The 56,450-nt window shown below is 47.1% G+C and carries 58 protein-coding genes (2 of these 58 only partly in view); 4 read left to right on the top strand and 54 right to left on the bottom strand.

Annotated features, from left to right (window positions below; all coding sequences use genetic code 11):
* The 41 genes from HMPREF1150_RS05475 to HMPREF1150_RS05675 form a co-directional block, all read right to left on the bottom strand.
* Positions 1 to 849: the 5' portion of a M14 family metallopeptidase gene (locus HMPREF1150_RS05475; protein WP_009659688.1), read on the bottom strand. It extends 135 nt beyond the left edge of the window; the window shows 849 of its 984 coding nt (coding positions 1-849); it begins with the start codon at positions 847 to 849; the stop codon falls past the left edge of the window.
* Positions 839 to 1,609, bottom strand: coding sequence for an ABC transporter ATP-binding protein (locus HMPREF1150_RS05480; RefSeq protein ID WP_004188146.1), 771 nt, complete (start codon positions 1,607 to 1,609; stop codon positions 839 to 841). Before HMPREF1150_RS05480 ends, HMPREF1150_RS05475 begins: the two co-directional genes overlap by 11 nt.
* Entirely contained in the window at positions 1,606 to 2,388 is a 783-nt protein-coding gene (locus HMPREF1150_RS05485; protein ID WP_009659784.1) for an ABC transporter ATP-binding protein, read from the bottom strand. The genes HMPREF1150_RS05480 and HMPREF1150_RS05485 overlap by 4 nt, the downstream gene beginning before the upstream one ends.
* A 3-nt stretch (positions 2,389 to 2,391) precedes the next feature.
* A complete protein-coding gene (locus tag HMPREF1150_RS05490) occupies positions 2,392 to 3,987 on the bottom strand; it encodes an ABC transporter substrate-binding protein (protein ID WP_032905442.1) in 1,596 nt (531 codons plus the stop codon).
* A gap of 116 nt (positions 3,988 to 4,103) precedes the next feature.
* Complete coding sequence (locus tag HMPREF1150_RS05495) at positions 4,104 to 5,207, bottom strand: NADH-dependent flavin oxidoreductase (RefSeq protein WP_009659655.1); 1,104 nt, start codon at positions 5,205 to 5,207, stop codon at positions 4,104 to 4,106.
* A 51-nt stretch (positions 5,208 to 5,258) separates the two neighbouring features.
* Positions 5,259 to 5,831 carry a histidine phosphatase family protein gene (locus tag HMPREF1150_RS05500; RefSeq protein WP_009659714.1) on the bottom strand — a complete coding sequence of 191 codons (573 nt, stop codon included), beginning with the start codon at positions 5,829 to 5,831 and terminating at the stop codon, positions 5,259 to 5,261.
* Positions 5,828 to 6,556, bottom strand: coding sequence for an adenosylcobinamide-GDP ribazoletransferase (gene cobS, locus HMPREF1150_RS05505; RefSeq protein ID WP_009659788.1), 729 nt, complete (start codon positions 6,554 to 6,556; stop codon positions 5,828 to 5,830). The genes HMPREF1150_RS05500 and cobS overlap by 4 nt, the downstream gene beginning before the upstream one ends.
* On the bottom strand, positions 6,553 to 7,137 hold the full coding sequence (gene cobU / locus HMPREF1150_RS05510) for a bifunctional adenosylcobinamide kinase/adenosylcobinamide-phosphate guanylyltransferase (RefSeq protein WP_009659674.1): 585 nt from the start codon (positions 7,135 to 7,137) through the stop codon (positions 6,553 to 6,555). Before cobU ends, cobS begins: the two co-directional genes overlap by 4 nt.
* A complete protein-coding gene (gene hemL / locus HMPREF1150_RS05515) occupies positions 7,130 to 8,428 on the bottom strand; it encodes a glutamate-1-semialdehyde 2,1-aminomutase (RefSeq protein WP_009659579.1) in 1,299 nt (432 codons plus the stop codon). The genes cobU and hemL overlap by 8 nt, the downstream gene beginning before the upstream one ends.
* A 43-nt stretch (positions 8,429 to 8,471) precedes the next feature.
* The gene (gene hemB / locus HMPREF1150_RS05520; protein WP_009659637.1) at positions 8,472 to 9,443 is read right to left on the bottom strand and encodes a porphobilinogen synthase; all 972 of its coding nucleotides are present in this window, start codon (positions 9,441 to 9,443) and stop codon (positions 8,472 to 8,474) included.
* Positions 9,430 to 10,155, bottom strand: a complete 726-nt coding sequence (locus HMPREF1150_RS05525; RefSeq protein WP_009659762.1) for a uroporphyrinogen-III synthase — start codon at positions 10,153 to 10,155, stop codon at positions 9,430 to 9,432. The genes hemB and HMPREF1150_RS05525 overlap by 14 nt, the downstream gene beginning before the upstream one ends.
* Positions 10,140 to 11,060 (bottom strand): hydroxymethylbilane synthase, encoded by a 921-nt coding sequence (gene hemC / locus HMPREF1150_RS05530; protein WP_009659578.1) that lies wholly within the window; start codon positions 11,058 to 11,060, stop codon positions 10,140 to 10,142. Before hemC ends, HMPREF1150_RS05525 begins: the two co-directional genes overlap by 16 nt.
* Complete coding sequence (gene hemA, locus HMPREF1150_RS05535; RefSeq protein WP_009659803.1) at positions 11,047 to 12,300, bottom strand: glutamyl-tRNA reductase; 1,254 nt, start codon at positions 12,298 to 12,300, stop codon at positions 11,047 to 11,049. The genes hemC and hemA overlap by 14 nt, the downstream gene beginning before the upstream one ends.
* Before the next feature lie 15 nt (positions 12,301 to 12,315).
* Positions 12,316 to 12,747, bottom strand: coding sequence for a bifunctional precorrin-2 dehydrogenase/sirohydrochlorin ferrochelatase (locus HMPREF1150_RS05540; protein WP_009659744.1), 432 nt, complete (start codon positions 12,745 to 12,747; stop codon positions 12,316 to 12,318).
* Between the two features lie 11 nt (positions 12,748 to 12,758).
* Complete coding sequence (locus HMPREF1150_RS05545) at positions 12,759 to 13,334, bottom strand: cob(I)yrinic acid a,c-diamide adenosyltransferase (protein WP_002896444.1); 576 nt, start codon at positions 13,332 to 13,334, stop codon at positions 12,759 to 12,761.
* Positions 13,331 to 14,830: a cobyric acid synthase gene (locus HMPREF1150_RS05550; protein ID WP_009659648.1), complete on the bottom strand. Its 1,500-nt coding sequence runs from the start codon at positions 14,828 to 14,830 to the stop codon at positions 13,331 to 13,333. The genes HMPREF1150_RS05545 and HMPREF1150_RS05550 overlap by 4 nt, the downstream gene beginning before the upstream one ends.
* A complete protein-coding gene (locus tag HMPREF1150_RS05555; RefSeq protein ID WP_009659615.1) occupies positions 14,815 to 15,630 on the bottom strand; it encodes an energy-coupling factor ABC transporter ATP-binding protein in 816 nt (271 codons plus the stop codon). Before HMPREF1150_RS05555 ends, HMPREF1150_RS05550 begins: the two co-directional genes overlap by 16 nt.
* 62 nt (positions 15,631 to 15,692) lie before the next feature.
* On the bottom strand, positions 15,693 to 16,367 hold the full coding sequence (locus tag HMPREF1150_RS05560; protein ID WP_009659691.1) for a CbiQ family ECF transporter T component: 675 nt from the start codon (positions 16,365 to 16,367) through the stop codon (positions 15,693 to 15,695).
* Between the two features lie 116 nt (positions 16,368 to 16,483).
* Entirely contained in the window at positions 16,484 to 16,789 is a 306-nt protein-coding gene (locus HMPREF1150_RS05565) for an energy-coupling factor ABC transporter substrate-binding protein (RefSeq protein ID WP_002896451.1), read from the bottom strand.
* Positions 16,786 to 17,520, bottom strand: a complete 735-nt coding sequence (locus tag HMPREF1150_RS05570) for an energy-coupling factor ABC transporter permease (RefSeq protein ID WP_002901131.1) — start codon at positions 17,518 to 17,520, stop codon at positions 16,786 to 16,788. Before HMPREF1150_RS05570 ends, HMPREF1150_RS05565 begins: the two co-directional genes overlap by 4 nt.
* A 69-nt stretch (positions 17,521 to 17,589) precedes the next feature.
* Positions 17,590 to 18,291, bottom strand: coding sequence for a cobalt-factor II C(20)-methyltransferase (locus HMPREF1150_RS05575; RefSeq protein WP_009659831.1), 702 nt, complete (start codon positions 18,289 to 18,291; stop codon positions 17,590 to 17,592).
* A 9-nt stretch (positions 18,292 to 18,300) separates the two neighbouring features.
* Positions 18,301 to 19,068, bottom strand: a complete 768-nt coding sequence (locus HMPREF1150_RS05580) for a sirohydrochlorin cobaltochelatase (RefSeq protein ID WP_032905441.1) — start codon at positions 19,066 to 19,068, stop codon at positions 18,301 to 18,303.
* Between the two features lie 13 nt (positions 19,069 to 19,081).
* Positions 19,082 to 20,521 (bottom strand): uroporphyrinogen-III C-methyltransferase, encoded by a 1,440-nt coding sequence (gene cobA, locus HMPREF1150_RS05585; RefSeq protein ID WP_009659591.1) that lies wholly within the window; start codon positions 20,519 to 20,521, stop codon positions 19,082 to 19,084.
* Between the two features lie 18 nt (positions 20,522 to 20,539).
* Positions 20,540 to 21,289, bottom strand: a complete 750-nt coding sequence (gene cobK / locus HMPREF1150_RS05590) for a precorrin-6A reductase (RefSeq protein WP_009659669.1) — start codon at positions 21,287 to 21,289, stop codon at positions 20,540 to 20,542.
* Entirely contained in the window at positions 21,286 to 22,011 is a 726-nt protein-coding gene (gene cobJ / locus HMPREF1150_RS05595; RefSeq protein WP_002896461.1) for a precorrin-3B C(17)-methyltransferase, read from the bottom strand. The genes cobK and cobJ overlap by 4 nt, the downstream gene beginning before the upstream one ends.
* An 80-nt stretch (positions 22,012 to 22,091) precedes the next feature.
* Positions 22,092 to 23,153 carry a cobalt-precorrin 5A hydrolase gene (gene cbiG / locus HMPREF1150_RS05600; protein WP_032905440.1) on the bottom strand — a complete coding sequence of 354 codons (1,062 nt, stop codon included), beginning with the start codon at positions 23,151 to 23,153 and terminating at the stop codon, positions 22,092 to 22,094.
* Entirely contained in the window at positions 23,143 to 23,916 is a 774-nt protein-coding gene (locus tag HMPREF1150_RS05605; RefSeq protein ID WP_009659596.1) for a cobalt-precorrin-4 methyltransferase, read from the bottom strand. The genes cbiG and HMPREF1150_RS05605 overlap by 11 nt, the downstream gene beginning before the upstream one ends.
* Positions 23,916 to 24,485: a decarboxylating cobalt-precorrin-6B (C(15))-methyltransferase gene (locus HMPREF1150_RS05610; RefSeq protein ID WP_032905439.1), complete on the bottom strand. Its 570-nt coding sequence runs from the start codon at positions 24,483 to 24,485 to the stop codon at positions 23,916 to 23,918. Before HMPREF1150_RS05610 ends, HMPREF1150_RS05605 begins: the two co-directional genes overlap by 1 nt.
* Positions 24,457 to 25,089, bottom strand: coding sequence for a cobalt-precorrin-7 (C(5))-methyltransferase (locus tag HMPREF1150_RS05615; RefSeq protein WP_032905438.1), 633 nt, complete (start codon positions 25,087 to 25,089; stop codon positions 24,457 to 24,459). The genes HMPREF1150_RS05610 and HMPREF1150_RS05615 overlap by 29 nt, the downstream gene beginning before the upstream one ends.
* Positions 25,080 to 26,207: a cobalt-precorrin-5B (C(1))-methyltransferase CbiD gene (gene cbiD / locus HMPREF1150_RS05620; protein WP_009659614.1), complete on the bottom strand. Its 1,128-nt coding sequence runs from the start codon at positions 26,205 to 26,207 to the stop codon at positions 25,080 to 25,082. The genes HMPREF1150_RS05615 and cbiD overlap by 10 nt, the downstream gene beginning before the upstream one ends.
* Positions 26,207 to 26,911 (bottom strand): cobalt-precorrin-8 methylmutase, encoded by a 705-nt coding sequence (locus tag HMPREF1150_RS05625; RefSeq protein ID WP_009659726.1) that lies wholly within the window; start codon positions 26,909 to 26,911, stop codon positions 26,207 to 26,209. Before HMPREF1150_RS05625 ends, cbiD begins: the two co-directional genes overlap by 1 nt.
* A complete protein-coding gene (locus tag HMPREF1150_RS05630; protein WP_002910554.1) occupies positions 26,912 to 27,610 on the bottom strand; it encodes a cobalt-precorrin-8 methylmutase in 699 nt (232 codons plus the stop codon).
* Positions 27,611 to 27,619: 9 nt separating this feature from the next.
* Positions 27,620 to 28,570, bottom strand: coding sequence for an adenosylcobinamide-phosphate synthase CbiB (gene cbiB, locus HMPREF1150_RS05635; protein ID WP_009659577.1), 951 nt, complete (start codon positions 28,568 to 28,570; stop codon positions 27,620 to 27,622).
* A 1-nt stretch (position 28,571) separates the two neighbouring features.
* Complete coding sequence (locus HMPREF1150_RS05640) at positions 28,572 to 29,930, bottom strand: cobyrinate a,c-diamide synthase (protein WP_009659671.1); 1,359 nt, start codon at positions 29,928 to 29,930, stop codon at positions 28,572 to 28,574.
* Between the two features lie 300 nt (positions 29,931 to 30,230).
* On the bottom strand, positions 30,231 to 31,988 hold the full coding sequence (locus tag HMPREF1150_RS05645) for an ABC transporter ATP-binding protein (protein WP_009659664.1): 1,758 nt from the start codon (positions 31,986 to 31,988) through the stop codon (positions 30,231 to 30,233).
* Positions 31,978 to 33,744, bottom strand: coding sequence for an ABC transporter ATP-binding protein (locus tag HMPREF1150_RS05650; protein WP_009659732.1), 1,767 nt, complete (start codon positions 33,742 to 33,744; stop codon positions 31,978 to 31,980). Before HMPREF1150_RS05650 ends, HMPREF1150_RS05645 begins: the two co-directional genes overlap by 11 nt.
* Positions 33,737 to 34,195 (bottom strand): MarR family winged helix-turn-helix transcriptional regulator, encoded by a 459-nt coding sequence (locus HMPREF1150_RS05655; protein WP_009659725.1) that lies wholly within the window; start codon positions 34,193 to 34,195, stop codon positions 33,737 to 33,739. The genes HMPREF1150_RS05650 and HMPREF1150_RS05655 overlap by 8 nt, the downstream gene beginning before the upstream one ends.
* 193 nt (positions 34,196 to 34,388) lie before the next feature.
* Entirely contained in the window at positions 34,389 to 34,724 is a 336-nt protein-coding gene (locus HMPREF1150_RS05660) for a hypothetical protein (RefSeq protein ID WP_002903845.1), read from the bottom strand.
* 78 nt (positions 34,725 to 34,802) lie between these two features.
* The gene (locus HMPREF1150_RS05665) at positions 34,803 to 35,213 is read right to left on the bottom strand and encodes a peptide deformylase (protein WP_009659677.1); all 411 of its coding nucleotides are present in this window, start codon (positions 35,211 to 35,213) and stop codon (positions 34,803 to 34,805) included.
* A gap of 46 nt (positions 35,214 to 35,259) precedes the next feature.
* Complete coding sequence (gene scrK / locus HMPREF1150_RS05670) at positions 35,260 to 36,159, bottom strand: fructokinase ScrK (protein WP_002907200.1); 900 nt, start codon at positions 36,157 to 36,159, stop codon at positions 35,260 to 35,262.
* Positions 36,160 to 36,317: 158 nt separating this feature from the next.
* Entirely contained in the window at positions 36,318 to 38,282 is a 1,965-nt protein-coding gene (locus HMPREF1150_RS05675; protein WP_009659837.1) for a sucrose-specific PTS transporter subunit IIBC, read from the bottom strand.
* Positions 38,283 to 38,478: 196 nt separating this feature from the next.
* Between HMPREF1150_RS05675 and HMPREF1150_RS05680 the strand changes: the two genes are divergently transcribed.
* Together HMPREF1150_RS05680 and HMPREF1150_RS05685 are read left to right on the top strand one after the other, a co-directional pair.
* Positions 38,479 to 39,933 (top strand): sucrose-6-phosphate hydrolase, encoded by a 1,455-nt coding sequence (locus tag HMPREF1150_RS05680; RefSeq protein ID WP_009659735.1) that lies wholly within the window; start codon positions 38,479 to 38,481, stop codon positions 39,931 to 39,933.
* A complete protein-coding gene (locus tag HMPREF1150_RS05685) occupies positions 39,914 to 40,879 on the top strand; it encodes a LacI family DNA-binding transcriptional regulator (RefSeq protein WP_009659632.1) in 966 nt (321 codons plus the stop codon). Before HMPREF1150_RS05680 ends, HMPREF1150_RS05685 begins: the two co-directional genes overlap by 20 nt.
* Positions 40,880 to 40,973: 94 nt before the next feature.
* Here the strand turns inward: HMPREF1150_RS05685 and HMPREF1150_RS05690 are convergent, their stop codons facing one another.
* The 6 genes from HMPREF1150_RS05690 to uvrA all read right to left on the bottom strand — a co-directional run bounded on the left by HMPREF1150_RS05690 (position 40,974) and on the right by uvrA (position 50,397).
* Entirely contained in the window at positions 40,974 to 44,672 is a 3,699-nt protein-coding gene (locus HMPREF1150_RS05690; RefSeq protein WP_009659630.1) for a pullulanase, read from the bottom strand.
* 224 nt (positions 44,673 to 44,896) lie between these two features.
* Positions 44,897 to 45,328 (bottom strand): transcription antitermination factor NusB, encoded by a 432-nt coding sequence (nusB, locus tag HMPREF1150_RS05695; protein ID WP_002919615.1) that lies wholly within the window; start codon positions 45,326 to 45,328, stop codon positions 44,897 to 44,899.
* Complete coding sequence (locus HMPREF1150_RS05700; RefSeq protein ID WP_002896484.1) at positions 45,321 to 45,710, bottom strand: Asp23/Gls24 family envelope stress response protein; 390 nt, start codon at positions 45,708 to 45,710, stop codon at positions 45,321 to 45,323. Before HMPREF1150_RS05700 ends, nusB begins: the two co-directional genes overlap by 8 nt.
* A gap of 19 nt (positions 45,711 to 45,729) precedes the next feature.
* Complete coding sequence (gene efp, locus HMPREF1150_RS05705; protein WP_002896485.1) at positions 45,730 to 46,290, bottom strand: elongation factor P; 561 nt, start codon at positions 46,288 to 46,290, stop codon at positions 45,730 to 45,732.
* Positions 46,291 to 46,351: 61 nt separating this feature from the next.
* Positions 46,352 to 47,413: a Xaa-Pro peptidase family protein gene (locus tag HMPREF1150_RS05710; RefSeq protein WP_009659619.1), complete on the bottom strand. Its 1,062-nt coding sequence runs from the start codon at positions 47,411 to 47,413 to the stop codon at positions 46,352 to 46,354.
* Positions 47,414 to 47,565: 152 nt separating this feature from the next.
* Complete coding sequence (gene uvrA, locus HMPREF1150_RS05715; RefSeq protein WP_009659826.1) at positions 47,566 to 50,397, bottom strand: excinuclease ABC subunit UvrA; 2,832 nt, start codon at positions 50,395 to 50,397, stop codon at positions 47,566 to 47,568.
* A 128-nt stretch (positions 50,398 to 50,525) separates the two neighbouring features.
* Here uvrA and HMPREF1150_RS05720 point away from each other — a divergent pair, with 128 nt between their 5' ends.
* Together HMPREF1150_RS05720 and HMPREF1150_RS05725 are read left to right on the top strand one after the other, a co-directional pair.
* Positions 50,526 to 51,470, top strand: a complete 945-nt coding sequence (locus HMPREF1150_RS05720; protein ID WP_002926651.1) for a magnesium transporter CorA family protein — start codon at positions 50,526 to 50,528, stop codon at positions 51,468 to 51,470.
* Positions 51,471 to 51,488: 18 nt separating this feature from the next.
* A complete protein-coding gene (locus HMPREF1150_RS05725; RefSeq protein ID WP_002901378.1) occupies positions 51,489 to 52,163 on the top strand; it encodes a DUF1129 domain-containing protein in 675 nt (224 codons plus the stop codon).
* Between the two features lie 17 nt (positions 52,164 to 52,180).
* On the opposite strand, the gene HMPREF1150_RS05730 is transcribed toward HMPREF1150_RS05725, so the two are convergent.
* The 7 genes from HMPREF1150_RS05730 to rpsF form a co-directional block, all read right to left on the bottom strand.
* On the bottom strand, positions 52,181 to 52,390 hold the full coding sequence (locus HMPREF1150_RS05730; protein ID WP_002896491.1) for a DUF1648 domain-containing protein: 210 nt from the start codon (positions 52,388 to 52,390) through the stop codon (positions 52,181 to 52,183).
* The gene (locus tag HMPREF1150_RS05735; RefSeq protein WP_032905437.1) at positions 52,390 to 54,000 is read right to left on the bottom strand and encodes a hypothetical protein; all 1,611 of its coding nucleotides are present in this window, start codon (positions 53,998 to 54,000) and stop codon (positions 52,390 to 52,392) included. Before HMPREF1150_RS05735 ends, HMPREF1150_RS05730 begins: the two co-directional genes overlap by 1 nt.
* Positions 53,927 to 54,640: an ABC transporter ATP-binding protein gene (locus HMPREF1150_RS05740; protein ID WP_009659807.1), complete on the bottom strand. Its 714-nt coding sequence runs from the start codon at positions 54,638 to 54,640 to the stop codon at positions 53,927 to 53,929. Before HMPREF1150_RS05740 ends, HMPREF1150_RS05735 begins: the two co-directional genes overlap by 74 nt.
* A 142-nt stretch (positions 54,641 to 54,782) precedes the next feature.
* A complete protein-coding gene (locus tag HMPREF1150_RS05745; RefSeq protein WP_198002701.1) occupies positions 54,783 to 55,439 on the bottom strand; it encodes a TetR/AcrR family transcriptional regulator in 657 nt (218 codons plus the stop codon).
* Between the two features lie 53 nt (positions 55,440 to 55,492).
* Positions 55,493 to 55,732, bottom strand: coding sequence for a 30S ribosomal protein S18 (gene rpsR, locus HMPREF1150_RS05750; RefSeq protein ID WP_000068664.1), 240 nt, complete (start codon positions 55,730 to 55,732; stop codon positions 55,493 to 55,495).
* Between the two features lie 36 nt (positions 55,733 to 55,768).
* Complete coding sequence (locus HMPREF1150_RS05755) at positions 55,769 to 56,263, bottom strand: single-stranded DNA-binding protein (RefSeq protein WP_002896496.1); 495 nt, start codon at positions 56,261 to 56,263, stop codon at positions 55,769 to 55,771.
* 11 nt (positions 56,264 to 56,274) lie between these two features.
* Positions 56,275 to 56,450: the 3' portion of a 30S ribosomal protein S6 gene (rpsF, locus tag HMPREF1150_RS05760; protein WP_002896497.1), read on the bottom strand. 115 nt of this gene lie beyond the right edge of the window; the window shows 176 of its 291 coding nt (coding positions 116-291); its start codon lies off the right edge, out of view; the stop codon is at positions 56,275 to 56,277.

Below are 56,450 nucleotides of genomic sequence, written 5' to 3'. Positions count from 1 at the left end.
CTTTTCTAAAATATTGCCATAAATATCACAGATTTCACCGATGACCTGACCAGCCTGTACTGTTTGATTGGGCCGAACAAAGCACATCCAGCAGCCCGACCTCTGACTGGTCAGATAGTAGCTGTCGTCAAAAATCAGTGGCGCCTGCTTATAATAGGGCATGCTCCCTTCAAAAAGATAGCGGGCGACTTGCTTGACCGACTCCTTCATGGCCAGAACATCCTCTGGCAGACAGGTGCCGTTTTCCCCCTGCTCCAGCAGGATGCTAGGCAGTCCATAATCTACCGAGGCAGCGTGGTAGAGATTGCCACGGTCCTGAGATTGGTAGATTATCGGTGTCCCAGAAGCTTGCAGCATCTGATAGGACTTTTCCATCACCTCTGGATTTGCCCGCAGAGAATAGTAACCATGAGGGGTCAGCAGTTCTTCCCGATTGCCACTGTGCAGGTCAATCAAGAAATCACTGACGCTAAAGACCTGACTCTCAATCACAGACCGAATCTGATAGCTGAGGCTGGAAACTGGCTCTTGGTCCTGAAAGATCCTGTTTAGATTGAGGCCATCCTCAGGTACAAGCGTCGTCTCCCGAGCCCAAAAGCCGCTGACATTGACTGCATGCAGGAGGAGGACAGAGCCCTGAAAGTTAAAGTCCCATTCATGCGCCAAGTCCATCAGCGCTTTAACCCCGACATACTCACAGCCATGGACTGCAGCACTGATGGTCAGCAAGGGCTGGGAGGCCTGTCCTTTGAGCAGAGTGTACTGGATAGCCAGCTCATCCGTGATGGGCAGACTTCCTTGATAGCTGCTGCATGGAGCCATAGAGTCTAGTTGTTGCTTAATCCTCATCTTTATCCTCCCTGTACTGACTGAGCAAGAGCTTGGTATAGTCACTCTTGGGAGCAGAGACGACCTCTCGCATGCTGCCCTTCTCCTGCACGATTCCGTCCTTGAGGACGACCAAATCTTCCGCAAAATTGCTGACCAGAGCGATGTCATGAGAGATGAAGAGAAAGGAGGTCTGCGAGCGCTCCTTGATGTCTGCCAGCAGCTGCATGACTTCATACTGAACGGTCACATCCAGAGCACTGGTGATTTCATCGCAGATGAGCACATCGGGATTAATCAGCAAGGCACGGGCAATAGCTGCCCGCTGACATTCTCCTCCGCTCAGCTGATGCGGCAGCCGCTGAGCAAGCTCAGCTGTCAGACCGACCGAGGTCAGCAAGTCATGGATGGCCTGCTTTCTATCTGACGGCTGCTGATAGAGAGAGAAATTTCGACAGACCTCTTCTAGGCTCTGCTGAATGCTGCGCTTGGGATGAAAGGTAGATTGGGGCTGCTGGGCGATGTACTGGACCCGAGCATAGTAGTCTCTATCTCTGTAGGCAGAGACTGGCTGGCCCAGTAGGGTTAGCTCCCCTTGGTCCGGCTTTAAAAAGCGGCAGATGAGATTGGCAATGGTACTCTTGCCAGATCCTGACTCTCCGACTAGCCCCATAGCTCGTCCCTTTTCCAAGCTAATATCAATATCAAAGACACCGATTCTCCGATTACCAATCTGACCATACTCGTAGGTCAGCTGGCGACCGACCAATACTTGACTCATGGCTGCTCCCCTTCTCTAAACTCTGCCAGCTTGGGCACAGCCTTCAGCAATTTCTGGGTATAGGCCTGCTTAGGATGGCAGAGAACTTGATAGGCTGGACCGCTTTCGACAATCTGCCCTTCTTTCATGACGACTACTTTTTGCGCCAGATGCTCAGCTACGCTGATATCATGTGTGACAAAGAGAATGGCCATGTTTTCCTCCTGATGAAGCTTGCTCAAGAGATCAAGCAGCTTCATTTTCGACAGGACATCCAGAGCGCTAGTTGGCTCATCAGCCAGCAGCAGTTTGGGTCTGCTGGCTAGAGCCAGCGCTACACCGACTAGCTGCATCATACCACCGCTGAGCTCGAAAGGATACTTATTGACGACTTTTTCAGGCAGCAGTCCCACCATCTCTAGACATTCTTCCAAGGGACGGAGATTTGTTGCTTGCTGACCCTGATTTTTCACCAAGTCCTGATAATGCTTTTTGATCTTACGGCGGTTATTGAAGCTGAGACTGGCATGCTGACTAATCCAGGCCACTTCTCGGCCTACAAAAGGCAGATAAATGCGGTGGCCCTGGGGCTGAATTTCCTGCCCCTCAAAGGTAATACTGCCCTCTGTTACTATCAGCCCCCTAAGAGGGAGACCTAGCAGCATCTTGAGCAGGGTGGACTTGCCACTGCCACTCTCGCCCACAATCGAAAGGGACTCCCCCTCAGCAAGAGAGAGGGAGACCCGATCGAGAATGACTTTATCTGCTGACTGCACCAGAAGATCTTTTATATCCAGCATGTTTTATTCCTTTGATAATTTGTTGCTGACGTGATAGTAGTCTGTTGGATGGGATTCCAAACCAGAGACGGACTTGTCCATTACCAGAGCGACCTTGAAGAAGCCGATAATAGTAAAGCCGTAGTCTTTGTCCATGATTTCTTGAATTTCCTTGCTGAGCTGATTGCGCTTAGCTGGATCTGTTTCAGTCGCCAGCTCTTCGATTTTCTTATCCGCTTCTGGGTTGCTGTAGTGACCAATATTAGCTGCACCGTTTGTCTTAACAGCACTGTTGAAGAAGGCATACGGATCACCAATCGGAGCTGCTACCACCGCATAAGGTGTGAAGGCATAGTCCTTTTCACTGGCAACGGCACTGACTTCAACTTTCTTAATAGTCGCTTCGATTCCGACTTCCTTGAGCTGTTGTTGGCTTGCTTCTACAGCCAGCGGCATTTCAGGCAGACGGGTAAAGGACAGCAGCTCAATGCTGACTTTTTGACCGTCTTTTTCACGATAACCATCGCCGTCAGTATCCTTGTAGCCAGCTTCATCCAAGAGTTTCTTAGCTTTTTCTACATCAAATTCATGGACACTCTTTTGTAGGGCAAATGCAAAGCCAGTAGGGAAAGGTCCAACAGCTGGCACAGCTGAGCCTTTAAAGAGAGATTCTGAGTAGGTCTTCTTGTCTACCAAGGTATCTAAAGCCTGGCGGAACTTGTCATCTGCTACGTAAGGATTTTCAAAGTTATAGTAGTAAGCTAGGTAGCGAGAACCTTCTACTTCAGAAATTTTGTAGTTCTTATCGGAAGTATAGGTACTTAGATTTGCATAAGGCAGACCATAGACGGCATCGACTTCCTTAGACTTGAGGGCTGCAGAAATAGCTGTCGGATCAGAGAAGTATTTAATCTTCAGATTAGCAACTTTTGGCTTACCATCCCAGTAGTCGTCATAAGCCTTGAGCTCTGCTCCGCTCTCAGGAGTGTACTTGGTCACCATGTAAGGTCCAGTTCCGACAGGAGCCTTATCAGATGCGCTCTTGCCAGTCGTATCGACAATGGCGGAGTAGGGCTCTGCCAAGAGATTAGCCATGATAGGCTGAACAGCCTTTGTCTTAATGGTCACAGTTTGACCCTCTGCAGAAATGCTGTCAATGCCCAGATCAGCAGCTGCCCGCTCACTCTTCTCAACCAGACGTTCTAGAGAAGCTTTGACCTTTTCACCGGTCATTTTTTCACCATTTTGGAAGACAACCTTATCCTTGAGGGTAATTTTCCACTCTAGGTCTGATACTGCTTCGATTTTCTCAGCCAACCAAGGTTTCACCTCAAGTTTGTCGTCCATCTTAAAGAGGGTTTCTCCCACTCCGTAACGGACCGTGAACCAGCCATTGTATTCCGCTGCTGGGTCAATATTTTCTGGAAATTGTGTATAGCCAATAGTCACAGTCTTGCTGTCACCATCGCCAGCAGGCTCGCTGGTTTTGCTAGGGTTTACACAGGAAGCTAGGGCTAGGCCTGCCAAGGTTAAAACCATTATTTTTTTTAAATATTTCATAAAATATTCAAATTCCTTTTCTATTTTGTAAACTACTTTTAGACGTTCTGTCCTAGTCAAATCTAAATACGCTTCGCTCTCTGTCTAAGGTGGTTCTATGTCCTGAAGATGAGAGAGCAGACGAGTGAAAAACAAATGATTGCTCATCCTCTTTCCTCCTTGGGGATGTGCTTGTCTTAATCTTTTCCTTCCAGATAGCTTCTAGCATCTTCGACAAAGGCAGTTGGCAAAGCCAGGTCAGCCTGCAACTCATCGCGATAAGTTCGGATGACTTCTTCCTCTCGGCCGGAGACAACCTTTTCAGCCCAGTCTGGGTCTAGGAGCAGGGCCTTGCCGAGGGCAAGGAGCGGAATCCCCGCATCCAATACTCGCTGGGCATCCTGCTTGGTCTTTATCTGACCGACACCAATAAGGGGTACTCTACCATTAATTTTTTTGATAATTTTCTGAATCACTGGCTCTGAGTCCTGAGAATCTCTGATAGACGAGCGCCAGACATCAGAGGTCGAAATATGTAGATAGTCCACTTGATGATAGATGAGCTGCTCCAGCAACTGCAGGATGTCATAAAGCTGGATACCTGGCTCTTCAATCTCTTCTGGAGAAAAGCGGTAGCCAATCAGGAAGGGGCGGTCGGCCTCTTCTTTGACTAGTTGCTTGGCTCTTTTCAGCAAGGTCTTTGGAAAGCGCAGGCGGTTGTTAAGACTGCCGCCCCACTTGTCCTGACGGACATTGGAATGGGGAGAGACAAACTGCTGGATCAGATAGGTATTGGCGCCATGAAGCTCAACTCCGTCAAAGCCAGCCTGAATGGCCCGTCTGATGGCTGACAGAAAATCCTCTATCACCTGCTCCACTTCAGCGTTTTTGAGCGCTCTCGGCTCTGCCAGATAATCGCGCGGAGCCTTGACAGCGCTGGGTGCTACTGGCTGACCGTCAATCAAATCGGGCAGAACCATACGACCACCATGATAGAGCTGGACAATAGCCAGAGCCCCTTGGTCCTTGATGGCCTTGGCCAGACGGCTAAGCCCCTCAATCTTATCGTCCTCGGCGCCGCTGAAGCTCTCCGCAAAGGACTTTCCCAGAGGATGGACATAGGTACTGCCAGTAATGACCATACCAACCGACCTAGACCGGCGGGCAAAAAAATCAATATCTGCCTGAGATACATAGCCACCCGGCTCACTAGCGCAGATGGTCATAGGAGCCAAGACAACGCGATTGCGCATGGCCTGACCATTTTTAAAAGTGAATTCATCCTGAATCTGTGTATTCATCTGGTCACCTCTTTCCCAAGATAAATCATGTTGTTTTTTAATAATAAAGCCTTAGAGTAAGGTTGCTTGCCAAGTCTGGTCCCGCTCTTCCAAGAGCAGCACTCGTCCTTGGGGGACATCAATGTTCCAAAAAACAGCCTCTCGGTCAACCAAATGCTGGTAAATCAAGCGAAGGACTCCCAAATGAGCCACTAGAGCGATTGATTCCTCAGTAGTATCTAGCAGGCGGTCTGTTGCTGCCCAAACTCTGGTCTGAAAGTCTGAGAAAACTTCTGCTTCAGGAGGCGTGACCTCAAAGGGGGCTTCCAGCCAAGCCTGCCAGACTTCTGGAAAAGCCGCTTCAATCTCATCAGCTGTCAATCCTTCCCATTGTCCAAAGCCCCGCTCATCAAAGTCAGCTATGGGCTGGACTTGCCTGTCTGGAAAAGCCAGCTGGGCTGTTTCCTGCGTCCGCTTGAGACTACTAGTGTAGATTGCATCAATCGCATGCTTCTGCATCAGCAGGGCCAGCTGCTTGGCATCTTTTTGACCTTGCCCGTTGACAGAGACATCATGGCTACCATAGAAACAGCGCCTGCGGTTGTAGTCTGTCTGACCGTGCCGCATTAGATACCATCTTTTCATCCTAGCACCACCAATCCTAAGAGATAGAGGAGTTGGGCAACTTCAACATAGGCTCCTAGCGTATCGCCTGTGTGGCCGTCAATTTTATCATAAACGAACCGGCGATAGCCGATTGCTCCCAGAAATACCAAGCCGTAAGCCAGAAGGCCTCTCCAGCGGAAAACCAGCAGAGACAGGAGCAAAGGCAAAAGCTGGGAAAGCAGGATATGACTAGTCTTGCTACCACTGAAGAAATTTCCCGAGCCGCCACCTTCTCTGGCATAGGTCATCCGGTAAAGCTGTAGGCTCAGACCAGCCTTGCCAATCATGGTCAGACTAGCCACGATAAACCAGCGAGGCTCTGGCAGATAAGGGTAGAGAACCAGCATCAGAGCATAGTAGAGAATGAGTGCCAGAACGCCATTGCTGCCAATCCGGCTATCCTTCATAATCTCCAGCATCCGCTCCTTCTTACGAGAGGAGAAGAGACCATCTGCCGTATCCGCCAGAGCATCTAAGTGAAAACCGCCTGTCAGCAGAACATCGAAAGCAAGGGTCAGAACCCAAGCGACCATCCCTGGCAGGACTAGGCTCGTCAGGAAATAAAATCCACCTGAAATCAAACCCAGCAAAAGGCCAAAGAGGGTCAGAAAAGGCAGACCCCGTCGCAGATAGGAAATATCTACTGCCTTTGGAATCACAATCCGGCTAAAAAATTGGGTATAGATAATCAATGCCTTTATCATTTCAACTGCTGAGCGAGGCCGCAGATGACTAGATAAGCCTCACTCGCCTCCTTTGCAATCAGTTGGTTAATCTTGCCCTGCACATCACGGAAAAAGCGACCTAGTCTGGTCTCTGGGACAATGCCCAGTCCAACCTCGTCCGTTACAATCCAGCACTCAGCATCAGTCTGACGGATTGTAGATAGGAGCTCTTGCCATTCTTCTTCCAAGAGCTGCAGCAGGAAAGACTGCTCCTGCCGACTGAGAAAATGCTCCTCCGTCAGATCCAGCTTGTCTGGAAAATGCTGGGCAATCAAATCAAAGAGGCAATTGTTGGTCAGAAGGGTGGCACAATCCAGCAGGTAAACCGGATGCGACTGCTCTCGCAACCAGTCGGACAGCCCTGCATACTGCTCCTGAGTTGTCCAGGAAGCCGGCCGGCGTTCTTGGTGTAGTCGAATCCGCTCCTGCCATTCTGGATCCTCTCCTCGAGGCAGGCCGGTCGCAATGTAGCAGACTTCCTCTCGGTCAGCTAACTGATCCTCCGCAAATGCCGACTTACCGCTTCTGGCACCACCTGTCACTAACACAATCTTAGCCATTTGCTTCTTCTTTCATTTCTTGAAATGCCTGCTCAAAGGCTGACAAGGTCTGGTCTAGGTCCGCTCTAGTATGGGCACTGGACATAAAGTTGGTTTCATACTGAGATGGTGCCAGATAGATGCCCTGCTCCAGCAAGAGACCGTGCAGTCGTGCAAACTGAGCATGGTCAGCCGCCTTAGAATCCTCAAAATTGCGGACCGGCTTCTGACTGAAGAAGAAGCCAAACATGGTCCCTTTTGATACGACTTGCAGATCAATGCTGTACTTGTCTGCTAGATTTCGCAAGCCATCACAGAGGTAGCTTGTTTTCTCTTCAATCTCAGCAAAGAGCTCCGGTGTTAGCTGTTTCAGGGTTTCATAACCGGCCGTCATGGCGACTGGATTGCCCGACAGGGTACCAGCCTGGTAGATGCTGCCTAGAGGCGCTACCTGATCCATATAGAGGGCCTTGCCGCCAAAGGCTGCGACTGGGAAGCCGCCACCGATAACCTTACCCAAGCAGACCAGATCCGGATCTGTCTGATAGAGGCCAACTGCCCCCTGATAATGAGCTCGGAAACCACTCATGACCTCATCCACGATGAAGAGAGAGCCGTATTCCTGAGTGAGGGAGCGAATAGTACTGATAAAGTCCGCATCCGCTGGAATCAAGCCCATATTGCCAGCAACGGCTTCTAAAATGACACAGGCAATGTCGTCTCCGTGCTTTTCAAAGCAAGCCTTGAGAGCATCTGTATCATTGTAAGGCAAGGCCAGAGTTTCCCCAGCTACCTGAGCAATGACTCCGGCAGAATCAGCAATCCCAAAGCTGGCCAGGCCTGAACCAGCCTGAACCAAAAATGAATCACTGTGACCGTGATAGCAGCCGATAAATTTGACAATTTTAGAGCGCTTGGTCACTCCACGCGCTACCCGAATGGCGCTCATGGTCGCTTCCGTTCCCGAATTGACCATCCGCATTCTTTCCATGAAAGGCAGACGCTCCTGCACCAGCTGGCCGAGGGCAATCTCTCTGGGGCTCGGAGCACCAAAACTGGTCCCCTCCCAAATAGCTTCCTCAACTGCTGGCAACACATCCTTAGGAGCATGCCCCAAAATCATAGGCCCCCAAGACAGGACGTAGTCAATATAGCGGTTGCCATCGACATCATGCAGATAGGCTCCGCTGGCTTTTTCGATAAAAAGCGGGTGGCCGCCCACAGCCTTAAAAGCCCGGACAGGACTGTTGACCCCGCCTGGAAAGAGCTTTTGAGCCTCTGTGAAATATTGGTTGGAATGTTCTCTCTTCAAGTTCGTCCTCCTTATCTAGAAAACTGCTGATTTTCCGCAGTCTCTATCCTTCTTTCAGATAACCGGCCGCATCTTTGGCAAAATAAGTGATAATCAAGTCTGCTCCAGCCCTTTTCATACTGGTCAAAGTTTCCATAACAATAGCTTTTTCATTGATCCAGCCCTGCTGGGCTGCTGCCTTGACCATAGCGTATTCTCCACTGACATTATAGGTCACCAAAGGCAGCTGAGTTTCCTGGCGCAGCTCTCTGAGGATATCCAGAAAGGCCAGAGCCGGCTTAACCATGAGAAAGTCTGCTCCTTGCTCCTCATCGCTCTTGGCCTCTCTTAGAGCCTCCAAGCGATTGGCCGGATCCATCTGATAGGTCTTGCGGTCACCAAAGGCCGGAGCACTCTCGCCAGCATCTCGGAAAGGCCCATAAAAGCTAGAGGCAAACTTAATCGCATAGGACATGATGGGAATGTCTTCAAAGCCAGCCGCATCAAGCCCCTGACGGATAGCCGCCACAAAACCGTCCATGGCATTGGAAGGCGCAATGACATCTGCTCCAGCCCTGGCTTGGCTGACAGCGACTTCTGTCAGTCTAGTCAGAGACAGATCATTGTCCACTTCCTCCCCTCGTAAAATGCCGCAATGGCCGTGACTGGTAAACTCACAGAGACAGGTGTCTGCAATGACGACCGTCTCAGGGAAATGCTTCTTGATCAAACGGATAGCTTCCTGCACAATGCCATTTTCAGCTGAAGCCTGACTGCCTCTTTCGTCCTTTTCTGACGGAATGCCAAAGACGATAAAAGCCCGAATGCCCAAGTCCACACATTCCTGCACTTCTGGCAGCAAATCCTCGAGGGAGAACTGATAAACTCCCGGCATGGAGGCTACTTCTTGCTTTTCAGTCAAACCTTCCTTGACAAACAAGGGTTGGATAAAATCATCCACAGACAGCTTGGTTTCTCGAACCAGCTGCCGTAGACCGCTGCTTCTCCTCAGTCTGCGATGTCTATAAAATTCCATGCTTCTTCTCTTCTTTCTTGATTATTTCCTTGACCATTTCCTCAACAGAAGGACTCTGGGGCTGGTAGTCTACCCCATAGCCGGACTCCTTGACTGCCTGAGCCGTTGTCTGCCCAATCACTGCAATCTGATGACTAGACGCTAGATGGGGCTTAATAGCACAAAAACTCTGCCAAGCCGATGGACTGGCAAAGGTCCAAATCACATCCTCCTGGGACAGATAGGTCTCGAGCTGATCCTGACCAGCAGGGTTTGAGGTCGTTTCGTACATAGGCCAAGCCCAGACATCATGACCTGCTTCTTTTAACTTCTCAGCCAGACTGGGATTGGACAAGCTGCTCTGGGGCAGCAAGATCTTCTGCGTCGGCAGATCCAAAGCCAGCCACTCCTGAATAAAGTCAAGACCATAGTGGCTGCTGGCCTGAAAATCACAGTCTCGGCCTAGTTTGTCCAGCGCCTGACTGGTCTGAGGCCCGATGGTCGCAATCTGGAAGTCCGCTTTCAGATAGGGACTGAAAGCCTCTACTGCGACAGCGCTGGTAAAAAAGACCCAGTCGACTTCTGGCAGAACTGCTTGAACAGCTTCTGGTAAGGGCAAAGACTGACAGCGAATGAGAGGGACATGGTGCGTCTCAAATCCTGCCTGTCTGATCTTTTCTAGCCAGGCAGAGTCCGGCGCCTGCTCTCTGGTAAAGATTATTTTTTTAACCATGGCATTCCTACTGCTCCCTTATCGGCTATCTGGCGCACAGCCTGCTCTGCCAATTCCTGACCATCTTGCCCTTGAAGGCTTACAAAGACACATTGGCCGTCCTCCTTGGCCAGCATGGCCTCTAACTGATAGTCCTGACCCTTTTTCTGGGCAAAAGCAGCGATAGGGAAAGTACAGTCTGCATTCATCTGAGCCAAAACTTCCCGCTCAACTGACACTTCAGCAGCTGTCTTCTCATCCTGAACAGTTGCCAACAGTTGCCGCAGCTCCTCATCCTCTTTCCGGCATTCCACCGCCAAAGCGCCCTGAGAAATAGCTGGCAGACAAAGACTGGTCTCTAAAGGCTGAATGTGAAGACGGCTTTGGTCCAGCCAGCCCAAGCGTTTAAGACCGGCCATAGCCAAGACAATGGCGTCGTACTCGCCTTCTTCCAGCTTCTTGATACGTGTATCAATGTTGCCCCTCAGTGGCTTGAAAGTCAAATCCGGCCTCTGAGCCTGCAGCTGAACCTGTCGGCGAATGCTGCTGGTTCCTATAAGAGCGCCCTCAGGAAGATTAGCCAGCGTCTGGCCAGCTTGACGGAAAATCAAGCAATCTCGAACATCTTCTCGCTGACTAATCGCACCGAGCGCACAGCCCTCAGCTAGCTTAGCCGGCATGTCCTTGAGACTGTGGACCGCCATATCAATCTCACCAGCTAAGAGGGCTCGTTCGATTTCCTTGACAAAGACTCCCTTGCCGCCAATTTCCTGGAGGCTGACATGGGTCAAGCGATCTCCTTTTGTGGTATAGGGAACGAGGACAAAATCCCGCTCTGGATGGATCGCCTTGAGCTGGTCCACTAACCGCTGGGTCTGGGTCATAGCCAGCTTACTCTTGCGGGTTCCTACCTTAATGACCTTCATCTTTTCCCCTTTCTCTGTGCAAGCCAAATATCTTGGCAATCAAGGCAATGTCATAGTCTGAATGCTCTCCGACTGACAGCTCTTTGAGCTGCAAGATTGGCTCCTTCAAGACTTGGTTGATAATACTCTTCATGTGCTTGGAAATCTGCTTCTGCTCCCGCTCGGTCAAATCCGGAAACTTACGATTAAGGCTTTCCATGGCCGAAGCTTGAGCTTCCAAAGCCTTATCCCTGATTTCCTGAATCAAAGGAATAATGCCCAGCTGCTGACGCCAGTCAGCAAACTTGACCAGCTCCTCATCAATCTCCAAAGCAATCCGACCGGCAATCTCCTGCCGCTCCGCTTTGTATTGCTCCAGTTGATTGGTTAGATTTTCAATATTATAGAGCTTCAGAGATGAGCTCGGATGACAGGAACGAGGCAGACAAAGGTCAAATACAATTGCACCCTCCTTAAGCATAGAGGGAAAGATAATGTATTCTTCCGTTTTAACTGCCGAAAAAACCACATCCGCATCCGCCAGCACCGCTTCCAATTCATCCCAGCCATGGGCAGATACCCTGTCCTCTGTCAGAAATGCTTGGGCCTTGCTGACCGTCCGATTGAGCAGCATAACGGATTCGAATGGACGCTGCAAGGCATACTTAGTCACCAGCTGACCAATCTCTCCCAAACCGATTACAGCCACCTTTTTAGTGCTGTAATCCAGCCCCAGTCGGTCCAATTCTTGGATAGCCGTCAGACCGATAGAAATAGGCCGGTCATTGATTCGATAAGAATCATGCATGCGCTTAGCAAAGGTCAGCGCCTGCTTGAAAGCCTGATTGAGGACAATTCCAGTCGTACCAGCATCTTGCGCTGTCAAGAAAGCCTGCTTGAGCTGGCCCAAGACCTGACTTTCACCGACAATTTTGGATTCTAGGCCGATGGAGACCCGCAGCAGATGCCGCAAGGCCTCATCCCCCTCACGAAAGACTAAATACTCTTCCAGCTCCTTGACAGGAATTTGAAACCAGTCCGCCAAAAAATGCTTGGAATAGTAGCGGCCAGTATGCAGCTGGTCCACCACCAGATAGAGCTCAGTCCGATTGCAGGTGGACAGGATAATATTTTCCAAGATACTTTTTTCTCTTTTCAGGAGCTTCAGAGCTTTCAGCCCCTCCCGATCTGAAAAATGCGCTTTTTCCAAAATTGTCAGTGGCGTTTCCCGATGGGTCAAACCCACATATAATAGGTGCATGCTTCTTTCCTTCTTTTAAAGTTGGTCTAAAATTGCTTCTATCTTCTTGCGAATCTCCTTGGAACGGCTGGGCGAGAGACCGTTGGTCGAGATCATGACAGATACGTCCTTCTTTCGCGCAATGGCTACATTGTAGAAGTCAGAAAAGGTCTTGTCGCCCGTATTGTTTACCAGTTGACTGGGTGCCGCATCCACCATAATCTGACGGTTAACTTTCTCCTGATCTGTACAGGCAAAGACTAGCTTTGCGCCTTCCAAATCGCCTGTCTGGTAGGGTCTAGCTAGCCATTGGATCTCCGCCTGTGGAATGTCAGCATGCAGAGTCGGACTGACCACTGTCACAGCAGCCTGCTCAGCCAGCAGGGTCTTAATCTTCCGCGCTGCGACCTTGCCGCCTCCCACTACCACGACTTTCTTCTCTCTGATATTAATCATGACTGGATACATGCTAGCTTCTCCTATTTCTTTTCCCGAAAGATTTTCGCGCTGCGTTTGTAGATTGTATCTGGCTCCTCTAGACGGTCATTGACCAATCGAGCCAGCACAAAAAAGTAATCTGACAGGCGGTTGATATAGATCAATCCTATCTCATTGACCGCTTCATCTGCCTCTATAACAGCCACCATCCGGCGCTCCAAGCGTCTGGTCATGGTGCGGGCCACATGCAGAAGACTCGCAATCCGATGGCCGCCCGGAATGATAAAGCGGTCGATTTTCGGAGGGATATGCATATACTCATCCATCCGCTCCTCCAGCCAGCTGACATTGGCTGGCTCTTGCTTGTAGGGACGCAGTTCCCTCGGTGTAGCCAAGTCGCTGCCGCAGTCAAAGAGATGCTGCTGGATTTCCTCGCATTCTAGACGTAGGTCATCCAAGATGGGATAGTCACGCATCTCAGATACGACATAGCCTAGATGCGAGCATAGCTCATCCATCGTTCCATAAGCTTCGACCCGAATATGGGTCTTGGATACTCGGTCCCCACCGTAGAGGCGTGTAAAGCCCTTGTCACCGTATTTCGTATAAATTCTCATTTTTCTTCTCTGTTGATGATTTGATAAATCTGCTCCATATCCAAAGACTGGCGCAGGACGTCTGCCAACTTATCATACTCTCTGTCTTTAAAGTCTTTGATACTGACAAGCTGGTCCTTGAGCGGTTCTAAGCTCTTAGCCAGACGAAGTTCATTCAGGTACTGACGAGTCCATTCTAGATTGTCAAAGACCCCATGAAGGTAGGTTCCTTGCACCTGACCGCCATAACCCACTGCTCCATCCAGACGCTCGGTCGCCTCACCATTTTGCTCCTTGATGATGGAAAATGGCTCAAGGCTATCCGCCAGCTGGGTTTCGCCCATGTGAATCTCGTAGCCTTCTAAGTCTTGCCCCTCATGCAGAGCTCTGACCTGAGTCGTCCTCTTGACCGGCTGAAGCACCGTCTCGGTCTCTAAAATACCCAGCCCGCTAATCTCTTCTAAGTCAGACTCTAGGTGCAGCGGGTCACTAATCTTCTGCCCCAGCAGCTGATAGCCGCCGCAGATGCCAAAGATTCGCACGCCCTGCTCCAGACACTCGAGAATCTCGGTTTCAAGACCAGACTCGCGTAGGTAGTTCATGTCTTCGATGGTATTTTTGCTGCCCGGCAGAATCAAGAGATCCGGCCGACCGATTGCATCACCAGGCTGGACATAGCGGACAGAAACATCCGGCTGGATTTCTAGACTATGAAAATCCGTAAAGTTAGACAGGCGCTTGAGGCTGACAACTGCGATATCCAGACTCTTTCTGCTATCAAAGCGCCGGCTTTTCTGTACCAGGGCCACACTGTCTTCACTGTCAATATCCAGTTGGGCATAAGGCACGACTCCGATAACCGGCACCTGAGTCAGCTCTTCAATCATATCAATGCCAGACTGTAGCAAGGCCACATCGCCACGGAATTTATTGATAATAACACCCTTGATCCGCTTGCGATCCTCAGATGGCATGAGCTCAATCGTTCCGTAGATAGAGGCAAAGACGCCTCCCTTATCAATATCTGCCACTAAAATAACTGGCGCATCAACCAGCTTGGCCATGCCCATATTGACAATATCTCGGTCATTGAGATTGATTTCAGCTGGACTGCCAGCACCCTCAATGACGATGATATCATTCTCAGCGCCCAGCTCCTCATAGACTTCCTTAATCTTAGGCAGGAGCTGCTGCTTGTATTCATGGTATTCGACGGCATCCATATCCCGCAGTACTCGTCCTAGAAAAACAACCTGGGACTTGCGGTCAGACGTGGGCTTGAGCAGGACCGGGTTCATGCGGACATCCGGCTCCTTGCCAGCTGCCTCAGCCTGAACGACCTGAGCCCGGCCCATTTCATCTCCTTTCTTGGTGATAAAGGAATTAAGCGCCATATTCTGCGACTTAAAAGGTACCACTTCTAGGCCATCCTGCTTGAAAATCCTGCAGAGCCCCGCCGCAATAATGCTCTTCCCAGCATCAGAGGCAGTCCCCTGTACCATCAATGATTTGACCATTTTACATGTCCTCCTAGCTGCTCAAAGAAAGCAGCTTCATTTTCTGCCAGCGGCGTCTGGATAGTCTGATGAAGCTTGACAATCCAAGGTACAGCCAAGCCTGCCTCTACTAGCAGATCTCCCTGCTGGAAGAAATCAAACTTGCTGCCCTCCGCAATCAAATGCCCCTTCTGCAGCAGATAGGCATAGTCACAGCAGTCATACATCAGATCCATGTCATGGCTAGATACGATGATGTTGGTTCCAGCCTGGACTAGCTTTTTCATGGTCGCTGCCATCTGGTCCCGTCCTTTGGGATCCAGTCCTGCCGTCGGCTCATCAAGCAGCAGATACTTGGGCTGCAGGGCCAGCATACCTGCAATAGCCACCCGCTTTTTCTGGCCGTAGCTCAGATACTGCAAGGGTCTGTCCTGCAGATGGGAAATGTCCATCATCTCTAAAGCTGTCGCTACTCTGCTTGCTATCTCGTTTTCTTCATAGCCTAAGTTTTCCAAGGCCATGCCAATATCGTCCTTCACAATGGTATAAAAGAGCTGCTGCTCCGGATTCTGAAAGACCATATTGACATGCTGCCGATACTGGAACAAGGCCTTCTTAGAGTCGCCTACAGGCTGACCATCATATAAAACACTGCCCTTCTGCGGTTGGAGCAGTCGGGTGATGATTTTCATGATGGTAGACTTACCTGAACCGTTGACTCCCAGAATGCCAGTAATCCGGCCCTCTTCGAAGTCCATAGAAATATCGTGCAGCGTTGGATTTTCGTCATACGAAAAAGAAATATTCTTTACTTGTAACATCTATGTTTCCTATCTACTTTCCATTATAGTATAAAAGCAGTCTTATTGTAAATGCGCTTTCATTATTCACTGTGCTCTGCATCAAATCTTAGCGTCAGTACTTCATTTAAATGCTGATTATCATCTAGCAATTTAACAAAAAGAGTATTGGCTAATCTGCCCCAAGCTTGGTGTTGCTTCCTTTTATTGTAAAAGGAGAATTTCAAGTCCAAGGTATCCCGAATGGTCACAAACTCATAGAAGACCAGGAAAATAAAGCGATACATGAGGACAATCAAGTCTAGCAGTACCCGTGGCACATGCATGGCTTTAAAAAGCCGCAGCATCTGAGCAAAAGGCACCGTCAGGACAAAGAAATAAGTCGAAACCAAAGATGAATAGATGCGCAAGAGGATAAAAATGGTCTGCTGAACAGAAGATTGGCTGATGCCCAGATAGCCCTGACCTAAAGGCAAGGCCAGCAAGAGCTGCTCCTGACTGTTCTGATAGGTCAAGACAAAGGTCAAGAGACTAATCAGGATAAAGATACTGGCATGCAGATACCACTTCAGATAGCGCAGCCACGGAAGCCGAGCCACATAGCAAGTCAGAGGCGCCACCAAGATGATAAGTCCTAGCTGCAGACTCCTGACACCAGAAAAGCTGGCAGCTAACAAGAGCAGATAGATGACAAATTTATAAGCAACCGGCAGATTTTTCAGCCGATTTTGATAGGCGTATTTATCAATCGCAAACAAGTGGAGAGCTCCTTTCTAGCTTTGTTTTTACCATACCCCCAGTACAGAGCAGCTCCGGTCCCAAATAGGCTTAATCGCTATCAAGAACCAGAGCTCGCTCATACTGTTGAAGGCTTTTATTTATGTTCAGAGTTTTCCTTTTGTTGGCCTTGCTTTTTCCCTTTGTGGTAGCCAATGACATAGAAGATAATACCCGCTCCAATACTACCTTGCAGGGTGAAGAGCAGACTTTCTACTTCCGGACCTGCTGGCTCAAAGATTGGTGAAAACCAAGGCTCATAGTCCTTTTGGATAGAGCTAATGGTTTTTTCAGCAGCGTCATCTGTTCCACTGTATTCCACACCCTTAGGTGCAAAGATAAAGGCAGCTAGAGTGACTGCTACTGCAGCCAAGATTAAGATGATATTCTTGTATTTTTTCATTTGAACAGACCTGCTCTTTCTTTGACATTTTCTGAGATTAAGTTATAGAGGACAACTGTCAGCAATCCCTCTACGATAGCGATTGGGATTTGAGTAGTCAAGAAGACACCCATGAATTTCAGTGCAGAACCAACAAAGCCGCTGTTAGCATCTGGGAAGACCAAACCGAGCTGGATAGAAGTTGTCGCATAAGTCGCCAAGTCCGCAATCACAGCACAGATAAAGATCGAAACTGGTGTAGAAAGCTTAATGGATTTAGCAAACTTGTAGACAAAATAACCAACAAATGGACCAACCACTGCCATTGAGAAAGCATTGGCACCCAGAGTTGTCAAGCCGCCGTGAGCCAAGAGAAGGGCTTGGAAGAGCAAGCAGATGGTTCCCAAAACGCTGATAACGGATGGGCCAAACATAGCTGTCCCCAGACCAACCCCGGTCGGATGCGAGCTAGATCCTGTAACAGACGGAATCTTCAAAGAAGACAGAATAAAGATAAAGGCACCGGACAAGGCCAGCATAGTCTTGGAATTTGGATCCTCTGCAACGATTTTCTTGATGCGCATCAAGCCTACTACAAAGAAAGGCAGGAATACGGCGAACCAGAAGATACACCAAAAGAGTGGAAGATAGCCTTCCATGATATGCATAGCTGACACAGACTGGGTACTCAGTACCGCCAAAATAGCCAGCAAGGCAACGAAAGTTACTTTTTTATTTTTTAATAGTTTCATGTTTTTTTCCTTTTCTAAGAGCCTGAGCTCACAAGAATGAATCTTCATCCTTGAACATAGACTCTGATTTTAAAAAATCTTCTTTTTCACGAGGAAGGTAGTAAAATAAGGCAGCTTGGTTTCTGGTGTGATTCCATCGAGGCCCAGCATAGTCTGCTGCTTGTCCGTCGAAGAGTTGCTAACCATAAAAGTCTGCTGCAAGAGACCGAGCTTTTCGAGCAGGGGCAGGACGGTATCTAGGTGATTGGCCACCTTCATCAGCACAATCGAGTCATGCAGCTCAAGCGCCGCCTCAATCTTCTCAGCAGAAGCCGTAGCCGGCATGACCGCCAGAGACTCCTCATCCATGGTCAGAGGCTGACCTAGCTCAGAAGCCATGCTACAGAAAGAGGTGATACCAGGGATGGTCTGACAGTCGATTTCCTTTTCCAGCAGGGCCAGCAGATAGCTGTAAGTACTATAGACCATGGGGTCACCCAGTGTGATAAAGCCGACATTCTTGCCAGACTTGACATCCTCTGCGATTTCAGCAGAGATGGCCTGCCACTGGACTTCTTTGGTCGAATTGGAACGGACCATAGGGAAATGCCGCTGCTTGATTTCGAGATGCTCTTTCAGATAGGGCTCTGCAATACCTAATGCAAAGCTCTTGCTTCCCTTCTTAGCTTCTGGTGTATAGAGAATATCTAAGTCTTCCAAAAGCCGACTGGCCTTGATAGTCACTAGCTCGCTATCACCCGGTCCCACACCAATTCCGTAAAATTTTGCCATTCCTTCCTCCTATTCGATGATTTCTTCTAAATGCTGGATGTAGAGCTGCTGAACTTCAGGATATTCACCCAGACCGACTAGGTGAGCCTTAACCTCATATCCCCGCTCCTTGAAGAAGTGATACCAAGAACCTTCCTCATCTGAGCTCATATCATTGGTCGCATGGTCGCCCGCTACCAGCATGAAAGGTGCCAGGTGAACTTCTCGGACACCCTCTTTCTTCAGTTCCTGCTCAATCAGCTCAACCGGAGGATAGCTCTCTACACATCCGATATAGACTGAACTTCCCTTCATCATATGATCCAAGGCTGCATAAGCTGTAAAGGCATAATGCTGACTGCCATGGCCCATCAAAACTGTTGCTGCACCCTGACCCTCATGGCCATACCGTTCCAGCAGAATATCCTTGACGGCCTCATAGTCTTCCTGACTATTGAGCAGAGGCTTGGCAACGAATAGCTTTTTAAAAGCTGATTCAAACTCTTTGGCTTGGGCGAGAATTTTTTCGTACTCGCTGCCCAAAATGACATGGAGAGGCTGGATATAGACCTCTTCAGTGCCCACTTCCAAGAGCTGCTCTAACATCTCTTTGACTGTAGGAATATCTAGCCCTTCCTGCTTCTTAATCCGCCGTCTAACGACATTGGATGTAAAAGCTCGGTGAACCGGATAGTCTGGAAAATGTTCCTGAATAGCCTGCTCACAAGCCTCAATTGTTTTGCGTCTGGTCTCGGGATAGGTCGTTCCGAAACTGACTACTACTATAGCTTTACTCATGACCTGCATCCTTTCAGAGAATTTCCCGACATTTATCGATGATGGAAGCGATAGTCGCTTCATCCGTCTCAACAATCTTGCTAAAGCCCGCTTCCTCTAAAACAGCCCGCGTGCTGGCACCCATGACAACGATAGGGACATCTGTCCAGTCAAATCCAGCTTCCTGACTAGCTGCTACAAAGTTCATGGCCGCAGCAGAGTTCGGAAGACAGACCACTTCAATCTCGGACCAATTGTCACTGCTAATCTGACTGTCAAAGGCCAGCCTGTGGCTAGCAATAATCGGCAGCGAATAGAGTTCTGCCAGACTAGCTTTCTTATGCTCAGCAGTCAGAATATACCAGTTGCCGCCTTCTTTTTCAAGAGCAGCCGCGAAATCCACATCCGACTGCTGTGGCGTCATCCGATCCAGTACAATACCGCTCGCTTCGATAGATTTAGCCGTATGATGACCAATAGCTGCAAAGCGGATGTGCGGCAGACTGCGCAAGTCTTTGCCTGCCTTGCGGAGGGCTTTCAAGAAGAGAGGCCAGCTCTGCATATCTGCAAAGAGGAGACCATCTACCTGCTCCAAGTCCGGCAGCTGCAATTCTAACTCTTCAACCAAATCTCGAGCAGGGAAAGTGGTCAGCGCCGCTCCAGCATCCTTGAGCAAGCGAGGAAGTCTGCCCGTCTCTGACTGCTGGATAAGGATATTACGACCGAAAAGCGGCAGATTCTCATGGAAATTCAGCTGCTGTCTATAGGCCACGACATCACCTACCACGATGACACTCGGTGCCTTAAAGTCCTCAGCTTCTGCTAGTTCGACTATGTTACCCAAGGTTCCGTCCACTGAACGCTGCTGAGGATGGGTTCCCCATTCAACGATGGCGGCTGGCTTGTCCTTGCCATAGCCTCTAGCCGTCAGCTCTTGGACGATGGTAGGCAGATTTTTCATGCCCATGAGGAAGACCAAGGTTCCTTTGAGCTCAGAAATTGCTTCCCAGTTGAGCATTTCTGTCTCATCCTTGAGATGGGCTGTAAAGACATGGAAGCTAGTCGCTACATCCCGATAAGTCATAGGAATCCCTGCATAGGTCAAACCAGCCACAGCAGAGGTGATACCTGGCACCACTTCAAAGTCCACACCAGCTTCCACCAGCTTGACTCCTTCTTCTCCGCCTCGGCCAAAGATATAGGGATCACCGCTCTTGAGGCGGACTACCCGCTTGCCCTGACGGGCTTTTTCAATGAGAATCTTTTCAATCTCTTCCTGTCGGATGCAGGGCTGGCCTGGCTTTTTACCGACATCGATCTTTTCGCAGTCAGACTTTAGATGCTGAAAGAGTTCCTGATTGACCAAGCGGTCAAAGACCAAGACATCTGCTTCTTGAAGACGTCTCTTTCCTTTGAGGGTCAACAACTCCGCATCGCCTGGACCTGCTCCCAGTAATGTTACTAAACCGGACATTTTTTCTCCTTTTATTAGCTATTTTGTCAGATAAGCCTCTAACTCTTCCAAGTTAGAAACCATCTGCGGATAGGCCACAATTGGCCGAGAGATGATAATGCAGTCCATCCCCAGCTCTTGACAGCCATCAATCTTTTCACGAATACCGCCGACTGTACCGCTTTCCTTGGAAACAAAGACATCTGCTCCGGAACGCAGCAAGAGCTCTTTATTACACTCTTTGGAAAATGGAGCCTTAATCGCATCAATCTGATCCGCTACCAGTCCCAGACTTTCACAGGCTAGAAGCACTTCTGAAGTCGGCAGAACGCGAACGACAATCCGCTGCTCTGGCAGTCCCTTGACAAAGAGCGGCAAGGTCTTGCTGCCTGTTCCCAGATAGACTGTCTTGTAGCCGCGCTTGGCAATCTCATCAATTGCTTCTTGGGTCGAATGCACCACGATGGCCCCGCTCAAATCCAAGGTCGCCTGACGCTCAAAGCGCAGGTAAGATACACCGGCCATCTCTGCCGCCCGAATGGCTTCCTTGGAAACAATGTCCGCAAAAGGATGGGTCGCATCAATGATTTCATCCACATCATTTTCTTTGATAAAGGCAACCATGTCCTCGGCTGTCAGCCGGCCCTGAATGACCGGCTGGCCAAATTTGGAAGCCAAGTGCCGACCGTAGTCTGTGACAACAGAGCTGGTCACATCAATCTTCAAGCGGTCAAGCACTTCTAAAATAGCGGTGCTGTCGGATGTCCCTCCCAGCAGTAATTTCATCATAAAGTATATCCTCGAGGTGTGATCATACGTCCGTTTTTAACATAAGTTTCTTTGTTACCAACGATAACGATTGTCGTCATATCTACCAAAGTCTCATCTAGGTCTTTGATAGTCGTCAAGATAATTTCCTCATCCTTACGGCCAATGTCCTTACCGATACCGACAATGGTATCCTCTGACTTGTACTCAGACATGATAGAAAGTGCTTTTGTCAGATGGTCTGGACGTCCCTTACTCCGAGGGTTGTAGAGGCAGACTACAAAGTCACCTTGAGCTGCGGCATGTAGACGCTTCTCAATCATTTCCCAAGGCGTCATCAAGTCACTCAGACTGATGTGACAGAAGTCGTTCATGAGGGGAGCTCCCATAACTGCAGCAGCACCCAGACTAGCTGTAATACCTGGAACCACCTTAACTTCTACATCACTGGCATCTCCCAGCAATTCTAAAATCAAGCCAGCCATCCCATAGACTCCGGCATCTCCACTAGAAACAACTCCGACATTTTTGCCAGTCTCTCTAGCCAAATCAATAGCCTTTTGACAACGGTCGATTTCCTGGCGCATACCATTCGCTACGAGTTCCTTGTCCTTGACCAAATCAAGAATCAACCGCATATAAGTAGAGTAGCCGACGATAATTTCACAATCGGCTATAGCAGCCAATGCTTCTTGTGACATCAATTCTTCTTTACCTGGGCCTAATCCGATAACGTATAACATATATTTTTTCTCCTTTATGTGTATGATAAAATTTTATAAGGGCAGTTGGTTCATAGGACCATCTGCTTTTTCCTTTTGATTTACTTTTTGGTTATTGCTTTTGCAAGCGCATAGGTACAGCCGTTCTTGGCAAAGCGCTCTGTCAGGACTTGACCCTGACTGGCCAAATCTGCGCTGGCCAAGGCGACACTGCCGACCCCGACTGTCTTTTTGACAAAATCTGACTGAGGATAGCGGTCTGCTACAACAGACAGCTCCTCCTTACTAAAGGTCTCAAAGGGACAGCCCAATTCCTCAGCCAAGGCCAGAATAGCTGCTTCATCCTTCTTGACATCAATGCTGACGATTTTAGAAATCTCACTGGCAGAAATCCCCTGCTGCTGACAAAATTCCTCAAAGCCTTCTCGGAAGACAGCAGGAGCCACATCCTTTCTAGCACCAACTCCTAAGATATAGGGTTGAGGATAGATGATAACTAGATTTTCTCTTTGAAGGTCCTTTTTTTCTGCAGTCAGCAGAATCAGCGGTTCCGTTCCCTTGAGAACAGCCGCAAGTCCTTCCTCATCCACCAGAGTCAGACCGCGAAGGTCGGTAACCCAGTCCTTTTCCTGATAGAAATAGACGGTTCGGCCGCTGCCTAGATAGCTGTTGAAAGGTTTGATGAATTCTCGCAATTCTGGCCGCCAACCATTGACTGATTGAGCCAGATTGTCCAGAGCTGTTACATTCTGCACATCTGTCGCTGTCGTGATAACAGGATTGGAACCGAGCAATTCTGCGATGTCTCGCGTCACTTGATTGGCTCCGCCTAGATGCCCGCTCAGCAGGCTGATGACATTCGTCGCTTTCTCATCCATGACCACTACTGCTGGATCGCTCGCCTTGTCTTTCAAGACTGGAGCAATAGCTCGCACAACTGCCCCGATAGCCATGATACAAATGAGAACATCCACTTCCTGAAAGAGCTGACCAAGCGCCTCAATCACTCGTCCTTCGATGGCAATGACTCTGTCATCTGCCAATCGAGGCGTCGTATAGATAGGGATTTCCTTGCCCAGCTTCTCCCGCAGAGTCAGAGCCAAGTCCTTGCCGACCGCTGTCACTGTTGCGATTGCGTAGCGGGCTTGAGAATCACTTGGCATGGCTGCTCTTCCCCCGTCTGAACTCATGCTGAAAATCTGCATGGTAGAGCTTGGAATAGTAGAATTCCTGACCTAAAAAGTCACCGACCAAAATCAAAGCTGTCTTTCTAATCTTAGCTTCCTTGACTTTCTCAGCAATGTTTGTCAAATCGCCAAAGACCTTCTTCTCATCCGGCCAAGTCGCCTTGTAAATGACCGCCACAGGCGTTTCTGGAGGATAGCCACCCTCGATCAGCTCGCCGACGACCTTTTCGATTCCTTGAACGGACAGGAAGATAGCCATAGAGGTCCGATGCTGAGCATAGCTTTTCAGGGATTCCCGATCTGGCACAGGCGTCCGGCCAGCCATCCGAGTGATGATGAGGCTTTGAGAAACCTCCGGTACGGTATACTCCGCCCCGATACTGGAAGCAGCTCCCAGAAAAGAGCTGACGCCCGGCGTACAGTCAAACTCTATGTCGCGCTTCTTCATCTCTTCGATCTGCTCTCGAATGGAGCCATAAATAGAGAAATCTCCCGTCTGCAGGCGGACTACATCTTTACCAGCCTTGACTCCAGCTTCCATGACATCGATGATTTCCATCAAGTGCATGCTGGCGCTATCATGAATCTCAGCCCCTTCCTTACAGTAGTTCAGCAGGTCTGGATTGACCAAGGATCCCGCGTAAATGACCACATCAGCCTCAGACAGCTGCTTGTAACCTTTGAGCGTAATCAGCTCCACATCACCTGGGCCTGCTCCAACAAAATGTACTTTGGACATCAATTAGCCTCTCTTTCTTTTTTCTTACAGGAAACGATAATGGTCGGATTCTGAGGCTTGAAGTAGTGCCCCTTGCCTATAGCTGTCCAGCGACTAGCCTGAACTGATACAATCTCTAAATCCTCCCAGTCCATCTGCTCCGCTATTTGAGCTGCTTCCAGAGCATTCTCCAGCAGGATAAAGTTCAAGACCAGCCGACCGCCCGGCTCCATGAGCTGGGCACACCAGTCGAAAATCTCCTGCATATTGCCCCCGGTCCCTCCGACAAAGATGGCATCAAAGCTGCCATCCAGCTCAATCGGAGCCAGTCCTTGATGGAGACGGACATTGTGGCAGCCAAAGTGCTGGATATTCTCCTGCGTCAAGGCCACCGCGTCTTCATTTCGCTCCACTGCCACCACTTCCAGTTCTGGATAGGTTCGGGCTGCCTGAATCGTGACACTGCCAGTTCCAGAGCCGACATCCAGCATGCGCTTGGCTCGATGCAGCTCCAACTTATCCAAACTGATGGCTCTGACTTCTTCCTTAGTCATAGGGACTTTAGCCCTGATAAATTCCGAATCCCTCATCTAACACCACCACCACATTCATTTCATATTCTCTATCTTCTACCTCACTCGCAGGCAGAATGGTAATACGCTCGTCTTCATAACTCAGCTGCTCACCAATGACCAGCACCTTATCCAAACCTCTTTTAACGGCCTCTTGAGCAATCTCGTAGGGGCCAACTTTCTGATCCGTCACCATAAAGACTTTTGACAAACTCATAATCAAGTCAAAGTTAGGCACCTTAGCATGACTGCTCGTCAGGTAAGCATCGTTCATAGGCAGGGCAATTCTGCTGGCCAGATACTGCATGGCGCTGATACCTGGCGAGATGACCACGCGCCCCTTGAACTTCTCTGACAGCCATTTGCCCAAGCCGTAAATCAGCGGGTCACCTGAGGCCAGATATAAAATTTCCTCATTCTCACCAAAGCTCTCCAGCAATTCTGCTAACGCGGCTAATTTTTTAGGAGGGACCAAACCCTTATCCCGATAAGCCGGCGGTAAGATTTCCAGATGGCGTTCACTGCCCAAAATGCGGTCAGCCTTTTCAAAATAGGCTTCCTGTCCCAGAAGACCATAGCTCGGATCTCCCGGACCAATTCCGATAACATAAATCATGTCCATTCCTCCTTTATCTGCTCTAAAGGCTGGGTTGATGCCAGATAGCCTTCCTCAGTCCCAAAGACGACCACCTCAATGCTAACTTCTGGCTTACGATAGCGAAGCAGGCGCTCACTTCTAGCCTTGATCTTATCCGCCAAGACCTGATAGACACCCTCGTAAGAAAATTCTTTAATGGCTGTTCCAGCTGCCTCGGTCGTCAAGCACTTGTCAACCTTTTCCAGCAGCTCCATAGGCGCCCCCATCAGGGCTAGATTAGCCACCAGCGTTTCCATACGAGCATCCGAGTCCTTGCTGTGGGTAGAGAAAATCCCAGCCGCCACTTTGACAAACTTGCCCATGTGACCGATCATCAAAACCTTGGTAAAGCCGATGCGCTGCACTTCTTTGAGGACATGGCCGACAAAGTTACTCATATTGACGATGCGCCCAGCTGGAATCCCCACAGTATTAGTAGCAAAATCTTCACCATAATTCCCCGGTACCAAGACGACTGAGCGATGCCCTTGATTGTAGAGCATGGTTAACTCGATCGTGATGGACGCCTTCCAGCTATCCTCGGACATTGGATTGACAATCCCTGTTGTTCCTAAGATTGAAATGCCACCTACAATACCTAGTCTGGAGTTGTAGGTCAGCTTGGCCGTTTCTTCGCCGCCAGGAACGGAAATGATGACCCGTGCTCCACAGTTGGGACCGATAATCTCACGGACATGCTGCTCAATCATCCGTCTAGGAGTTGGATTAATAGCTGCCATGCCGACATCGCAAGCCAGCCCCTTCTCGGTCACGCGCCCAACGCCCTGACCTCCGTCAATCTCGATTTCCGTCTGATCTGGCAAAAGGGTCACGGTCGAATAAATCAAGAGACCGTGTGTCGCATCCGCATCATCGCCGCCATCTTTTTCAATGGCCGCTGTCGCTTCTTCTGTTCCAAAGGAAGGATTGTGAACATCCATGGTCACTTCCACACCTGAAGCCGTATGCACAGTGACCTTTTCTTCCCTTTCCTGATTTAAGATCATGCTCAAGGCTGCAACGGTCGCCGCCGTCGCACAAGTACCAGTTGTAAAACCTTTTCTTAATTTCTTTCCGTTGACATAAGCGTATTCATCCATCATCAGCCCTCTCCTTTCTCCGGAGCCTGCTTTTTATCTGAAACACTGTAACGCTCATAGTCTGTAGTGCCAAGCTTGAGCTGGTAGAGGATGGCATTGATGACCGCTGCCGCGATGGTACTGCCGCCTTTTTGCCCCAGTGCCGCGATAGAAGGCACTGAACTTTCATGCAGTTTGAGCTTAGATTCTGCCGCCCCGACAAAGCCGACTGGAACCCCGACAACCGCATCCGGCTGCAAGCTTCCCTCTTCAACCATATCCAAAACCTTAAAGATAGAAGTTGGAGCATTCCCAAAGACAAACAGTTTTGGACCGTCCACTTTAGCTGCATATTCTACGGCAGCCATGGAGCGAGTAATTCCTTTTTCCTTAGCTTCCTTAAAGATTGCCGGCTCATTAACCAGACAGCGATAGGAAACACCTAGGTCATCCAGCAATTTCTTATTAAAACCACCCAAGACCATAGTCGTATCCGTAAAAATGGTACCCTTGTTTCGGAGGACATAGAGGATTTTCTCAATAACCTGATTGGAAAACTTGATATTGTAAAGGTAGTCAAAGTCTGCACTGGTAAAGACAACCCGCTTGAGCACTGCCTCTTCAAAAGGATCCGAAAAATGTATATCCGGATGCTCTTGGTCAATAATTTCCTGAATCTTGCTGAAACTAGCTTCTTCAATCTTATGCGCTGCTTTTAGATAGGACATCTAGTTCTTTCCTCCTTCTTTACTGGATGGTGTAGAGTAGCGGACATAGTCATCTGTCACCACTTCTCTCAGCTGGTAGATAATGGCATTGACAATGGCTACTACAATCGTGCTGCCACCTTTTCTTCCGAGATTGACAAGGGCAGGAAGACCTGACTGAAGCAGTTCTTCTTTTGACTCTTCGACATTGATAAAGCCGACTGGAACCCCAATCACTGCATCTGCTTCTACCAATCCCTGCTCTGCCAGCTCAATCAGGTAAGACAGAGCCGTAGGAGCACCACCGAAGGCAAATACTTTAGGCCCTTCAATCTTAGCTGCTATCTCAACAGCCGCCATAGCTCTGGTAATTTGCTTTTCCTTGGCCAGCGCAACCACTTCTTCATCACTAATCAAACAGCGGTAGCTCACACCCAGCTGGTCCAGCACGCGCTTATTAATGCCATTGAGAGAGATATTAGAGTCTAGCAGGATGGTACCCTTAGCTCTGATTACTTCTTCTATTTTTTTAAGGACATCGTGCTCAAAGCGCATGGTATAGAGATAATCAAAATCTCCCGTCGTATGGATTGCCCTCTTGATGATGGATTCTTCCATTTCCGAATGGAAGACATAATCAGGATCTTTTTCAGTAATCATAGACTGAATAATTTGAAAGCTCTTTTCCTCAATAGAGGAAGGATTTTGGATATATGTCATAGTATACTCCTAGAAATATGCTTGCATTACTAAATAAGAAAGAGTGAACAAGATTAAACCTGTCATGGTGCTTGTATAAAGCAGAGAGATAGCCGTCTGAATATCATCCGCCTCAACCGGTCTGAAAGCCTCTCCAATGGTCGGTTTTTCAATCAGCTCTCCGTGATAGACGTGCGGTCCGCCCAGCTGAATGCCCAGAGCTCCAGCCACAACTGCCTCCGAAAAAGCACTGTTGGGACTGGCATGCTGGTAGCGATCCCGCCAGCCAATTCGCAGGGCTCCCTTGAAATCCAGCAGTAAAATCTGACTGCTGAGAATCAAGAAAAGCCAAGTCAAACGCGCAGGAATCAGATTAGCCAGATCATCCATCTTGGCAGATATCAAGCCGATTTTGCGGTATTTTTCCGTCTTATAGCCTACCATGGAGTCCAAGGTATTGATGGCCTTATAGGTCATAGCTAGAATGGGGCCGCCCAGAAAGAGGCAGAGCAGTGGTCCGATAACCCCGTCACTGGTATTTTCGGCCACCGTCTCAATCGTCGCCTTGCTGATTTCCTCTGGTGTCAGCTGGGAAGTTTCACGGCCGACAATCATACCAACTTGCTTTCTAGCTTCTTCCAAAGTGCCAAACTTGAGCGTATGGTAAACCTTTTGGGCCTCAAAAGCTAGACTCTTAGCCGCTAGACTAGCATAGGCCAGATAGATCCAGACGAGCCAGTAGAAGACGGGATGAACCAGACCAGCCAACCAGAGCAACCCGTAGCTCACTCCCAGCGCCAGTCCAACTGTTGTCAGCCAGAGGAAAAAGCCAAACAGATAGGGCGAAAACTGCCTTTTCTCCTGCGAGCGCATACATAAATAAATGTAGGAACCCATCCACTTGACTGGATGAGGCCAGCTATAGGGGTCGCCAATGAGCCAGTCCAGTAAGACGGCCAAAAAAATTGCAATGAGAGTCATATCAGTTCGCCTCTTTGATATAGTTCAGCCAGTTGGCCAGCAGCTGCTCATCCTGATAAAAATGAACATGCAGGTAGCTAGCAAAGGTCCGCCCCTTTTGATAACCGCCTGTCCAGGCAGCTACGACCTGACCGTCTCTGACCTTCTCTAGCTTGAGGACCGTATCTTCCTCCGTTTCAAAGACTGAATGGTGAAACTCATGTCCCCTGACCGCCGTACCTTTAGGACCAAAAAGACTGTCTACCTGCGTTTCTGCTTGGCAGTAGCCAAAGCTTTTCAGGCCGGGGGTCATCAGGCTCTTGCCCTTGAAAATACCGACCATTTCATAGACCTGACCCTCTACTTCCAGCAGCTCTCCCAGATACATGAGTCCGCCGCATTCTGCGTAGATTGGCCGGCCCTGCTCGTGAGCTTTCTTAACCGAAGTCCGAAAGTCAGTATTTGTCATCAGCTCCTGAGCGTAGACTTCCGGAAAACCGCCGCCAAAATAATAAGCATCTGCAGCTGGCAGTTCCTTATCTTTCAGAGGGCTGAAAGGCACCAGCTGGACATTGAGCTCTCTTAGAAAGTCTAGATTATCTTCATAGTAAAAGTGGAAAGCATCATCCAAAGCATAAGCCAAAGTCAAGGGCTGATCATTGTGGATATGAAAAGGATTGGTCATCTGCTTATCGGGCAGTTCTGCCTTTTCCAGCAGCCTGTCTAGATTTATATGCGTGGCTGCTGCCGCTCCCAAGTCCTCAAATCGACGGTCCAAATCATCCATTTCTACGTCAGGAATTAGACCCAGATGGCGCGATGGCAGCTCAGCTGTTGCATTCTTAGGCAGATAGCCCAGCACTTCAACATCTGTATACCGCTCTATGGCGCCCTTGATGAGCTCATAGTGGTTCTGTGAAGCTACTCGATTGATAATGACCCCAGCAATATCCAAATCCGGATCAAAAGTCGCAAAACCATGGACCATAGCAGCCGCTGAGGTGGATGTCGCTTTCCCATCAATAATCAAGACAACCGGAATTCCCAACTTCTTAGCAACAGAAGCAGAAGACGCACAATCCTTGTCTGTTCCCAGACCATCAAAGAGCCCCATGACTCCTTCAACCACTGCCACATCAGCATCTCCATGCCATTTGTAGTAGGACCAAGCCAGGCTCTGATCGTCCGGTATCATAAAGCTGTCCACATTCCGCGACGGCCGCTTGGTAATCCGACTATGATAAGCTGTATCAATATAATCAGGTCCTACCTTATAAGGCTGAACCTGATAACCTCTGTCTGCCAGAGCTTTCAAAATCCCTAGGGTAACTGTGGTCTTTCCGACACCGCTGGAAACACCAGCTAGCATAAATTGCTTCATCGCTTTACTCCAGATTCGCTGATAAAAAAAGTACTACAAAAAAAATAAGGAATTTTTATTTTTTTTGTAGCACCGTTGCTCACTTATATGTAGAGCAAACACCCCGTTGTGTTCGCTTCCAGTTCTTATATTAAATTTATTTTAATATAAAGCATAAAAACTGTCAAGTTTTTGATAGAGCATCTGCGAAAAAAGTCAGGATTTTAGAGCGTCTTCACTGAAAATTGAGCATTTTTTACAATTCTGTTAAATTTAAAAAAACATCAGAAAAACGAACATTCCTGATGTTTTATTTGAGCATCAACCTGCATCTTCCTCTACAAATTGACTATTATAGAGGTCCGCATAGAAGCCATTCTGATTCATGAGTTCATCATGGTTGCCCTGCTCGATGATATTTCCATCGCGCATGACCAAGATAAGATCCGCATTACGGATAGTAGACAGACGGTGGGCAATGACAAAGGAAGTCCGCCCCTCCATGAGTTTGTCCATGGCCTTTTGAATCAGCTCCTCCGTCCGCGTATCGACTGACGAAGTTGCCTCATCCAAGATCAAGAGCGGCGCATCTTTCAGCAGAGCACGAGCGATCGTCAGCAGCTGCTTCTGACCGACCGATAAGTTGACCGTGTCATCCAGCACTGTATCATAGCCCTGCGGCAGAGTCATGATAAAGTGATGAACACCGACTGCCTTCGCTGCAGCAACAACTGCTTCATCAGTCACATGCTCCTGATTGTAAATTAAGTTCTCCCGAATCGTCCCCTCAAAGAGCCAGGTATCCTGCAAGACCATTGAAAAGGCATCGTGAACCTCGGAGCGTTTCATATCCTTAATATCTATACCATCAATGCTGATACGCCCTTTATCAATTTCATAGAACTTCATAAGGAGATTAACGATAGTCGTCTTACCAGCACCCGTCGGATCGACAATGGCAATCTTCTGTCCGGCTTTGGCCTGGGCTGAGAAATCATGAATAATCGTCTGGTCTGGCTTGTAACCGAAGAAGACATCTTCAAAGGCAACATCTCCCTTTACAGCAGCAAGCTGCTGCTCTTTATGCTGGTCGTCTTCCATCTCCGGCTCAGCCAGAAAGTCAAGGACACGAACCAGTGCTGCACCAGCCTGCTGCAAGACAGTTATACCTTGGGCAATCTGTGACAATGGCTGAGAGAAGGTCCGCACATAAACCATAAAGGCGACGATAATTCCGATGCTAATAGAGCCATTAATCGCCAGAGCAGCACCTACCAAAATAACCAGCACATAAGCAAAATTCCCTGTAAAGAACATGAGCGGCATCATCATACCAGAAATAAATTGAGACTTCCAAATACTGTTATAGAGATTGTGATTGAGAACTGCAAAGCGCTCCTTAGACTGCTCAATGGCATTATAGCTGGTAACGACATTATGACCGGAGTACATCTCCTCCACATAACCGTTTACCGCAGCCAGATCGTTTTGCTGGGCGGTGAAATAACCCTGAGACTTGCCCATGATGAGCCCGACAAAGACAAAGCCTAATACAGTAGCCAAGATAGTTACCAAGGCCAAGATCCAGTTCATGAAGAACATGGTCAAGACCACAGCCACCAAGAGCAAGCTGGCAGAGATAACATTCCCCAGACTCTGGTTGAGGGATTGGCCGACCGTATCTACGTCATTGGTCACGCGCGACAGAGTATCCCCCTGAGAATGACCATCGAAATAGCCCAACGGCAGCTTGTTAATCTTCTCCGCAATGGCCGTCCGCAGCCGCTTAGAGAAATACTGGATAACCGTACTGATGATAAAGGACTGGCCATAGTTGAGCAGGGCTCCGACTGCATAGAGCACTGTCAGCAGCAGGGCAATCTGAGACACAGCTTTCAAATCAATACTGGTAGCAAGACCAGCAGAGATGAGGTTGGTAATTTCTTTTAATTTATTTGGCCCATAGACCGTAATAATGTTTGACAAGACAGCTCCCACAAATGCCAAAGCAAGAGGAAGCTGGAAGCCTTTGAGATAAGGCCGTATCTGGCTAAATAATGAAGGCTTCTTATTTTCCATTTTCTAATTCCTCCTTGGATAGTTGTGAGTAGGCAATTTCTTGATAGACTTCGTTGCTGGCTAAGAGCTCTCGGTGGGTCCCTTGACCGACTACCTTACCAGCATCCAAGACCAAGATTTGATCCGCATCCATGATAGTAGAAATCCGCTGCGCCACGATTAGCTTGGTCATATCCTGCGTCCGCTCAGCCAGCTCCTTGCGCAAAATGCGGTCTGTCTTATAGTCTAGCGCTGAGAAGGAATCGTCAAAGATGAGGATTTCTGGCTTACGAGCCAAAGCTCTGGCAATAGCCAAACGCTGACGCTGACCACCAGAGAAGTTGGTCCCGCTTTGAGCCACTTCTGACTTGAGCCCTTTTTCTTTCTCTTGGACAAAGGGCTTAGCCTGTGCTAGATCAAGAGCATCCCACATTTTCTGCTCATCCAGCGGGCTTTCTTTGCTTTGACCGAAGTCCAGATTGCTCTCAATATCGCCAGAGAAAAGCACAGCCTTTTGCGGGATGTAGCCGACCTTATTATGCAGGTCTTCCAGCTGGTAATCCTGAACATTGACACCATCTACCAGAATCTCTCCTTCAGTCACATCATAGAAACGAGGAATGAGATTGACCAGCGTGGATTTCCCTGAACCGGTTGAACCGATAAAGGCTACGGTATCACCAGCCTGCGCTGTAAAGCTAACATGCTCAATGACTGCTTCTGAATTCTTGGAATAGCGGAAGGACACATCGCGAAAGACCACCTCTCCCTTGCTATCCGCTGCTGCCTTTGGATGTTCGGGACTGGTGATAGAAGAATGCAGGTCCAGTACTTCATTAATCCGGCCAGCCGATACAATGGTCCGAGGCAGGATGATGAAGAGGGCACCCATGAGCAAGAACCCAATCACAATCTGCATAGCATAGGACATAAAGACGACCATATCACTGAAGAGCGGGAGACGCTCCTGCAGTCCAGCCTCCTGGATCAAATAAGCACCAATCCAGTAAATCGCCAGTGTCAAGCCGCTGGAAATCCCCATCATAACTGGATTCATCATGGCCATCAGACGACCGATGAAAAGATTGAGTCGGGTTACTTCATCATTGGCCGCCGCAAACTTCTCATCCTGATAATCCTCAGCATTGTAAGCCCGGACCACGCGAATCCCAGTCAGACTCTCTCTAGTGACGCTATTTAGCTTATCGACCAAACGCTGCGCCACTGATTGCTTAGGAAAGGCCAATGTAACCAAAACTACTGTCATCAGGATATTAACAAGAACAGCAATGAGAACAGCAATCAGCCAGTTCTCGGACTTACCGATAATCTTAGTCATGGCCCAAATCGCCATAATCGGTCCCCTGGTCACCACCTGCAGTCCCATGGTAATTAAGGTCTGTACCTGAGTAATGTCATTCGTTGTCCGAGTTAGCAAACTAGGAATCGAAAATTTCTTAATCTCCGTCTGCGAATAGTCTAGCACACGGTTGAAAATATCGCTCCGCAAGCTCTGGGTAAAGCTGGCAGCTAAACGAGCGGCAAAAAAGCCAACCGAGATAGCTGACAGCAAGCTAGCAAAAGACAGACCGATCATTTTCAGACCTGGCTCCCACAAATCTGCCAAAGTTGTTCCCGACGTCTGCAGCAGTTCTGTAATCGTCGAAATATAGGTCGGAACTTCTAATTCCAAATATACCGTTAGGAAGGTGAAGAGCACACTGAGAACAATCATGCTCACTTCCCTTGCCGTCAGCCGTTTAAATAACTTAAACATCTTTCCCTCCATTTTCTAAACTTTCGATATTCTGATAAAACTTGGCCATGACTTGTGAAAAAATCAGCAGTTCTTGCTCAGAAACACCATTCAAAATAGCACGATCCATTTCATCAAAAAAGTCACGGATTTTCTTCATTCTTTCCTGCGACTGCGGAGTAAGGCGGATATACTTGGCTCGCTTGTCTGTCTTGCTCGTTTCCAGCTGGATAAAGCCGTTCTTCTCCATCCTTTTCATTAAGTTAGAGGCCACCGATTTGGAAATATCCAACTTCTGCTCAATATCCTTGATAAGAGTGTCCTTCCCCTCTTCCATACGACTAGCGACAATATGCAAGACCTGCCCCTGCGGCCCAGCCATGGACTCAATCCCATGCTCCTTAGCAAGCTTTTCCACTATGAGGTGAATCTTTCGTCCAAAACGCTTCATTTCTAACAAAGGCTTTTCCATCAAAACTTCCTTCCTAGATTGGTTCTCGTGAGAACTAATTAGTTTTCATGAGAACTATTTTAACACATGGAAGAAAGATGTCAAGAAAAAAGTTTCTATGAGAACTATTTTTTCAACAAGAAAAAAAGCGAAGAAAATTTCTTCACCCTTCCTTTCAAACTGACAAACAGCCTAAAAATTGATTGGTCCCGCATTAAAATTTTGAAGAAGAAGCGAGGAATAGAGCCCCTCCAATGATAAGGAGAATGCCTGCAATCCAGCCTATAAATGGAATGGGCGCGATGTTGCTGCTTCCGACGATAAGGAGGACGCCCGCTGCGACACTGAAACGCATTTGACCTTTGTAATAAGCCAAGGAAGTAATTCCCAAGCCCAGAGCTGCCAATTTAATCACCGCTCCCAGTAAATTCAGACCAGAATCACCTAGTAGGGCTGAAAAAGGAACAAAAAAGATATTCGAGAGCAGCAAAATAGTCCCTCCAATCAAACCAACCAGACCGCTTATCAGTGCTAAAGTTTTTGTTTTCATTTACATCTTGCCTCCTTCAATATTATTCTGCTAATTATCTCTAATTTTAGACATTTTTTGCAATTTTGTCAAATTTTTCTAAATGATAATCCCTTCCAAATGATCCAATTCATGCTGGCAGATTTGGGCAGGCAGGCCTTTCAAAGTCATGGTCTGCTGCTGCCAATTTTTGTCCAGATAATCAACTGTGATTTCCTGATAACGTTGGGTAGGACGGCTTCCAACCAAGGACAGGCAGCTCTCTTCTGTCTGATAAGGGCCTGACTTAGAGCGCAGCACCGGATTAAACATGACTACCGGCACCAAACCATATAGAAAGATAATGACTCGCTTACGGACGCCAATCATATTGGCTGCGAGTCCTATACAGTTTTCTCGATTGGCCTGCAGAGTATCCTGCAAGTCTTGAGCCAGATAAAGGTCTTCTCTGCTAGCCTGCTCTGATGGCTGCTGTAGGAAGAAAATATCTTTGACAATTGCTTTTTCCATTATTTTTCCTCATAGAGAAGGGTCTGATAAATCAGACCCTATAAACTTATTTTGCGTGGCGCTCACTAACTTCTTTAGCCAATACAAAGTTGCCCAGCGTTGCGGAGCCATTTCCAGCCACAGCCGGTGTCACGATATAGTCACGGACATCAGGAACTGGCAAATAGCCATTCAGAAGAACTGTGAATTTCTCACGAACCCGATCCAGCATGTGCTGCTGAGCCATAACCCCGCCACCGAAGACGATAACATCTGGACGGAAAGTTACTGTCGCTTGAATAGCCGCCTGAGCGATATAGTAAGCTTGAATATCCCAGACGGAACTATTGAGTTTAATATTTTCCCCACGAACTCCGGTCCGCGCCTCTAAGCTTGGTCCAGCCGCCAATCCTTCCAAACAGCCATTGTGGAAAGGACAAACGCCATTGAACTCTTTTTCCACATCCATAGGGTGCTTAGCTACATAATAATGCCCCATCTCTGGGTGGCCTGTCCCCCCTACAAATTCACCTCGCTGGATAGCGCCAGCACCGATTCCTGTCCCAATCGTATAATAGACCAGATTTTCAATACGGCCGCCAGCATTGTTGCGAGCTACCACTTCACCATAAGCTGAGCTATTGACATCCGTCGTGAAGTAAATTGGCACATTGAGAGCCCGGCGCAGAGCGCCAACAATATCTACATTAGCCCAATGCGGCTTAGGCGTAGTCGTTATAAAGCCGTAAGTCTTTGAGTTAGGGTCAATATCGATCGGCCCAAAAGATCCAACAGCCAGACCAGCTAGATTGTCAAAACGAGAAAAGAACTCAATCGTCTTGTCTAGGGTTTCAATAGGCGTGGTCGTTGGAAACTGTGTCTTTTCAACAACTTCAAACCGTTCATCGCCTACAGCACAGACAAACTTAGTGCCGCCCGCTTCCAAACTTCCATACAATTTTGTCATTATAAATCCTCTTTTAAAATTTGATTTCTACTCTATTCATTATAGCATATCTCTTGCAGACTATTTGCCAAAAACTTTCCTTATGACACTCTTATTAGATAGACTTACGTTATTAGAAAAAACGAACAAATCAACTTTTGTTCGTTTTCTAAATTCCATTAGGCTTTCACTTCGATAATTGCGTCGCCTTTAGCAAGAGCTCCTTCTGCTACTGGAGTCACAGAAGTGTAGTCAGCTGTGTTGGTAACGATGACCATAGTCGTATCATCCAGACCAGCGGCTGCAATTTTCTCAGCTTCAAATGTTCCCAGAACATCACCAGCTTTGACCTTGTCGCCTTGAGCAACTTTTTGGTCAAAACCTTCGCCGCCCATAGACACTGTGTCGATTCCGACGTGAATCAGAATTTCAGCACCATTGGCTGTCTTCAAACCATAAGCATGGCCAGTCGCGAATGCAATCGTAACTTCTGCATCAGCCGGAGCATAAACCACACCTTCGCTAGGTTTGATAGCAATTCCTTGCCCCATCGCTCCGCTAGAGAAAACAGGATCATCAACATCACTCAAAGCTACTGCCCGACCAATAATTGGAGAAATAATTGTTTCGTCTTGGAGGGCAGCTGGCACATTACCAGTTGTTTCTTCCTCAACCAGTTTTTCAGTTTCGGCTTTTTCATCTTTTTTATCAAGCGCAACTCTCAAAGCAACGCTAGGAATTGAAGCTTTTGATAAAACATCCGTCATTTTATCTTGCCACTCATCTTTCTCATCTTCAAAACCAAACATATACGTCAAAGCAAATCCAAGCGCAAATGATACAGCTACCATGAAGAGATATTGTAAGAGTTGTCCATTACCGATATAAAGCATTGTACCTGGGATGATAGTGATACCATTACCAGTACCAGCAAGTCCAAGGAGAGATGCCAAGCCACCACCAATTGCACCAGCAATCAATGAAAGGAAGAAGGGTTTGCGGTAACGCAAGTTAACCCCGAAGATAGCCGGCTCTGTAATACCAAGAAAGGCAGAAAGAGCAGCTGGGAAAGCAAGAGCTTTTAATTTAGGATTTTTCGTTTTGAACGCAACGGCTACAGTAGCTGCACCTTGGGCTGTCATGGCAGCAGTGATAATCGCATTAAATGGATTCACCTTATCAGTAGCGAGTAACTGAATTTCAAGCAAGTTGAAGATATGGTGAACACCTGATACGACAATCAATTGGTGAACTCCACCAATCACCAAACCACCTAAACCAAACGGTAAAGCAAGGATTGCTTTTGTTCCAAACAAAATGTAGTTTTCAACAACGTGGAATACTGGTCCTATGATGAAAAGTCCAAGGATAGACATTACAAAAAGTGTAACGAATGGAGTCACCAAGAGATCCAAGACATCTGGCACAACCTTGCGGAGAGCTTTTTCAAACTTAGCTCCAACAACCCCGATAATGAAGGCTGGAAGAACGGAACCTTGCAAACCAACAACCGGGATGAAGCCAAAGAATTTCATAGCAGTCACTTCACCACCAGATGCTACTGCCCAAGCGTTTGGAAGCGAGCCAGATACCAGCATCATCCCAAGGACGATACCAACAGCTGGATTTCCACCAAATACGCGGAAGGTTGACCAAACAACCAAGCCTGGTAAGATGATGAAGGCTGTATCTGTAAGGATTTCTGTATAGGTCTTCACATCATCTGGAAGCGTCATTCCAAGAGCGTTCAAGAGTCCACGCACACCCATGAAGAGACCTGTTGCTACGATAACTGGGATGATTGGCACAAATACGTCACCAAATGTACGGATGGCACGTTGGAACCAATTCCCTTGCTTAGCAGCTTCTGCTTTCATGTCATCTTTTGATGAAGTTGGCAAACCTAAGGCTACAACTTCATCATAGATTTTATTAACCGTACCGGTACCAAAGATAATCTGGTACTGGCCGGAGTTAAAGAAGGCACCCTGAACTTTTTCCAGATTTTCGACAGTGTTTTTGTCGATTTTACCCTCATCTTTAACCATCACGCGCAAGCGAGTCGCACAGTGAGCCACACTGTTGACATTCTCACGTCCACCAAGGGCTTCGATGACTTTTTTTGCAATTTCAGTATTATTCATTTGCAAAAATCTCCTTATAAATATTTTTAACTTTTTGAAAGCGATTTTATCACCTTTACGAATATTATTTTACCATGATTCAAAAATATGTCAAGCGTTTTGCAGAAAAAATATTTTTTTACTGTTAAATGTTGATTTTTCATCGGAAAACGTTTACTATAGTAATAAGAAATAATATGATTCGGAGGACAAAAGATTGGCTTGGACGACTGAAAAACGCTACAAACGCTATGAAGACTGGACTCAGGAAGAGCTACAGCAGATCAAAGAAAACATCGCTAAATCTCCTTGGCGGGCTAACTACCATGTGGAGCCTCAGACGGGGCTGCTCAATGATCCCAATGGCTTTTCTTATTTTGACGGCAAGTGGGTGGTTTTCTACCAAAACTTTCCTTTCGGAGCAGCTCACGGCCTCAAGTGCTGGGTCCAGATGGAAAGCGATGACCTAGTCCACTTCAAGGAAACTGGCCTTCGGGTGTTGCCAGATACTCCTCTGGACAGCCACGGTGCCTACTCTGGCTCTGCCATGCAGTTTGACGACAAGCTCTTTCTCTTCTACACTGGCAATGTTCGTGATGAGAATTGGGTGCGTCATCCTTATCAAATCGGTGCCTTGTTAGACAAATCAGGCAATCTCAAAAAAATTGACAAGGTCTTGATTGAGCAACCTGCTGAAGCGACCGACCACTTCCGCGATCCGCAGATTTTCAACTACAAAGGGCAATTCTATGCCATTGTCGGTGGGCAAAACCTAGATAAACAAGGATATATCAAGCTTTACAAAGCTGTTGATAACGACTATAGCAACTGGGAAGTCGTCGGCAATTTGGACTTCGCCAATGACAAGACAGCCTATATGATGGAGTGTCCAAACCTAGCCTTTATCAACGACCAACCAGTCCTGCTCTATTGCCCTCAAGGCTTGTCCAAGGAAGTACTGGACTATGGCAACATTTATCCAAACATGTATAAAATAGGTCAATCGTTTGACACAAATAACGCTACTTTGATTAATCCTAGCCCTATCCAAAATCTGGACTATGGCTTCGACTGCTACGCGACCCAAGCTTTTAACGCGCCTGACGGTCGTGCACTCGCTGTCAGCTGGCTAGGTTTGCCCGATGTGGAATACCCATCTGACCGCTTCGACCATCAAGGTGCCTTCTCTCTCGTCAAGGAATTAAGTCTGAAAGACGGAAAACTCTATCAATACCCAGTGCCTGCTATCAAGGACTTGCGAACAGAGGAACAGCCTTTCACTGCTTTAGCAGAAAGCAAGAACAGCTACGAACTAGAGTTGAATCTCGCTGCGGATACCGAACACGAAATCATCCTCTTTGCGGACAAGGATGGCAAGGGACTTTGCATCAACTTCGACCTCAAGTCAGGTCAAGTGACCATTGACCGCAGTCAAGCGGGTGAACTATTTGCTCTGGACTTTGGAACCATCCGAAGCTGTGATATTGACAAAGAAGCAACTAGTGCTACTATCTTCATCGATAAATCAATTTTTGAAATTTTCATCAATAAAGGAGAGAAAGTATTTTCCGGCCGTGTCTTCCCAAGAGAAGACCAGACAGGCATTGCCATTACCAAGGGCAATCCAACCGGTACTTACTATGAATTAGATTATGGTCGCAAAGCTAACTGATGTAGCAAAACTTGCAGGAGTCAGCCCCACAACTGTTTCCCGCGTCATCAACAGAAAAGGCTACTTATCCGAAAAAACGATTTCTAAGGTTGAGGCAGCCATGCGAGAGCTGGCCTACAAGCCTAACAATCTGGCGCGTAGCCTCCAAGGTAAATCAGCCCAGCTAATTGGACTCATTTTCCCTAATATCAGCAATGTCTTTTATGCAGAATTGATTGACAAGCTGGAGCATGAGCTCTTTAAACAGGGCTATAAAACTATCATCTGCAATAGTGAGCATGACTCTGATAAGGAGCGCGAATACCTTGAGATGCTGGAAGCCAACCAGGTGGACGGCATCATTTCTGGCAGCCACAATCTAGGCATCGAGGACTACAATCGCGTGACTGCTCCAATCATTGCCTTTGACCGCAATCTTTCGCCAGATATCCCAGTTGTTTCCTCAGACAACTATGGTGGCGGAGTACTGGCGGTTCAGACCTTGGTCAAGGCCGGAGCGCAAAACATCATCATGATTACTGGCAATGACAATTCCAACTCGCCAACCGGCCTGCGCCATGCTGGCTTTGCTTCCGTCCTGCCGGACGCACCGATTATCAACGTTTCCAGTGATTTTTCACCCGTCCGCAAGGAAATGGAAATCAAGCAAATTCTGACTCAGACCAAACCTGATGGCATTTTTACATCAGACGATCTGACAGCCATCTTAATTATGAAAGTCGCTCAGGAGCTGGACATCCAGATTCCTGAAGATTTAAAAATCATTGGCTACGATGGCACCTACTTTGTGGAGAACTACTACCCACAGCTAGCAACTATCAAACAGCCACTGAAAGATATCGCCCGTCTCTCTGTAGACCTACTCCTCAAAAAAATTGCCGGCCAAGAAGTCCAAACAACTGGCTATTTCCTGCCAGTCAGCCTCTTGCCCGGTAAGAGTGTTTAAAACTTATACAAACAAGGAAAGACGACCTCCATTATTGGAAGTCGTCTTTATTAGCCATAGTCTAAAAATTTCTCACAGGGCATTCATCAAATTATTACTCTTTCTTTCTAAAGGTTAACAGACCGGCCAAGAAAGCAAGGAAGCCACCTAAAAGTGCCAGCAGGGAAGTACTTGTTCCAGTTTTTGGCAAGTCTTTTTCTGTTTGGCTAGCCGCTTCTTTTACTTCTGAATCCAGAGCTTTTTGCCCATCCAAGTATAAAGCCTGAGGCTGAGCGTTAGCTGCAGAAGGGGCAGACAGCTGCTCTTCTTGAGCCGCTGGAGCTTGGGTTTTTTCTTCCTGAGCTGGGTTCGCTTTTCGAAGTCGCAAAATAGTCGCTGTGAGCGGAGCTAGGGCTAAACCATTGCTGTTTCTAGTGACACCTGCCGGGTCAGAAATGGCTGTCACTCCTGCCGTATTGCCATCTGCTACAACCTCTGCACCTGCTAGATGCTTGTAGGCTTCACCAAAGTTGAATTGTCGTTCCTTGGTGTCCGCATTGACAAAGACAGCATAAATATCGCCATTCGACGCAACTACTTGGTAGCCGAGAACAAGGTCTTCTTTCTCAACACCGTCCTTGCCAGGCTGGGTGATGAGGGTCACATTTTGCTCCACTTCATCTTTGGAGCTACGGGTAAAGGCATCCGTTGATTTCCGCAAGGCAATCAAGCCTTTCATATAGGCCCGACTCTTGGCATTTTCAGGGAACTTCTCTGAATCAGTCGCCTTGGTCCAGTCAAAATGGTTGACCGCGTCGCTCGAATCATAAGAATCATGGATGAAATACGGATAGTCAAACGGTGTGCCGTCCTCATAGGTCAACAAATGCGCTTTATTTGGAACCTTGTCTTCAGAGACAGGATATTTGTAGGCAGGATCGCGGAATTGCTTGGTCCGGCCGTACTCTTGACCAGAGTGGATAAATGGTGTCCCTTGCGAAGTCAGAATCATCAGATTTCCCAGACGCAGGCGGCGATGAATCTCTTGATAATTGGCAGCCACTGCCGGATCTTTCTTGATTGACTGAGCAATGATATCAAAGAGCGTCAGATTATCATGGGCTGCGATGTATTGGATCACATCTCCTGGGCTATCCGCCTCAAAATTGGTTGGCTGCGCCTTGATGTTTTTGAAGACATTTTCCACACTGCGTTTGCCACCGGTGATAAAGGCTGGTGTTCCCTCATTTGGATAACCTGATTTCAAGGTATTGCGAATATCATCTGAGAAGACTGCTACCGTGTCTGTTGACTTCATCCAAGATTGGTCAGCCGGCTGGACAGCTTTATTTTCATCACCTGCATAAGTCTTCCAGCCCTCACCCAGCATAATGAGATTTGGATTAAGTTTCTTGGCTTCTTCAAAGGCTTTTTGGATGGACTCAGCATCGTGGTCCCCCATCATATCAAAGCGGAAGCCATCTACCTTGTACTGCTCTGTCAGGTACTTGATCGAATCCACCAAGACCCGTCTGCTCATATAGTGAGTAGTACCCAAGCGGCCGCCACCAAAGCTTGATCTCGGTGTACCATCCGCATCCATAAAGTGGTAGTAATTGGGCTCCAAATCTTCAAAGATTGAGGTCTTAGCCGTGTGATTATAGACCACATCCATGATAACGCCCATGCCACGCTTATGAATTTCGTTGACAAGGTTTTTGAATTCCTCAATGCGCTTGGCTGGATCTGTCGGTGCGCTGGAATACATACCTGTCAGCGAAAAATAGTTTTGCGGGTCATAGCCCCAGTTGTAGTTACTGTTGCTGGAAGCGTACTTGTCCATGCGCTCAGCATTTTTCAGCTCATTTACAAAGTAATAACTTAGAACTGGCAAGAGCTGAACATGGGTCACTCCCAAGTCTTTCAAATAATCCAATTTCTCAATGAAAGCTGAGAAGGTTCCAAATTGAGATTTCAAATCCTTTGAAATAGCCGGATCAGAGGTGAAATCACGAACATGCGCCTCATAAATCAAAGCATCTTCCCGCTTCTTAAAGTTCGGAATAGTAGCATAGGTCAGGTCTTTCGGTCCATATTCACTTGGATCTACAAAGGCTGCCTTGGCAATCTTGTAGGCATCCCCCTTATCCGCATCTTCACTGTTCCAAGCAGCTAAAGACTTGGCATAAGGATCCAGCACAAGAACCTTTTTGCCACCGCGAGTAATTTCATAATGATAGAAATACCCACGATAGTCAGAAATTCCTAGACCACTCTCAGGTGTCAAGCTACTGGTCCATGTTCCAGACTCCTCTTTCTGCATAGCCAGGCGTCCAATGACCTTGTTCTGATCTTCTTTGTCATAGACCACCAAATCAACTTGGTCCGCACTTGGTGACCAGAAGGTTAGGTCCACTTGTTTGCCCGCTTGAGAAACACGTGCTCCCAAATCACCATCATACTTGTAGATACTATCCTTCAGCTGCCAGTTCATGCTGGTTTTGAATTGATCATTGCCATATTTGATAAGGTAAGGTGACTGGGCTTGGTTAAAATCACCAATGAATTTGGCGCTTTTAGTCTTAGGATCCAGAACTACATCTTTAACAACGACTTCATGGCCATCTTTGTCTGTAATCTTTAAGTTCTTTAAAATATCTTCTTTTTTAGCACTCTCTAAGGTAGAAAAGCTAGCTTCAATCTCGGTCAATCCTACATGCTGGGCCCCCGTCATACGAATATCATTGACAAAGTAAGGGTTTGTATAAACTGTCGGATCCGCATCACGCAAGAAAATCTGGCTGTTTTTCTCCAAATTCGTGAAATTATAATCCTGATTCTGAATCTTCACATCATCTCCTGATTTGCTTTCGTCTAGAAGCAAAAAGCCAATCATCTTAGCAGCATCTTTCAAGGGAACATCTACATAGCGACCATATTTCCCAGTATTTTCAAAATCCACTCCGTCAGGCCAATTCTTGCTTGGGTTTTGGACATCTCCCCAGAGCCAGAGCGACTTCTTATCATACTGCCCATCTGTACGATAGTAGTTGATTCGAACCATCCCTTTTTTCAAAGGCTCATAAGTATGAGGTTGATAGTCTGTGTCAAACCAAACCTCATTCATCTGAGGACTGAGCAGCTCAACTGTCTTATCACCCGTAATATTTTGCCCTGCTGTATTATTGATTAGAAGGCTGATTTTGCTTCTTTTCTCAGCCATCTTGACATCAAGATAATAGCCATAGTCATCTTCTTTAGCAGTCGCAAAGCTAGTCGCTCCGGTCGGCCAACCTCCCTTTTGGCTAGAAGGCGTCTCAACATCATCCCAAGTCCACAGGCCCAAGCTATCTAGATTTTGTGACGGCAAGGTTTTGAAATGAAAGCGAATATTGCCTTCTTCGATAGCATCTTTCGCCGAAGCTTGCGGCTGACTAACTGGTTCTTGCTTGTCTTTTTCACTTGGATTTGCAGCTTCTTGACCAGCACTTTCTGAACCTGCACTAGCTGGAGCTTGATCTGCTAGCACACCAGTTGGAGCAGCCTGCTCTGAAGTTCCCGCTCCTGAACTATCTGCCTCTCCAGTTTTTTCTTCATCTGCTGACTTAGGTAGGGCTGCCGCATTTGCATCAGAGACTGCTTCTGTTGCTGGGCTGGTAGCTGTGCTCGCCTCATCCGCTCGGACTAATTGGGCGTTTCCCAATAGGAATCCTGAGGCAATGACAACAGAGGCTACTCCTACTTTTAAGCGACGGATGCCAAAATAATGACGCTTCTCGCCCATCCGAGACTGTAGGTGATCGTTATTTTTCATAAACAGAAAACTCCTTTATTTTTTCTTATAGAGAACATCTATGCAAACGTTTTCTGTATTTATTATACCGATTCTTTTTCAAGTTGTAAAGGCTTTCAATAAGAGTTTTTCTCACTCGGATATTTCATGTTCTCTGAGCGGATTTTAATAATTCGATAAGCTATTTGCGATTCAAACAACAATAGGCAAACAAAAAGGCCAAGACACTTATCTCGACCTTCATTTTATTCAACGATAAATTGACTCAAAATCCCATTAATGAACTTACTGGACTTTTCGTCAGAGAATTGCTTGGAAAGCTCAATGGCTTCGTTGACTGCTACCAGCTGTGGGGTATCAAACTCTGTAATCTCAAAAATACCCAGGCGCAGGATATTTTTTTCGACTAGCGTCAGACGATCCACTGTCCAGCCCTTTTTGAGGTGCTGGGCAATTTTCTTGTCCAAGTCGTCCTTGGACTGGACCACACCGGAGACCAGATTGAGCAAGAAGGCTGGAATATCAGCTTCCGCCACTTTGTCTGCCTCTTCGTCCTTATCATAAGAATAGGCAAAGCGACAAGCTTCTACAAGATCCCCTTCATACTCTAGGCTCATCAGGGCCTGAAAAGCCCTCTGGCGCAGACCTCTTCTGGATTCCAACAATATATCAGTCATTGAGGAAGTCCTCATCAAATAGATCTTTCAAGTCTGGCTTCGGTGCCTTTTCTGGAACAATGCCTGCCACATGGATATTGACAGCAGACAGCTCTACCTCAGCCATGTCAAAAACAGCACTTTTTACAGCCTTCTGGATTGCTACTGCAACAGTTGGAACGCTGACACCGTATTCCAAATACAGGTAGATGTCTACAGTCACATCACCTGTCTCATCAGTATGGAGCGATACTCCGCGACCGAGTGAGCGCATAGAAAGACTGTCTGACATACTCTTATTTGCGAAGGAATAAACACCTTCTACCTTTGCCGTTGCAATGGCAATAATTTTTTCCAAAACACGTGGCGCAATGACGATTTCACCTAATTGTTCAGCTGCCATAGTTATTACCTCTTCTATATTATGCGCGAGAAACGTAAGTTCCTTCTGCAGTGTTGATGATTAATTTTTGTCCAACTTCGATGAAGTCTGGTACGTTGACAACAAGACCTGTCTCAAGTGTTGCTGGCTTACCAGATCCAGTAACAGTAGCTCCCTTGATAGATGGCTGAGTATCTGTTACGACCAATTCAACTGTTGTTGGTACTGTCACACCAATCACTTCTGTTCCGTAGAACTGGATTTTCACATCAGAGTTTTCAAGGATGAATTTCAATTCTTCTTCTACATTGACTACTGGAATTTCATATTGATCGTAAGTCTCAGTATTCATGAAATATGCAGTGTCATCCATTTGGTACAAGTATTGAGCTGGAACAGTTTCAATAATGGCTTGTTCAAATTTTTCTTCTGGACGGTAGCTGGTATCAAAGGTAGAGCCAGTACGAACATCGCGTAGCTTCATACGCATAATCGTATTTCCCTTACCTGGCTTGTGGTGGCTCGCTTCCAAAACGCGGATGAGTTTTCCATCAGCTGTTTCGAAGGTCATTCCAGCTTTCAGCTTACTTGCTTCAATCATTCTATATTACCTCTTTTTAAAATTATATTTCTACTTATTCTATCATAAAGCCTGATAATTCTCAAATAACAATCAACTCTTTCGGCGCAAGAGTTAGGACTTCGCAGCCTGTTTCTGTGATGAGGAGATCGTCTTCGATGCGGACGCCGTATTTACCGTCCAGATAAATACCCGGCTCATCAGTCAGGACCATGCCTACCTCAATCGGCTCTTCTGACTTGCCGAAGTATGGAATCTCATGGATATCCAGACCGATACCGTGACCAATCCCATGGCTAAAGTAAGGACCGTAACCAGCATCGTTAATAATCTGGCGCGGAATCTGGTCAAAATCAATTCGGCTAAGCCCAGCCTTGGCTGCTTTTATCAGGGCTTGATTGCTGCGCAGGACAATATCATAAATCTCCCGCTCCTCATCCGTCACCTGCCCCACATGAACAGTCCGCGTCATATCACTGACATAGTGATTGTAGTAGCAGCCAAAGTCCATGGTCAGGGTTTCACCCTTTTGAATGACCTTGTCACTAGCCACACCATGCGGCATAGCAGAGCGGTAACCCGAAGCGATGATGAAATCAAAAGAGGCACCTGAAGCACCTAGCTGCCGCATACGGGCATCTAAAAAGTTCATAACAGCCAGCTCTGTCGTCTCACCAGGCTTGATAAAATCCAGCACATCTAGGAAAGCTTGATCCGAAATCTGACAGGCCTTGCGAATGGTCGCGATTTCTTGCTCATCTTTAATCATGCGCAGATTTTCAATAAAGCCCGTCATGGGAACCAACTCGTAGGCAGAGAAGACACTTTCCAGCATTTTGAAGTAAGCATAGGAAATCTCATCCTCAAAACCGATTTTTTGCAGCTTGTCATCCGCAATAATCTTGACAATCTCTCCAATCGCGTCGCGCGATTCCACAATATCAAAACCTTGGACTACTCCCTTGGCAATCAGCGTATAGCGCGCATCCGTCAGAAAAATCCGACGATTCTTGCTGATGAAAACCGTCGCTTCTGTCCCGCTGAAACCAGTCAGATAGTAAATATTTTTCAGATTGGTTACTAAAACAGCATCGCAGTCTGTCTGAGCCAATGCTGCTTCAAACTTTTCAACTCTTGATAACATGAGGCACCTCCGTGAAATAACTAAGCTTATTATATCAAAAAACCAGTCAAATAGGACATTTTTTGACAAACCTTATCCAGGAATTAGAATCCAACGAGCATTCTCTGACACAAAAAATCCCTGTTTTTAATATCAAACAGGGATTTGATGAATTATTTTACGTGCAGCTTGCCTTTCAAATATTGACCGGTATAGCTGGCTGGATTAGCTGCGACTTCTTCCGGTGTCCCCGTCGCAATAATCGTACCGCCACCGACACCGCCTTCCGGTCCCAAATCAATGATATGGTCCGCTGTCTTGATAACATCCAAATTGTGCTCGATAACGAGTACTGTATTGCCATCGTCCACAAAGCGTGATAGCACTTGAAGGAGCTTGGCAATATCTTCAGAATGCAGACCCGTGGTCGGCTCATCCAAGATATAGAAGGACTTACCAGTCGAGCGCTTGTGAAGTTCGCTGGCCAGCTTCATCCGCTGGGCTTCACCACCTGACAAGGTCGTGGCTGGCTGCCCTAGAGTCACATAGCCTAGTCCCACGTCCTTGATAGTCTGGAGTTTGCGGGCAATCTTAGGAATATGCTGGAAGAATTCTACCGCATCATTGACCGTCATGTCCAGAACCTGAGCGATATTCTTCTCCTTGTAGTGAACCTCTAGAGTTTCGCTATTATAACGGGTGCCGTGGCAGACCTCACAGGCCACATAGACGTCAGGCAGGAAGTGCATCTCAATCTTGATAATCCCATCACCCGAGCAGGCTTCACAGCGGCCTCCCTTGACGTTAAAGCTGAAACGGCCCTTCTTGTAGCCGCGAATCTTGGCTTCATTGGTCTTGGCAAAAAGATCTCGAATATCGTCAAAGACTCCAGTATAAGTGGCCGGATTAGAGCGCGGTGTCCGACCAATCGGACTTTGGTCGATATCAATCAGTCTGTCCACATGCTCAATACCGCTGATTTTCTTGAACTTACCTGGCTTAGCAGAGTTGCGGTTGAGTTTTTGAGCAATGGCTTTTTTAAGGATAGAGTTGACCAGCGTTGACTTACCGGATCCAGAAACTCCCGTCACAGCGATGAATTTGCCCAAGGGGAATCTGGCCGTGATATTCTGCAGATTATTTTCCTGAGCACCAGTCACTTCGATAAAGCGGCCATTGCCTACACGGCGTTCCAATGGCACTGGTATTTCGCGCTTACCTGACAGGTATTGGCCTGTGATGGATTTCTTGCTCTTGGCTACTTGTGCAGGAGTGCCAGCTGCGACGATTTCACCACCGAAAACACCGGCTCCTGGTCCCACATCAATCAGCCAGTCAGCCTCCCGCATGGTATCCTCATCGTGCTCAACCACAATGAGGGTATTGCCCAGGTCGCGCATCTTCTTAAGGCTGGCAATCAGGCGGTCATTGTCACGCTGGTGCAAGCCAATAGAGGGCTCGTCCAGGATATAGAGGACACCACTCAAGTTAGAACCAATCTGAGTCGCCAGACGAATCCGCTGGCTCTCACCTCCTGATAGAGTCCCAGCCGAGCGAGACAAAGTCAGGTAATTGAGGCCAACATTATTAAGGAAGGTCAGGCGGTCATGAATTTCTTTGAGAATAGGCCGCGCAATCGTAGCTTCATTGTCAGTCAAGCTAAGCTTGTCCAACTGAAGCAAATGATCAGCAATGGACAAGTCTGAAATCTCACCGATATGCAAGCCGTCTTCGCCGCCAACCTTGACAGACAAGGCCTGAGGGCTGAGTCGATAACCGTGACAAGCCGCACAGGTTAGCTCATTCATATAAGCCCGCATCTGCGTCCGAGTAAAATCACTATTGGTCTCATGGTAGCGACGGTTGATATTGGTGACAACCCCCTCAAAAGGAATGTCAATATCGCGCACGCCGCCAAATTCATTTTCATAGTGGAAATGGAACTCCCGTCCATCTGAGCCAAAGAAAATCAGCTGCTTTTCTTCCTCCGTCAGCTCCTCAAATGGCTTGTCCATATCAATGCCAAAGGCTGCCATGGCCTGCTCCAGCATCTGCGGATAGTAGTTGGAGGAGATGGGATTCCAAGGCGCTAGCGCTCCTTCGCGCAAGGTCTTGCCAGCTTCTGGCACAACCATATCTAGATCCACCTCCAGCTTAACCCCCAGACCATCACAGTCCGGACAGGAGCCAAAAGGCGCATTGAAAGAAAAGAGTCGCGGCTCTAGCTCTGGCACTGTAAAACCACAAACAGGGCAGGCATAGTGTTCAGAAAAGAGTAGCTCTTGATCGTCCATAGTGTCAATCACCACATAGCCCTCAGCAATCCGCAGAGCTGCTTCAACCGAGTCAAAGAGGCGGCTGCGCACCCCTTCCTTGATAACAATTCTGTCTACTACGACCTCAATATCATGTTGCTTGCTCTTAGAAAGCTCTGGCACTTCCGTCACATCGTAAATACCGCCATCCACGCGCACACGGACATAGCCGTCCTTCTGAATCTTATCAAAAACGGTCTTATGCTGACCTTTTTTCTTGCGGATGACTGGCGCTAATATCTGCAACCGCTGACGATCTGGCAATTCCAAGACCTTGTCAACAATCTGTTCAACAGATGAAGCCGTAATAGCTCCATGACCGTTGATACAGTATGGCGTCCCAACACGAGCATAGAGCAGGCGCAGGTAATCATTGATTTCAGTGGCAGTTCCCACCGTTGAGCGCGGATTTTTACTGGTCGTCTTCTGGTCGATGGAAATAGCCGGGCTGAGACCATCAATCGAGTCCACATCCGGCTTTTCCATATTGCCTAAAAACTGCCGAGCATAGGCCGATAGACTCTCCACATAGCGGCGCTGCCCCTCAGCATAGAGGGTATCAAAAGCCAGACTAGACTTGCCCGAACCAGACAGCCCCGTCACCACGACTAGCTTGTCCCGTGGAATTTCTACATCAATATTTTTTAAATTATGAGCTCGCGCTCCATGAATCACAATTTTATCTTGCATCTTGACCTCGTTTCACTTATAAACCTTCTCCATTATAACAAATTTTTGTGCAAACTTTTGCCCCAAAAGCCCGAATTTGTAGTATAATAGTACGGTATGCAAAAAACACTCTGGAAAGGAAAAAGATCATGAAGCAAGTCTTTTTATCAACTACGACAGAATTCAAAGAGATTGATGCGCTCGAATCAGGCTCTTGGATCAATCTTGTCAATCCTTCCCAGAGTGAATCAATCGAAATCGCTAACGCCTTTGGTATTGACATTACTGACCTGCGAGCGCCACTCGATGCGGAAGAAATGTCTCGGGTTACGATAGAGGATGAGTACACGCTGATCATCGTTGACGTGCCCATCACAGAGGAGCGGAATAACCAGACTTACTATGTCACGATCCCCCTTGGTATTATCATCACGGAAGAGGCGATTATTACCACTTGTTTGGAAAAATTACCTCTGCTGGACATCTTCATTCACCGGCGCCTGCGCAACTTCTATACTTTTATGAAGTCACGTTTTATCTTTCAGATTCTCTACCACAATGCTGAGCTATATCTGACAGCCCTGCGTTCCATTGACCGCAAGAGTGAGCAGATTGAGAGCCAACTGCACAAGTCCACGCGAAATGAAGAACTGATTGAGCTCATGGAGTTGGAAAAGACCATCGTCTATTTCAAAGCCTCCCTTAAGACAAATGAGCGCGTGATTAAGAAGCTGACCAGCTCCACCAGCAATATCAAGAAATATCTGGAAGACGAGGACTTGCTGGAAGATACACTGATTGAAACCCAGCAGGCCATTGAGATGGCTGATATCTACGGCAACATTCTCCACAGTATGACTGAGACCTTTGCCTCTATCATTTCTAATAACCAGAACAATATCATGAAAGCCTTGGCTCTGGTGACCATCGTCATGTCTATCCCGACCATGATTTTCTCGGCCTATGGGATGAACTTCAAAAATAACGAACTGCCTCTCAACGGTGAACCACATGCCTTCTGGATTATCATGTTCATCGCCTTTGCCATGAGTGCTTCGGTCATGGCTTATCTCATGCACAAAAAACTATTTTAACCTTTAGAAAGAACGCCTATGTCACAAGTATCCCTCGACAAACTCAGCAAAAAAAACAAAGAATTTATCCATATCGCGACTAACCAACTCCTGCAAGACGGCAAATCCGACCAGGAAATCCAGACTATCTTAGAAGGCATTCTGCCGGAAATCCTGGAAAATCAAACCAAGGGAATCACTGCCCGCGGCCTCTACGGAGCCCCGACTACTTGGGCAGCTTCTTTGACCGCAAAAGAGCGCTATGATGCCGAGCATCCAAAGGAAAATGACGATCCTAAATGGATGATGCTGGACTCTGTCCTCTTTATCTTTGGTTTCTTTACCCTCCTGACCTCTATCGTCAATCTGGCTTCCTCTCAGCCATCTGTCTATGGACTGACGACTCTCGTACTCGGAAGCATCGTCGGTGGCCTTTCTTTCTATGCTCTCTACCACTTTATCTACCGTTTCTACGGACCAGATAAGGACCGTAGCCAGCGCCCTAAACTGCTCAAGTCTATCCTTACCATGGCAGCGGCTATTCTCCTATGGAGCATGTCCATCGTCTTAACCAGCCTCCTGCCTGAATTCCTCAATCCCCGCCTGTCCAATGTCGTAGTTGCTATTGTCGGCGCTATCACTCTAGCCCTTCGCTTCTATCTCAAAAAGCGCTTCAACATCAAGAGTGCGACTATGGGACCGACGAGATATTAATATCACACAAAAAGAGGTCAGTGACCTCTTTTTGATTTGCTTCGAAAATATTTCCAATAAAGAGAGTAGGGAATGGGCAAACCGAGAATCAACCAAAAGCGATTGACAACAATGTCCGCCTTTCCTGCGCTGTTAAAATGAATGGGAACCTGCTCTGGCAGCAGGCAGATAAGCAGAAATAAGGTTACTGCTAAGAGAAACAAAACGAATAAATCTTTCTTTTTCATTAGCCATGGACCTCCTTAAAATATCCTTGTTTTATTAAATGCCTATAAAGGACAACTGCCAAAAGCAAAAGTCCAAGAGCTGAGATTCGCAGCGATATCTCCAAGTCCATACCAAAGAGCAAGGAAAAGCAAATAGGGAACACAAGAACCAAGATGCTTATCCCTCCAGACAAGATAGCCGCAAAACTTTGCTTAATAACAATCATTTCATTGTCCCAGATGAACTTAGGATAATGAAAATTAACCACAAGTCCTTGGAGAGCTGTAAATAGAGAATAAGCCAGTGAAATAAGGACCAAATCCACTACTTGCAAGCCTCCTAGCGAGAAATGCCAAACCAGAACAGGCAAGCCAAGCAGCAAGGCTGTGAAGTGTAAGGACACCGTCAAGGCCAGCTTCGCCATTATTATCTGCCTCATAGAAACCGGGAATGTCTGAAGCAGCCAAATCTCTTCCCCCTCTAAGGAAATACTGACAGCTGCAGGATTGGAAATACTAAGACATCCAGCCAGTAATAGGGGTAAAAATTCTCGGCTATTCCTGAGTCCTATCGAAGAAAAGAGGGCATCAGGGCTCATAAAACAAAGCGAGATGGCTAAAACGATGATTAAAATAGTTCCCAGTCCACTATTGAGCATATAAAGATAGGAACTCATAAAATTCGCAATTTCTCTCCTATAAAGAGCCATAAAGGGAGACTTCTGCCTGCTTCTATAGACTTTGCTTTCTGACTTCACCCCTGTTATCATCTGATTCATTTTTAAATAATTTCTACTTAAATACCTTAGAAAAAGTCCTGTCAGCGCAAACGATATAAACATCAACAGAAGACTTGCCCACAAAAAATGCTGAGGGTTAAAAAATAAGCTTGCCGGAGGATAGAGAGAAGCCAGCTGCTTGGTAAGCAAGAGACTAACATTTTCCGCTGACATTCCAGCTCTCATAGCCCACATACTACCTGTTGCCAGCCCCAAAAGCAAGAGGAGAGAAAAAAGGAAGGCAACTAGATTTTTATGAGGGGTCTTTGAGGCCAAATAGGCTACGCACAAGCCGAGCAAAGAAGCTAAACAGAGAGGTAAAAGAGGAACAAATCCCATTAAAAGCAGATAAAGAAGCAACTCCAACAAGGACGCACCATAGCCAAACCAAACGAGGCCTGCTGGAAGCATGAGAAGGACGGAAAACACACTGTTCAAAAGATAAAGAAAAGCATATTTCTCATAGACGATTTCTCTAATACTGAGCGGCAATACGATGAGCCTGTCAAGTTCCTCTTGGTCAAACAAGATGCCATTTGACTGCATCAGACTGAAAAAGAAAATAATAAAACTAACCAAGGCAATCATATAGGCTGGAATCAAATTTGCCTGCCCCAACTTGACTAAACTCAAAGCCGTCAAAAGGTTATAGCCTGAAAATAGAAAAACAAGCAAGAAGAGCAGGCCAAGCTTAAAATACTTGCCCAACCTTCGTCCTTTCCTTAAATCATTAAGCGAAAATGTGCTGTATAATTGTACTTTTAAAAGCAAAAGAATATTAGTCATCTTCCTGTAACTCCATAAATACTTGTTCCAAACTGGATGCCCCCTTAACTTCAGAGGTCCTTCCATTAGCCACCAAACGTCCCTTTTGCAGAATTGCCACCTTATTGCAGAGTTCTTCCGCAACCTCTAAAACGTGAGTAGAAAAGAAAATCGCATGCCCTTGATCGGCTAACTCTCTCATGATCTGCTTAAAATAATATGCGCCTTTCGGATCTAAACCGACAAAAGGTTCATCTAAAATCAACAATTCTGGCTCATGCAAGAGGGCCGCTATTAGTGCCAATCGCTGCTTCATTCCATGTGAATAAGCTGATATCAATTGATCCAAAGACGTATCCAGCTCAAACATTTTAGAATACTTTTCTATAGCCGCTTGCCTCTTCTCCATAGAAACCCTATAAATGTCTGCTACAAAATCCAAAAACTGCCTTGCTGTCAGATTTTTATAAAGGTCTGGGTTATCCGGCAGAAACGCCATCTTTTTCTTACAAAGCAAGGGCTCCTTCCTGATTGAGTGCCCGCAGATATAAATCTCCCCTTTATCAAAATCATGAATCCCCACAATGGACTTAATGGTGGATGTCTTACCTGCTCCATTGGCGCCGATGAAGCCATAAATATCTCCAGGCTCCACCACCAGACTAAGATCATCCACTGCCTTTTTACCGTTGCTATATACTTTTGTTAAATGTTCTATTTTTAACATGAATTTCTCCTTTTATTTAAACTGACATCTTGTCAGTGTTATCGTAAAATTTTTTTAAATATCAGGATTAAAAGATTGAAGTCTCGAACTGACATTTTGTCAGTTATGCTTCTAAATAAAAGGCAGAAAACTGCCGATTATTCTAAAAAATAGATTCTTCTAATCCTAAGCTTCTTTCTAAGATTGCCTGGAAGCTGGTGAGATAATCCTGCAAAGTTTCTGGTTTTTCCTGACTCATCTTGATATCATTGGACACAAATACGTAGGCAGTCATGAGAAAAGAAGCCGTTTCATGCGGATATTTTAAATGAAAATCTCCAGATTTCTGTCCTTCCTCCAAGATATGAGTGAAGAAAACAATCATCCGCTCACAGAGTCTATGATAAAAGCGATCCAAGACATAACGATTTGTTTCTAAATTGACTGTTTCCTGCAAGACTTGATTTTCCTGTGTTCTGCTTTCCTCTGGGATAAGGGTCGCCTCAATAAAGGCTCTGATTTTTTCCTTGGCTCCAACATTTGGCTGATAGCTGATTTTTTCGAGCTTTCTCAGCAAGGGCTCAGAGTTCTTTTCAATCAGACAATAGAGAATATCTTCCTTATCCTTAAAATGATAGTAAAGCAGACCTCGAGAAATTCCAAGCTTATCAATAATGTCTTGAGTTCTTGTCTTTAGATAGCCCTTTTGGGCAAAGAGCTGCAAGGCTGCAGACATAATCTCCGCCCGTCGTACCTCTACTTCCTTGACATCACGCATGATTTCTGCCTCCTTGTGGTCAGTATAGCACTCCACTGACATTTTGTCAATGATAAAATAAAAAAACAGCAAGCCAGAGCCTGCTGTTAATCTAATTAGTCTTCATTTACGAAAGGCATCAAAGCCATTACGCGAGCGCGTTTGATAGCTGTTGTTACTTTACGTTGGTTTTTAGCTGAAGTTCCTGTTACGCGACGAGGAAGGATTTTCCCACGTTCTGAAACGAAACGGCTAAGAAGCTCAGTATCTTTGTAATCAACATATTCAATTTTGTTCGCTGCGATGTAATCAACTTTTTTACGGCGTTTGAATCCGCCACGACGTTGTTGAGCCATGTGTTTTCTCCTTTATATTATAGTTAGATTCGGTCCTTAAAATGGTAGATCGTCGTCTGAGATATCCATTGGGTTTGAATTGCCAAATGGGCTCTCATCACGAGAAAAGTTCGGTACTTGGTTAGACGAGTCTGCACTGCCATAACTTGGAGCAGAGCTGCCGCCAAAGCTGTTTCCACCGTATCCGCCAGATGACTGACCTTCACGATTAGAGCGACTTTCCAAGAGTTGGAAATTGTCCGCAACAACTTCTGTGACATAGACACGCTGGCCTTGCTGATTCTCGTAGTTACGCGTTTGAATACGGCCTGTAATTCCGATCAGGGCTCCTTTTTTGGCCCAGTTTGCAAGATTTTCTGCCTGCTGACGCCAGATGACAACATTGATAAAGTCCGCTTCTCGCTCGCCACTTTGATTTTTAAAGTTACGATTGACAGCCAGAGTAAATGTTGCAACCGCTTGGTTCTGCGGAGTATAGCGAAGCTCAGCATCACGGGTCATGCGACCCACCAGTACAACGTTATTAATCATAGTCTACCTTCTTAAGCGTCAAGTTTGACGATCATGTGACGAAGAATGTCAGCGTTGATTTTTGAAAGACGGTCAAACTCTTTAAGAGCTGCATCGTCGTTTGCTTCAACGTTAACGATGTGGTAAAGTCCTTCACGGAAATCTTGGATTTCGTATGCAAGACGACGTTTTTCCCAATCTTTTGATT

This window comes from Streptococcus sp. AS14, from assembly GCF_000286495.1.
GTDB lineage: Bacteria > Bacillota > Bacilli > Lactobacillales > Streptococcaceae > Streptococcus > Streptococcus sanguinis_P.
Note: the sequence above shows the minus strand (reverse complement) of the source record. Positions and strands in the feature narration are given on the sequence as shown.

Excerpts from the sequence above, each read along its gene's own strand:
- HMPREF1150_RS05480 (WP_004188146.1), bottom strand. The coding sequence starts at position 1,609 with ATGAGTCAAGTATTGGTCGGTCGCCAGCTGACCTACGAGTATGGTCAG.
- HMPREF1150_RS05485 (WP_009659784.1), bottom strand. The coding sequence starts at position 2,388 with ATGCTGGATATAAAAGATCTTCTGGTGCAGTCAGCAGATAAAGTCATT.
- HMPREF1150_RS05495 (WP_009659655.1), bottom strand. The coding sequence starts at position 5,207 with ATGAATACACAGATTCAGGATGAATTCACTTTTAAAAATGGTCAGGCC.
- HMPREF1150_RS05500 (WP_009659714.1), bottom strand. The coding sequence starts at position 5,831 with ATGAAAAGATGGTATCTAATGCGGCACGGTCAGACAGACTACAACCGC.
- cobS (WP_009659788.1), bottom strand. The coding sequence starts at position 6,556 with ATGATAAAGGCATTGATTATCTATACCCAATTTTTTAGCCGGATTGTG.
- cobU (WP_009659674.1), bottom strand. The coding sequence starts at position 7,137 with ATGGCTAAGATTGTGTTAGTGACAGGTGGTGCCAGAAGCGGTAAGTCG.
- hemB (WP_009659637.1), bottom strand. The coding sequence starts at position 9,443 with ATGGAATTTTATAGACATCGCAGACTGAGGAGAAGCAGCGGTCTACGG.
- HMPREF1150_RS05525 (WP_009659762.1), bottom strand. The coding sequence starts at position 10,155 with ATGGTTAAAAAAATAATCTTTACCAGAGAGCAGGCGCCGGACTCTGCC.
- hemC (WP_009659578.1), bottom strand. The coding sequence starts at position 11,060 with ATGAAGGTCATTAAGGTAGGAACCCGCAAGAGTAAGCTGGCTATGACC.
- hemA (WP_009659803.1), bottom strand. The coding sequence starts at position 12,300 with ATGCACCTATTATATGTGGGTTTGACCCATCGGGAAACGCCACTGACA.
- HMPREF1150_RS05540 (WP_009659744.1), bottom strand. The coding sequence starts at position 12,747 with ATGTATCCAGTCATGATTAATATCAGAGAGAAGAAAGTCGTGGTAGTG.
- HMPREF1150_RS05545 (WP_002896444.1), bottom strand. The coding sequence starts at position 13,334 with ATGAGAATTTATACGAAATACGGTGACAAGGGCTTTACACGCCTCTAC.
- HMPREF1150_RS05550 (WP_009659648.1), bottom strand. The coding sequence starts at position 14,830 with ATGGTCAAATCATTGATGGTACAGGGGACTGCCTCTGATGCTGGGAAG.
- HMPREF1150_RS05555 (WP_009659615.1), bottom strand. The coding sequence starts at position 15,630 with ATGTTACAAGTAAAGAATATTTCTTTTTCGTATGACGAAAATCCAACG.
- HMPREF1150_RS05565 (WP_002896451.1), bottom strand. The coding sequence starts at position 16,789 with ATGAAAAAATACAAGAATATCATCTTAATCTTGGCTGCAGTAGCAGTC.
- HMPREF1150_RS05570 (WP_002901131.1), bottom strand. The coding sequence starts at position 17,520 with ATGAAACTATTAAAAAATAAAAAAGTAACTTTCGTTGCCTTGCTGGCT.
- HMPREF1150_RS05575 (WP_009659831.1), bottom strand. The coding sequence starts at position 18,291 with ATGGCAAAATTTTACGGAATTGGTGTGGGACCGGGTGATAGCGAGCTA.
- HMPREF1150_RS05580 (WP_032905441.1), bottom strand. The coding sequence starts at position 19,068 with ATGAGTAAAGCTATAGTAGTAGTCAGTTTCGGAACGACCTATCCCGAG.
- cobA (WP_009659591.1), bottom strand. The coding sequence starts at position 20,521 with ATGTCCGGTTTAGTAACATTACTGGGAGCAGGTCCAGGCGATGCGGAG.
- cobK (WP_009659669.1), bottom strand. The coding sequence starts at position 21,289 with ATGATGAAATTACTGCTGGGAGGGACATCCGACAGCACCGCTATTTTA.
- cobJ (WP_002896461.1), bottom strand. The coding sequence starts at position 22,011 with ATGTTATACGTTATCGGATTAGGCCCAGGTAAAGAAGAATTGATGTCA.
- cbiG (WP_032905440.1), bottom strand. The coding sequence starts at position 23,153 with ATGCCAAGTGATTCTCAAGCCCGCTACGCAATCGCAACAGTGACAGCG.
- HMPREF1150_RS05605 (WP_009659596.1), bottom strand. The coding sequence starts at position 23,916 with ATGTCCAAAGTACATTTTGTTGGAGCAGGCCCAGGTGATGTGGAGCTG.
- HMPREF1150_RS05610 (WP_032905439.1), bottom strand. The coding sequence starts at position 24,485 with ATGAGGGATTCGGAATTTATCAGGGCTAAAGTCCCTATGACTAAGGAA.
- HMPREF1150_RS05615 (WP_032905438.1), bottom strand. The coding sequence starts at position 25,089 with ATGGACATGATTTATGTTATCGGAATTGGTCCGGGAGATCCGAGCTAT.
- cbiD (WP_009659614.1), bottom strand. The coding sequence starts at position 26,207 with ATGATGGATGAATACGCTTATGTCAACGGAAAGAAATTAAGAAAAGGT.
- HMPREF1150_RS05625 (WP_009659726.1), bottom strand. The coding sequence starts at position 26,911 with ATGTCCTATCTAAAAGCAGCGCATAAGATTGAAGAAGCTAGTTTCAGC.
- HMPREF1150_RS05630 (WP_002910554.1), bottom strand. The coding sequence starts at position 27,610 with ATGACATATATCCAAAATCCTTCCTCTATTGAGGAAAAGAGCTTTCAA.
- cbiB (WP_009659577.1), bottom strand. The coding sequence starts at position 28,570 with ATGACTCTCATTGCAATTTTTTTGGCCGTCTTACTGGACTGGCTCATT.
- HMPREF1150_RS05640 (WP_009659671.1), bottom strand. The coding sequence starts at position 29,930 with ATGAAGCAATTTATGCTAGCTGGTGTTTCCAGCGGTGTCGGAAAGACC.
- HMPREF1150_RS05645 (WP_009659664.1), bottom strand. The coding sequence starts at position 31,988 with ATGGAAAATAAGAAGCCTTCATTATTTAGCCAGATACGGCCTTATCTC.
- HMPREF1150_RS05650 (WP_009659732.1), bottom strand. The coding sequence starts at position 33,744 with ATGTTTAAGTTATTTAAACGGCTGACGGCAAGGGAAGTGAGCATGATT.
- HMPREF1150_RS05655 (WP_009659725.1), bottom strand. The coding sequence starts at position 34,195 with ATGGAAAAGCCTTTGTTAGAAATGAAGCGTTTTGGACGAAAGATTCAC.
- HMPREF1150_RS05660 (WP_002903845.1), bottom strand. The coding sequence starts at position 34,724 with ATGAAAACAAAAACTTTAGCACTGATAAGCGGTCTGGTTGGTTTGATT.
- HMPREF1150_RS05665 (WP_009659677.1), bottom strand. The coding sequence starts at position 35,213 with ATGGAAAAAGCAATTGTCAAAGATATTTTCTTCCTACAGCAGCCATCA.
- scrK (WP_002907200.1), bottom strand. The coding sequence starts at position 36,159 with ATGACAAAATTGTATGGAAGTTTGGAAGCGGGCGGCACTAAGTTTGTC.
- HMPREF1150_RS05675 (WP_009659837.1), bottom strand. The coding sequence starts at position 38,282 with ATGAATAATACTGAAATTGCAAAAAAAGTCATCGAAGCCCTTGGTGGA.
- HMPREF1150_RS05685 (WP_009659632.1), top strand. The coding sequence starts at position 39,914 with ATGGTCGCAAAGCTAACTGATGTAGCAAAACTTGCAGGAGTCAGCCCC.
- HMPREF1150_RS05690 (WP_009659630.1), bottom strand. The coding sequence starts at position 44,672 with ATGAAAAATAACGATCACCTACAGTCTCGGATGGGCGAGAAGCGTCAT.
- nusB (WP_002919615.1), bottom strand. The coding sequence starts at position 45,328 with ATGACTGATATATTGTTGGAATCCAGAAGAGGTCTGCGCCAGAGGGCT.
- HMPREF1150_RS05700 (WP_002896484.1), bottom strand. The coding sequence starts at position 45,710 with ATGGCAGCTGAACAATTAGGTGAAATCGTCATTGCGCCACGTGTTTTG.
- efp (WP_002896485.1), bottom strand. The coding sequence starts at position 46,290 with ATGATTGAAGCAAGTAAGCTGAAAGCTGGAATGACCTTCGAAACAGCT.
- HMPREF1150_RS05710 (WP_009659619.1), bottom strand. The coding sequence starts at position 47,413 with ATGTTATCAAGAGTTGAAAAGTTTGAAGCAGCATTGGCTCAGACAGAC.
- uvrA (WP_009659826.1), bottom strand. The coding sequence starts at position 50,397 with ATGCAAGATAAAATTGTGATTCATGGAGCGCGAGCTCATAATTTAAAA.
- HMPREF1150_RS05720 (WP_002926651.1), top strand. The coding sequence starts at position 50,526 with ATGAAGCAAGTCTTTTTATCAACTACGACAGAATTCAAAGAGATTGAT.
- HMPREF1150_RS05725 (WP_002901378.1), top strand. The coding sequence starts at position 51,489 with ATGTCACAAGTATCCCTCGACAAACTCAGCAAAAAAAACAAAGAATTT.
- HMPREF1150_RS05730 (WP_002896491.1), bottom strand. The coding sequence starts at position 52,390 with ATGAAAAAGAAAGATTTATTCGTTTTGTTTCTCTTAGCAGTAACCTTA.
- HMPREF1150_RS05735 (WP_032905437.1), bottom strand. The coding sequence starts at position 54,000 with ATGGAAGGACCTCTGAAGTTAAGGGGGCATCCAGTTTGGAACAAGTAT.
- HMPREF1150_RS05740 (WP_009659807.1), bottom strand. The coding sequence starts at position 54,640 with ATGTTAAAAATAGAACATTTAACAAAAGTATATAGCAACGGTAAAAAG.
- HMPREF1150_RS05745 (WP_198002701.1), bottom strand. The coding sequence starts at position 55,439 with ATGTCAGTGGAGTGCTATACTGACCACAAGGAGGCAGAAATCATGCGT.
- rpsR (WP_000068664.1), bottom strand. The coding sequence starts at position 55,732 with ATGGCTCAACAACGTCGTGGCGGATTCAAACGCCGTAAAAAAGTTGAT.
- HMPREF1150_RS05755 (WP_002896496.1), bottom strand. The coding sequence starts at position 56,263 with ATGATTAATAACGTTGTACTGGTGGGTCGCATGACCCGTGATGCTGAG.